The organism is Xenophilus sp. Marseille-Q4582 (assembly GCF_916700565.1).
Taxonomy (GTDB): domain Bacteria; phylum Pseudomonadota; class Gammaproteobacteria; order Burkholderiales; family Burkholderiaceae_C; genus Xenophilus.
This window is the reverse complement of record NZ_CAKAKO010000010.1, coordinates 1-48866: the sequence shown is the minus strand read 5'-3', so window position 1 is coordinate 48866 and position 48866 is coordinate 1. Positions and strand designations below refer to the sequence as shown.

Annotated in this window: 42 protein-coding genes and 5 pseudogenes; 18 read left to right on the top strand and 29 right to left on the bottom strand. The window is 69.4% G+C overall.

Going from position 1 to position 48866, the window contains the following annotated elements:
• Nucleotides 1-104, top strand: a pseudogene (locus LG388_RS26570) (IS110 family transposase); the annotation flags it as partial.
• Between the two features lie 16 nt (nt 105-120).
• On the opposite strand, the gene LG388_RS26565 reads toward LG388_RS26570, so the two are convergent.
• The 3 genes from LG388_RS26565 to purU are packed head-to-tail and all read right to left on the bottom strand — an operon-like array spanning nt 121 to nt 2074.
• Entirely contained in the window at nt 121-846 is a 726-nt protein-coding gene (locus LG388_RS26565) for an LrgB family protein (RefSeq protein WP_225785539.1), read from the bottom strand.
• Entirely contained in the window at nt 839-1216 is a 378-nt protein-coding gene (locus LG388_RS26560) for a CidA/LrgA family protein (protein WP_225785538.1), read from the bottom strand. The genes LG388_RS26565 and LG388_RS26560 overlap by 8 nt, the downstream gene beginning before the upstream one ends.
• Before the next feature lie 12 nt (nt 1217-1228).
• Complete coding sequence (gene purU, locus LG388_RS26555) at nt 1229-2074, bottom strand: formyltetrahydrofolate deformylase (protein WP_225785537.1); 846 nt, start codon at nt 2072-2074, stop codon at nt 1229-1231.
• 140 nt (nt 2075-2214) lie between these two features.
• On the opposite strand from purU, the gene LG388_RS26550 reads away from it, so the two are divergent.
• On the top strand, nt 2215-3105 hold the full coding sequence (locus LG388_RS26550) for a LysR substrate-binding domain-containing protein (protein WP_225785536.1): 891 nt from the start codon (nt 2215-2217) through the stop codon (nt 3103-3105).
• A gap of 219 nt (nt 3106-3324) precedes the next feature.
• Nucleotides 3325-4986 (top strand): L-lactate permease, encoded by a 1662-nt coding sequence (locus LG388_RS26545; RefSeq protein ID WP_225785535.1) that lies wholly within the window; start codon nt 3325-3327, stop codon nt 4984-4986.
• Here LG388_RS26545 and LG388_RS26540 read toward each other — a convergent pair.
• Entirely contained in the window at nt 4964-6133 is a 1170-nt protein-coding gene (locus tag LG388_RS26540) for a serine hydrolase (protein ID WP_225785534.1), read from the bottom strand. The two genes, LG388_RS26545 and LG388_RS26540, sit on opposite strands and share 23 nt — an antisense overlap.
• Nucleotides 6134-6332: 199 nt before the next feature.
• Here LG388_RS26540 and LG388_RS26535 point away from each other — a divergent pair, with 199 nt between their 5' ends.
• Nucleotides 6333-7487, top strand: a complete 1155-nt coding sequence (locus tag LG388_RS26535) for an alpha-hydroxy acid oxidase (protein WP_225785533.1) — start codon at nt 6333-6335, stop codon at nt 7485-7487.
• Here LG388_RS26535 and LG388_RS26530 read toward each other — a convergent pair.
• Nucleotides 7472-8389: a LysR family transcriptional regulator gene (locus LG388_RS26530; protein ID WP_225785532.1), complete on the bottom strand. Its 918-nt coding sequence runs from the start codon at nt 8387-8389 to the stop codon at nt 7472-7474. The two genes, LG388_RS26535 and LG388_RS26530, sit on opposite strands and share 16 nt — an antisense overlap.
• Before the next feature lie 242 nt (nt 8390-8631).
• Between LG388_RS26530 and LG388_RS26525 the strand changes: the two genes are divergently transcribed.
• Both LG388_RS26525 and LG388_RS26520 read left to right on the top strand, forming a co-directional pair.
• The gene (locus LG388_RS26525) at nt 8632-9945 is read left to right on the top strand and encodes an MFS transporter (RefSeq protein ID WP_225785531.1); all 1314 of its coding nucleotides are present in this window, start codon (nt 8632-8634) and stop codon (nt 9943-9945) included.
• Between the two features lie 60 nt (nt 9946-10005).
• The gene (locus LG388_RS26520) at nt 10006-11094 is read left to right on the top strand and encodes a M14 family metallopeptidase (protein WP_225785530.1); all 1089 of its coding nucleotides are present in this window, start codon (nt 10006-10008) and stop codon (nt 11092-11094) included.
• 69 nt (nt 11095-11163) lie between these two features.
• Here the strand turns inward: LG388_RS26520 and LG388_RS26515 are convergent, their stop codons facing one another.
• Nucleotides 11164-12030: a ChaN family lipoprotein gene (locus tag LG388_RS26515; RefSeq protein ID WP_225785529.1), complete on the bottom strand. Its 867-nt coding sequence runs from the start codon at nt 12028-12030 to the stop codon at nt 11164-11166.
• Nucleotides 12031-12114: 84 nt separating this feature from the next.
• Between LG388_RS26515 and LG388_RS26510 the strand changes: the two genes are divergently transcribed.
• The gene (locus LG388_RS26510) at nt 12115-13212 is read left to right on the top strand and encodes an AbrB family transcriptional regulator (RefSeq protein ID WP_225785528.1); all 1098 of its coding nucleotides are present in this window, start codon (nt 12115-12117) and stop codon (nt 13210-13212) included.
• Nucleotides 13213-13287: 75 nt separating this feature from the next.
• Here the strand turns inward: LG388_RS26510 and LG388_RS26505 are convergent, their stop codons facing one another.
• Together LG388_RS26505 and LG388_RS26500 are read right to left on the bottom strand one after the other, a co-directional pair.
• Nucleotides 13288-13566, bottom strand: a complete 279-nt coding sequence (locus tag LG388_RS26505) for a DUF3567 domain-containing protein (protein ID WP_225785541.1) — start codon at nt 13564-13566, stop codon at nt 13288-13290.
• Between the two features lie 196 nt (nt 13567-13762).
• The gene (locus LG388_RS26500; RefSeq protein WP_225785527.1) at nt 13763-15037 is read right to left on the bottom strand and encodes a DUF3108 domain-containing protein; all 1275 of its coding nucleotides are present in this window, start codon (nt 15035-15037) and stop codon (nt 13763-13765) included.
• 164 nt (nt 15038-15201) lie between these two features.
• On the opposite strand from LG388_RS26500, the gene LG388_RS26495 reads away from it, so the two are divergent.
• The gene (locus LG388_RS26495) at nt 15202-16263 is read left to right on the top strand and encodes a fumarylacetoacetate hydrolase family protein (RefSeq protein ID WP_225785526.1); all 1062 of its coding nucleotides are present in this window, start codon (nt 15202-15204) and stop codon (nt 16261-16263) included.
• Nucleotides 16264-16477: 214 nt separating this feature from the next.
• A complete protein-coding gene (locus LG388_RS26490) occupies nt 16478-17248 on the top strand; it encodes a M48 family metallopeptidase (RefSeq protein ID WP_225785525.1) in 771 nt (256 codons plus the stop codon).
• 99 nt (nt 17249-17347) lie between these two features.
• On the opposite strand, the gene LG388_RS26485 is transcribed toward LG388_RS26490, so the two are convergent.
• The 4 genes from LG388_RS26485 to LG388_RS26470 all read right to left on the bottom strand — a co-directional run bounded on the left by LG388_RS26485 (nt 17348) and on the right by LG388_RS26470 (nt 19973).
• The gene (locus LG388_RS26485) at nt 17348-18115 is read right to left on the bottom strand and encodes an alpha/beta fold hydrolase (RefSeq protein WP_225785524.1); all 768 of its coding nucleotides are present in this window, start codon (nt 18113-18115) and stop codon (nt 17348-17350) included.
• A 39-nt stretch (nt 18116-18154) separates the two neighbouring features.
• Nucleotides 18155-18790 carry a TetR/AcrR family transcriptional regulator gene (locus LG388_RS26480; protein ID WP_225785523.1) on the bottom strand — a complete coding sequence of 212 codons (636 nt, stop codon included), beginning with the start codon at nt 18788-18790 and terminating at the stop codon, nt 18155-18157.
• Between the two features lie 12 nt (nt 18791-18802).
• Entirely contained in the window at nt 18803-19378 is a 576-nt protein-coding gene (locus tag LG388_RS26475; protein WP_225785522.1) for a phasin family protein, read from the bottom strand.
• Between the two features lie 85 nt (nt 19379-19463).
• Complete coding sequence (locus tag LG388_RS26470; RefSeq protein ID WP_225785521.1) at nt 19464-19973, bottom strand: hypothetical protein; 510 nt, start codon at nt 19971-19973, stop codon at nt 19464-19466.
• A gap of 75 nt (nt 19974-20048) precedes the next feature.
• Between LG388_RS26470 and LG388_RS26890 the strand changes: the two are divergent.
• Nucleotides 20049-20480: pseudogene (locus LG388_RS26890) on the top strand (response regulator); the annotation flags it as partial.
• Between the two features lie 179 nt (nt 20481-20659).
• Here LG388_RS26890 and LG388_RS26460 read toward each other — a convergent pair.
• From LG388_RS26460 to LG388_RS26440, 5 genes are all read right to left on the bottom strand, one after another.
• Entirely contained in the window at nt 20660-21376 is a 717-nt protein-coding gene (locus tag LG388_RS26460; RefSeq protein ID WP_225785520.1) for a DUF2242 domain-containing protein, read from the bottom strand.
• Between the two features lie 134 nt (nt 21377-21510).
• On the bottom strand, nt 21511-23718 hold the full coding sequence (locus tag LG388_RS26455) for an ATP-binding protein (RefSeq protein WP_225785519.1): 2208 nt from the start codon (nt 23716-23718) through the stop codon (nt 21511-21513).
• Between the two features lie 17 nt (nt 23719-23735).
• Nucleotides 23736-24368: a biliverdin-producing heme oxygenase gene (locus LG388_RS26450; RefSeq protein ID WP_225785518.1), complete on the bottom strand. Its 633-nt coding sequence runs from the start codon at nt 24366-24368 to the stop codon at nt 23736-23738.
• 202 nt (nt 24369-24570) lie between these two features.
• Nucleotides 24571-25851: a Glu/Leu/Phe/Val dehydrogenase gene (locus LG388_RS26445; protein WP_225785517.1), complete on the bottom strand. Its 1281-nt coding sequence runs from the start codon at nt 25849-25851 to the stop codon at nt 24571-24573.
• 142 nt (nt 25852-25993) lie between these two features.
• Nucleotides 25994-26680: a YggS family pyridoxal phosphate-dependent enzyme gene (locus LG388_RS26440; protein WP_225785516.1), complete on the bottom strand. Its 687-nt coding sequence runs from the start codon at nt 26678-26680 to the stop codon at nt 25994-25996.
• A 78-nt stretch (nt 26681-26758) separates the two neighbouring features.
• Here LG388_RS26440 and LG388_RS26435 point away from each other — a divergent pair, with 78 nt between their 5' ends.
• The 3 genes from LG388_RS26435 (at nt 26759) to LG388_RS26425 (ending at nt 30076) form a co-directional block, all read left to right on the top strand.
• Nucleotides 26759-27802: a type IV pilus twitching motility protein PilT gene (locus tag LG388_RS26435; protein ID WP_225785515.1), complete on the top strand. Its 1044-nt coding sequence runs from the start codon at nt 26759-26761 to the stop codon at nt 27800-27802.
• Nucleotides 27803-27929: 127 nt separating this feature from the next.
• Nucleotides 27930-29066, top strand: coding sequence for a PilT/PilU family type 4a pilus ATPase (locus tag LG388_RS26430; RefSeq protein WP_225785514.1), 1137 nt, complete (start codon nt 27930-27932; stop codon nt 29064-29066).
• 92 nt (nt 29067-29158) lie between these two features.
• The gene (locus LG388_RS26425; RefSeq protein WP_225785513.1) at nt 29159-30076 is read left to right on the top strand and encodes an NAD(P)-dependent oxidoreductase; all 918 of its coding nucleotides are present in this window, start codon (nt 29159-29161) and stop codon (nt 30074-30076) included.
• Nucleotides 30077-30165: 89 nt separating this feature from the next.
• Here LG388_RS26425 and LG388_RS26420 read toward each other — a convergent pair whose 3' ends face one another.
• The 3 genes from LG388_RS26420 to LG388_RS26410 form a co-directional block, all read right to left on the bottom strand.
• The gene (locus LG388_RS26420) at nt 30166-30972 is read right to left on the bottom strand and encodes a BON domain-containing protein (protein ID WP_225785512.1); all 807 of its coding nucleotides are present in this window, start codon (nt 30970-30972) and stop codon (nt 30166-30168) included.
• Nucleotides 30969-31580: an SIS domain-containing protein gene (locus LG388_RS26415; protein ID WP_225785511.1), complete on the bottom strand. Its 612-nt coding sequence runs from the start codon at nt 31578-31580 to the stop codon at nt 30969-30971. The genes LG388_RS26420 and LG388_RS26415 overlap by 4 nt, the downstream gene beginning before the upstream one ends.
• Nucleotides 31581-31675: 95 nt before the next feature.
• On the bottom strand, nt 31676-32086 hold the full coding sequence (locus tag LG388_RS26410; RefSeq protein ID WP_225785510.1) for a YraN family protein: 411 nt from the start codon (nt 32084-32086) through the stop codon (nt 31676-31678).
• 1 nt (nt 32087) lies between these two features.
• On the opposite strand from LG388_RS26410, the gene rsmI reads away from it, so the two are divergent.
• Nucleotides 32088-33047, top strand: a complete 960-nt coding sequence (gene rsmI, locus LG388_RS26405; RefSeq protein WP_225785509.1) for a 16S rRNA (cytidine(1402)-2'-O)-methyltransferase — start codon at nt 32088-32090, stop codon at nt 33045-33047.
• A 10-nt stretch (nt 33048-33057) separates the two neighbouring features.
• Here the strand turns inward: rsmI and LG388_RS26400 are convergent, their stop codons facing one another.
• Nucleotides 33058-33543: an acyl-CoA thioesterase gene (locus LG388_RS26400; RefSeq protein WP_225785508.1), complete on the bottom strand. Its 486-nt coding sequence runs from the start codon at nt 33541-33543 to the stop codon at nt 33058-33060.
• A 158-nt stretch (nt 33544-33701) separates the two neighbouring features.
• Between LG388_RS26400 and putA the strand changes: the two are divergent.
• Nucleotides 33702-37265 (top strand): annotated as a pseudogene (gene putA / locus LG388_RS26395) (trifunctional transcriptional regulator/proline dehydrogenase/L-glutamate gamma-semialdehyde dehydrogenase); the annotation flags it as partial.
• A 173-nt stretch (nt 37266-37438) separates the two neighbouring features.
• On the opposite strand, the pseudogene LG388_RS26390 reads toward putA, so the two are convergent.
• Nucleotides 37439-37909 (bottom strand): annotated as a pseudogene (locus tag LG388_RS26390) (IS5/IS1182 family transposase); the annotation flags it as partial.
• 145 nt (nt 37910-38054) lie between these two features.
• On the opposite strand from LG388_RS26390, the gene LG388_RS26385 reads away from it, so the two are divergent.
• Complete coding sequence (locus tag LG388_RS26385; protein ID WP_225785506.1) at nt 38055-40970, top strand: Tn3-like element IS1071 family transposase; 2916 nt, start codon at nt 38055-38057, stop codon at nt 40968-40970.
• A gap of 372 nt (nt 40971-41342) precedes the next feature.
• Here the strand turns inward: LG388_RS26385 and istB are convergent, their stop codons facing one another.
• Nucleotides 41343-42158, bottom strand: coding sequence for an IS21-like element helper ATPase IstB (istB, locus tag LG388_RS26380; protein ID WP_225782451.1), 816 nt, complete (start codon nt 42156-42158; stop codon nt 41343-41345).
• Nucleotides 42151-43677: an IS21 family transposase gene (gene istA, locus LG388_RS26375; RefSeq protein ID WP_225782461.1), complete on the bottom strand. Its 1527-nt coding sequence runs from the start codon at nt 43675-43677 to the stop codon at nt 42151-42153. The genes istB and istA overlap by 8 nt, the downstream gene beginning before the upstream one ends.
• 108 nt (nt 43678-43785) lie before the next feature.
• Between istA and LG388_RS26370 the strand changes: the two genes are divergently transcribed.
• The gene (locus LG388_RS26370) at nt 43786-44142 is read left to right on the top strand and encodes an IclR family transcriptional regulator C-terminal domain-containing protein (RefSeq protein WP_225785540.1); all 357 of its coding nucleotides are present in this window, start codon (nt 43786-43788) and stop codon (nt 44140-44142) included.
• A gap of 145 nt (nt 44143-44287) precedes the next feature.
• On the opposite strand, the gene LG388_RS26365 is transcribed toward LG388_RS26370, so the two are convergent.
• Together LG388_RS26365 and LG388_RS26360 are read right to left on the bottom strand one after the other, a co-directional pair.
• The gene (locus LG388_RS26365) at nt 44288-44596 is read right to left on the bottom strand and encodes a hypothetical protein (RefSeq protein ID WP_225785505.1); all 309 of its coding nucleotides are present in this window, start codon (nt 44594-44596) and stop codon (nt 44288-44290) included.
• Nucleotides 44597-44626: 30 nt separating this feature from the next.
• Entirely contained in the window at nt 44627-45637 is a 1011-nt protein-coding gene (locus tag LG388_RS26360; protein WP_225785504.1) for a 2Fe-2S iron-sulfur cluster binding domain-containing protein, read from the bottom strand.
• A 73-nt stretch (nt 45638-45710) separates the two neighbouring features.
• Between LG388_RS26360 and LG388_RS26355 the strand changes: the two are divergent.
• A pseudogene (locus LG388_RS26355) lies at nt 45711-46468 on the top strand (IS5 family transposase).
• 87 nt (nt 46469-46555) lie between these two features.
• On the opposite strand, the gene LG388_RS26350 reads toward LG388_RS26355, so the two are convergent.
• Genes LG388_RS26350 through LG388_RS26340 form a run of 3 tightly spaced genes read right to left on the bottom strand, consistent with a single transcriptional unit; the run spans nt 46556 to nt 48616 of the window.
• Entirely contained in the window at nt 46556-46885 is a 330-nt protein-coding gene (locus LG388_RS26350) for a Rieske 2Fe-2S domain-containing protein (RefSeq protein ID WP_225782447.1), read from the bottom strand.
• Nucleotides 46886-46896: 11 nt separating this feature from the next.
• Nucleotides 46897-47370, bottom strand: a complete 474-nt coding sequence (locus tag LG388_RS26345; protein WP_225782446.1) for a nuclear transport factor 2 family protein — start codon at nt 47368-47370, stop codon at nt 46897-46899.
• The gene (locus LG388_RS26340; RefSeq protein ID WP_225785502.1) at nt 47363-48616 is read right to left on the bottom strand and encodes an aromatic ring-hydroxylating dioxygenase subunit alpha; all 1254 of its coding nucleotides are present in this window, start codon (nt 48614-48616) and stop codon (nt 47363-47365) included. The genes LG388_RS26345 and LG388_RS26340 overlap by 8 nt, the downstream gene beginning before the upstream one ends.
• Nucleotides 48617-48866: the final 250 nt, after the last annotated feature.

Here is a 48866-nt window from a genome sequence, read left to right as displayed (position 1 = left end):
TGCCCAAGGTCGCCCTGGTCGCCTGCATGCGCAAGCTGTTGACCACGCTCAACGCCATGGCCCGAACCGGCAAACATTGGGATAAATCGCTTCACGGCGCTTGACTTCAAAGACGGTTACTCAGAACAGCCGGAAGGCCAGCGGCATCAGCAGCGCGGCCAGCACGACCTGCAGGCCCAGCGCCAGGCCGGCGTAGGCGCCCGCATCGGCGTCCACCTGCAAGGCGCGCGCCGCGCCGATGCCGTGCGAGGCCGTGCCCAGCGCGAAGCCGCGCGCCGTCCAGCCCAGGCCGGCCGGCGGCACGCGCAGCAGGTCGAACAGGTACTTGCCCGTGAGCGCGCCCACCATGCCGGTGAGCACCGCAAAGACCGCCGACAGCGCGGGCACGCCGCCCAGCTTGTCGGCAATGCCCATGGCCACGGGCGCGGTGACGGACTTGGGCGCCATCGACAGCACCACCTCGTGCGGCAGGCCCAGGGCCCAGGCCAGCCCCACGGCCGACGCGCTGGCCGCGCCGCCGCCCAGCAGCGCCGCGAGCAGCAGGCGCACGCCGCGCGCACGCAGCTCGGCCCGGCGCTGCCACAGCGGCCAGGCCAGCGCGACCACGGCCGGGCCGAGCAGGAAGTGGATGAACTGCGCGCCCGAGAAATAGCTGGGGTAGCTCACGCCCGTGCCGGTCAGCAGCACGGCCAGCGCCACCACCGACCACAGCACCGGGTTGGCCCAGGGCGCCGCGCCCATGCGCAGGTAGAAGGCCTGGGCCAGCAGGTAGACCACCAGCGTCGCCGTCAGGCCGAACAGCGGCGTGGCCGAGAGGTACACCCAGAGTTCGACGAAATCAGCCATCCGCCTTCCCCTGGGCTGCGGCCGCTCCCGGGCGCCGGCCGGGCCAGCCGTAGAGCACCAGCGCCGTCACGCCCAGCCCGATCCAGGTCGACAGCGCGATCACGAGCAGGATGCGCAGGCCGTACTGCGTGAGCAGGGCCAGGTGCGTCATCACGCCCACGCCCACGGGCACGAAGAGCAGCGACAGGTGCGTGAGCAGGAAATTCGCGCACTCGGCCACCGGCTCGCGCACCAGCGGCCAGCGCAGCCCCGCCAGCAGCAGCACCAGGCCCAGCACAGGCCCGGGCAGCGGCAGCTGGAAGCCACGCGACAGCAGCTCGCCCACGCACTGGAAGGCCAGCAACCAGGCCAGGCCGCGCAGGCCGTTCATGGGGCGTGCCGCTTAACGGAAGACGACGGTGCGGTGGCCATTGAGCAGCACACGGTGCTCGCTGTGCCACTTCACGGCGCGGGCCAGCACCAGGCTTTCGGTGTCGCGGCCACGCGCGGTGAGGTCTTCCACCGTGTCGGTGTGGTCGGCGCGGGCCACGTCCTGCTCGATGATCGGGCCCTCGTCGAGGTCGGCCGTCACGTAGTGGGCCGTGGCGCCGATCAGCTTCACGCCGCGGTCGTGCGCCTGGTAGTAGGGTTTGGCGCCCTTGAAGCTGGGCAGGAAGGAATGGTGGATGTTGATCGCGCGCCCGGCCAGCTTGCGGCACAGCTCGTCCGACAGGATCTGCATGTAGCGCGCCAGCACCACGAGTTCGGCGCCCTCGGCCTCGATGATCTCGAACTGCCTGGCCTCCGCCTGCGCCTTGGTCGCGGCCGTCACCGGGATGTGGTGGAAGGGCACGTTGTAGCTGGCCGCCAGCTGGTAGAAGTCGCGGTGGTTGCTGATGATGGCGCGGATGTCCACCGGCAGCAAGCCGCTCTTCCAGCGGAACAGCAGGTCGTTGAGGCAATGGCCTTCCTTGCTGACCAGCAGCACGGTCTTCATCGGCGTCTGCGCGGCATGCAGGCGCCAGCTCATGCCGAAGGCCTCGGCCAGGCCGCCCAGTTCGTCGCGCAGCTGCGCCTCGGGCATGCCTGCGCAGGCGAAGCGCACGCGCATGAAGAACAGGCCCGTGCCATGGTCGTTGTACTGGGCGGCTTCTTCGATGTTGCCGCCGCGCTCGAGCAGGAAGCCCGAAACGGCATGCACGATGCCCACGCGGTCGGGGCAGGACAGGGTCAGGATGTAGGCGCTCATAGAGGGGGGCGATTGTCGCAGCGTGTCCGGCCGGCTGCCGCAGGCAGGGCTTGGGCGCCCGCGCCGGCGGCGGGGCCCGGGCCTGCCGCCACAATGGCGGCACTTCCCTGCGCCCTTCCCGCCCTGCCGCGCCACCACCGATGAGCACCGCTCCCCGCATCCCTCCGATCCAGGGCCTCCAGGCCTTCGAGGCGCTGGCACGCCTGCGCAGCGTGACCCAGGCGGCCGAAGCGCTGAACGTCACGCCCAGCGCCGTGAGCCACCGCATCCGGCAGGTCGAGCTGCAACTGGGTTTTCGGCTGTTCACGCGGCAGGACTTCAGCCTGAGCCCCGAAGGCGCCGAATACCTGCCGCGCGTGCGCGAGGCCCTGGCGGCGCTGCAGCAGGTGCCGGGCCGGCGCCAGGCGCCCTCGCCCGCCCGGCTGCGCGTGGCCGTGACGCCCACCTTCTCGCGCCAGCTGCTGCTGCCGCGCCTGGCGCGCTTCCGGCAGGACTACCCCGAGATCGAACTGATGCTGCAGGTGGCCATTCCGGCCCACCATGTGACGGCGGAAGAGGCCGACATCGAACTGCGCTTCGGCAACGGTCCCTTCACCGACCGCGAGGCCATGCACCTGCTGTCGGACGAGGTCACGCCCGTGTGCAGCCCGGAATACCTGCACGAGATCGGCCCGCTCCACGGCTTCGAGGACGACCGCGCGGTGGCACGCGCGCACCTGATCCGATCGCCGCTGGAGCCCTGGCGCACCTGGTTCCGCGCCTGCGGCATCACCCTGCCCGAACCCACGGCGGGCTCGCAGTTCGACGACCTGGGCTTGCTGCTCGACGCGGCCGTGGCCGGCTTCGGCGTGGCGCTGATGCGCCTGAAGCTGGGCCAGGCCTGGCTCGACACCGGGCGGCTGGTGCGGCTGTCGGCGCGCAGCGTGCCCTCTCCGCACGACTATTACCTGTGCTGGCGCCCGGGCACGCTGGAGCGCTGGGAATGCGCGGCCTTCGTGGACTGGCTGCGCCAGTCCCTGCGCGACCCCTGAGCCCCGCGCCGCCCGGCCCACCCGCGGCGCCGGCTGCCGCCAGGATGACAGGGCGCGTGAAAACATTTCACGCAGACCTTGCACGCCTTTCACAGGTGGCCAAGAAACGCACGCCTAAAGTGCGCAGCGGCCCGGACTGCCCGGCGCCAGGCCCTGCCGTGCCCGCCGCCGGCGGGCCATGACTCCCACAATCCACATTTCAGACGGAGACCGCGCCACATGACCTGGCAGCAGATTTACGACCCGTTCAACAACATGATCATCTCGACGCTGCTGGCGGCGATTCCGGTGGTCGTGATGCTGGGCGCCCTCGGCTTCTTCCACATCAAGGCGCACATCGCCGCCGGCATGGGCCTGGTCGCAGCGCTGCTGGTGGCGGTCTTCGCCTATGGCATGCCGGCCGACATGGCCGGCCGCGCGGCCATGCTGGGTGCCTTCACGGGCCTGCTGCCGATCGGCTGGATCGTGCTGACCATCATCTTCCTGCACCAGCTCACCGAGCAGAACGGCAGCTTCAAGGTGCTGCAGGACTCGCTCTCGGGCATCACCGAGGACCGGCGCATCCAGCTGCTGCTGATCGCCTTCTGCTTCGGCGCCTTCTTCGAGGGCGCGGCCGGCTTCGGCACGCCGGTGGCGGTGACGGCCGCGATCCTGATCGGCCTGGGCTTTTCGCCGCTGGCTGCCTCGGGCCTGTCGCTGATCGCGAACACCGCGCCCGTGGCTTTCGGCGCGCTGGGCACGCCGGTGATCACGCTGGCCCAGGTGCATGGCTACGACCTGCAGGAAGTGACGGCCATGATCGGCCGCCAGCTGCCCTTCTTCTCGCTGCTGGTGCCCTTCTGGCTGATCTGGGCCTTCGCCGGCCGCAAGGGCATGATGGAGATCTGGCCCGCGATCCTGGTGACGGGCGTGTCCTTCGCCGTACCGCAGTTCCTGGTGTCCAACTACATGGGGCCCGAGCTGGTGGACATCATCGCCGCCATCGTGTCGATGGTGTCGCTCGTGGCCTTCCTGCGCGTGTGGCAGCCCAGGAAGGTCTGGACCTCGCCCGCGCTGCGCGGCCGCGACCCCAGCGCCGACGAGGCCAAGCCGCCGCAGCCCGTCGTGAAGCATTCGAAGGAAGCGCTGATCGCCGCCTGGACGCCCTGGGCCATCCTCTCGGTCTTCGTGTTCATCTGGGGCCTGCCGCCGGTCAAGGCCTGGCTCAACGGCCTGTTCTCGCCCAAGTTCCCCATCGACGGCCTGCACAACCTGATCCTGAAGGTGCCGCCGGTGGTGCCCGCGCCCCATCCCGAAGCCGCGGTCTACACCTTGAACCTCCTGTCGGCCACCGGCACCGGCATCCTGGCGGCCGCCATCGTGAGCGCGCTGGTGATGAAGTACAGCCCGGTCGCCATCGTGCGCACCTTCTTCAAGACGCTGTGGATGGTCAAGTACTCGCTGCTGACCATCGTGCTGATGCTGGCCCTGGGCACGCTCACGCGCTTCTCGGGCACCGACACCACGCTGGGCCTGGCGTTCGCCAACACCGGCGTGCTCTACCCCTTCTTCGGCACGCTGATGGGCTGGATCGGCGTGGCGCTGACGGGTTCGGACACGGCGTCGAACGTGCTGTTCGGCGGCATGCAGAAGGTCGCGGCCGAGCAGCTGGGCCTGTCGCCCAACCTCATGGGCGCGGCCAACAGCTCGGGCGGCGTGATGGGCAAGATGATCGACGCGCAGTCCATCGTCGTGGCCTCCACGGCCACGCGCTGGTTCAACAAGGAAGGCGAGATCCTGCGCTACGTCTTCTTCCACTCGATCGCGCTGGCCTGCCTGGTGGGCCTGTACGTGACGATGCAGGCCTACGTCTGGCCGTTCACGCTGACGGTGGTGCGCTGAGCGCAGCGGGCGGCGCCAGCAGCGTGCCCGCGTAGACCGCATGGCGCGCCGCATCGCGGTAGTACAGGCGCTGCGACGGCGCCTGCAGCAGCACGAGCACGACCAGCCCTTCGGCCGGATCGCACCAGAAGTTCGTGCCCGAGATGCCCGGCCAGCCGAAGTCGCCGGCATGGCCCGGCGGCGCCTGCGGCGCATCGCGCAGGCGCAGCGACAGCCCCAGGCCGAAGCCGCGGCCGTTGTGCGGCATGGGGCCGATGCTGCCCATGCCGGCCGTGAACGCGCCGTAGCCCACGCCGGCGGGCAACTGGTCGGTGCGCATGGCGCGCACGGTCTCGGGCCGCAGCAGCTGCTGCCCCTGCCAGCGGCCGTCGTCCAGCAGCATCTGCGCGAAGCGCACATAGTCCTGCGCCGTGGACCACAGCCCCCCGCCGCCCGACAGCCAGCGCGCGCCATGCGCCGGCGGCGCAAGCGCGAAGGACTCGTGGGGGAAGGGCCGCGCGATGGCCGCCGCGCCGGCGCCGGGCACTTCGAAGCCCGTGCGCGCCATGCCCAGCGGCGCGAAGATGCGCGCGTGCAGGAAATCGCCCAGCGCCTGGCCCGCGCACACCTCGACCACACGGCCCAGCACGTCGGTCGACATGCTGTACTCGAACACGGTGCCCGGCTCGTGCAGCAGCGGCAGGCGCGCCAGCTTGCGCACCAGCTCCTCGTTGGTCTGGCCAGGGTCCGTGACGCCGGCCGCGCGGTAGGCCAGGTGGACGGGCCCTTCGCCCATGAAACCGTAGGCCAGGCCGGAGGTGTGGCGCATCAGGTCCCGCACGGTCATCGGCCGCGCGGGCGGGCGGCCATCGGCCAGCCGCAGGTCGCGCAGTTCGGGCAGGTGGTCGGCCACGGCATCGTCCAGCCCCAGCCGCCCTGCTTCGACCAGCATCAGGGCGGCGGCCGTGGTCACCGGCTTGGTCATGGACGCGATCCAGAAATGCGCATCCACCGGCATGGCGCGGCTGCGCGGGCCGTCCAGCCAGCCCGAGGCCTGCTGGTGCACGATGCGGCCGCCCTGGGCGACCAGCGCCACGGCGCCGGGCATGCGGCCCTCGGCCACGCCCTGGTCCAGCAGCGCCGACAGCGCCTCGAAATTCCTCGCCATGCCTGAGTCTCCCCACGGTCCGGGCCGCTGCGGCAGGCCCGACAATGGCCGGTTGAAAAAGCTTCATCGCGCAGCGCACGGATTTTCACGCGGCCGCGCCCGGCCCTGTCTAGAGTGCTGCCCGGGCCGCGACACCGCGCCGGCTCCGCCCTGCCCTTCGCCCGAACCGCTCCCCTGAAAAATCCCGGAGACACCCGCCGTGACCGTGATCACCACCATCGAAGACCTGCGCGTGCTGGCCGAAAAGCGCGTGCCGCGCATGTTCTACGACTACGCCGACTCGGGCTCCTGGACCGAAGGCACCTACCGCGCCAACGAGGCCGATTTCCACAAGATCAAGCTGCGCCAGCGCGTGGCCGTGAACATGGAAAACCGCAGCACGGCGGTCACGATGGTGGGCCAGGCGGCCAAGATGCCCGTGGCCATCGCGCCCGTGGGCCTGACGGGCATGCAGCATGCCGACGGCGAGATCCACGCCGCGCGCGCGGCCGAGAAGTTCGGCATCCCGTTCACGCTCTCGACCATGAGCATCTGCTCCATCGAGGACATCGCCCAGAACACCAGCGCGCCCTTCTGGTTCCAGCTGTACATGATGCGCGACCGCGACGCGATGGCCCGCATGATCCAGCGCTGCAAGGACGCCAAGTGCTCGGCGCTGGTGCTGACGCTGGACCTGCAGGTGATCGGCCAGCGCCACAAGGACCTCAAGAACGGCCTCACGGCGCCGCCGCGGCCGACGCTGAGGAACCTGCTGAACCTGGCGACCAAGCCGGCCTGGTGCCTGGGCATGCTGGGCACGCAGCGCCGCACCTTCCGCAACCTGGTGGGCCACGTGAAGGGCGTGAGCGACATGAGCTCGCTGGCCGCCTGGACCAACGAGCAGTTCGACCCGCGCCTGTCCTGGGCCGACATCGCCTGGGTCAAGGAACAGTGGGGCGGCAAGCTGATCCTGAAAGGCATCATGGTGCCCGAGGACGCCGAGCTGGCCGCGCAGGCCGGCGCCGATGCCATCGTGGTCAGCAACCACGGCGGGCGCCAGCTCGACGGCGCGCCCAGCAGCATCGAGGCGCTGCCGGCCATCGTCGACGCCGTGGGCAGCCGGCTCGAAGTGTGGATGGACGGCGGCATCCGCAGCGGCCAGGACGTGCTCAAGGCCTGGGCCCTGGGCGCGCGCGGCACGCTGATCGGCCGCGCCATGGCCTACGGCCTGGGCGCCATGGGCGAGGCCGGCGTGACCCGCGCGCTGCAGATCATCCACAAGGAACTGGACGTGACCATGGCCTTCTGCGGCCACACCCACATCCGGAACGTGGACCGGTCCATCCTCGTGCCGGGCAGCTACCCAACGGCCTGAGCCTGCGCGCCGGCGCGGGCCTGCGCCTCGGCGCGGACGCCGGCCACGAACTGCTGCGCCACGGGTGTCAGGGCGCGACCGCGCCGCGTGATCACGCACACCGGTATGGCGGGCAGCGCATGGTCCAGCACCAGCCGGCGCACGCCGTAGTGCTTGAACAGCGGCAGCAGCGGCTCCACGAACAGGCCCACCAGGTCGGTCTGGCTGATCAGCCCCAGCGCCACGCTGACCGACTGCCCCTGCACCACGCGCGCGGGCACCGGCAGGCCCGACGCCGAAAACACCGGGCTGATGGCATGGCCGCCCACCGAATCGTCGGCCGGCAGCACCCATTCCGCGCCATGCAGTTCCTGCAGGCGCGTTGCGCGCCGCAACGGGTGCATGCGCCGCAGGCCCACCACCAGCCGCACGGGGAACAGCTCCTCGGCCACGAAATCCTCGGGCAGTGAGGCCGGCAGCACGTGCGAGACCACGAAGTCCAGCCGCCCGTCCGTGAGCTGGGCCAGCATGCCGGGCATGGTCACTTCATGGAAGCGCACGTCCACCCCCGGCAGGCGCGCGTGGAAGGTCTTGAAGGCCGGCGGCAGCAGGGTCAGGGCGACCGCGGTGCTCACGGCCAGCGTCACGCGCCCGCGCACGCCCTCGCGCATCTGCAGGATCTCGTCGCGGGCGCGGCGCATGTCTTCCAGCAGCTGGCGGGCGCGCGGCGCGAAGGCCTGGCCGTACTCGGTCAGCGTCACGCCCTTGAGGCTGCGCTCGACCAGCGGCGCGTCCACCTCGCGCTCCAGCTCGCGCACGATGCGCGTGACCGCGGGTTGGGACACGCCCAGGGCGCGCGCGGCGCCGCGGATGCTCTGGTGCGCGGCGACGGCCGCGAAGGCCTGGAGCTGGCTGGGTTTCATGGGTGGATCATGACGGGGCGGTGACAACCAGACGTTATCGCACTGCACGAATTTTTGTCTTTGCGGGCGCGGCACGCACTCCTAATATCCGCGCCGCTGGATCCCCGCCGAAGCGCGGCCCGCTGGCAGGCAGCGCCTTCGGGCCGCGGCCTGCGCCATCGGGCTCGGCTTCGTGCCCGGCACCCGACCTGCCCCGGCGCACTGCCGGCGCAGATGGCCTCACCCGAGAACAACGCCAAGAAATGCCCCCGTCCTCCCCGGCGCACGTGCAGCTGAGCCAGCGCAAGACCATTGCCGCGACCACCGTCGGCAACGCCCTCGAATTCTTCGACTTCACGGTCTACGGCTTCCTGGCGCTGACCATCGGCAAGCTCTTCTTTCCGACCTTCAGCGGCTACGGCCAACTGCTGCTCACGGTGGCCAGCTTCGGCGTGGGCTTCGTCATGCGGCCGCTGGGCGGCATCGTGATCGGTGCGTACGCCGACCGCGCCGGCCGCAAGAAGGCGATGACGCTGACCATCTTTTTGATGGCGCTGGGCTGCGCGCTGATCGCCTTCGCGCCCACCTATGCGCAGATCGGCGTCGCGGCGCCGCTGCTGATCGTGGTGGCGCGGCTGATCCAGGGCTTCTCGGCCGGCGGCGAGGTGGGCGCCTCCACCACGCTGCTGGTGGAAAAGGCCGCGCCCGCCCACCGCGGCTACATGGCGAGCTGGCAGTTCGCCAGCCAGGGGCTGGGCATCCTGCTCGGCGCGCTGGTGGTGGGCGGGCTCACGGCTTCGCTGTCGCCGCAGGCCATGGAAAGCTGGGGCTGGCGCGTGCCCTTCGTGCTGGGCCTGCTGATCGCGCCGGTGGGCATGTACATCCGCCGCCACCTGGAAGAGTCGCTCGATGAACGCAGCGCCAGCGCCCACCGCGAGAAGAGCCGCCTGGGCGAGGTCTGCCGCGACCACGCGCGCAGCGTGATCGCGGCCATCCTCACCATCTCGGGCGGCACCGTGGCGGCCTACGTGGTCACCTTCTACATGCCCACCTACGCCATCCGCGAGCTGGGCCTGCCGCCGACGGTGGCGCTGATCGGCGCCGCGCTCACGGGCCTGCTGTCCTTCGCGCTGGGGCCCTTCGTCGGCCGCCTGTCAGACCGCGTCGGCCGCAAGCCCCTCATCGTGTGGAGCCGCGTGCTGCTCGTGCTGCTGATCTACCCCGCCTTCCTGTGGCTCAACGCGGCCCCGTCGGCCTTCGTGCTGTATGCGGTGGTGGGCGTGCTGAGCATCGGCCTGACCGTGCAGACCGTGCCCGGCATCACCATGCTGCCCGAGATGTTCCCCAAGCACCTGCGCGCCAGCGGCATGTCGCTGGTCTACAGCGTGGGCGTGGCGCTGTTCGGCGGCTTCTCGCCCTTCATCAGCACCTGGCTGGTCAATGCCACGGGCAGCAAGCTGGCCCCGGCGTGGTATTTGCTGGCCATGACGGCCCTCTCGCTCGCGGGCCTGCGCTGGCTGCAGGACTTCACGGGCCAGGACATTGACGCGCCCACCGCGCACGGCGCCCGCGCGTGAGCCCGGCCCGCTGCTTTTCTCTTTGCCGCGCCGCGCCCGCGGCGCCACAGGACCTTCCCCATGCATGACGTCGCCTCCCATTTCTCCGGCAGCTATGCCGAAGCCCGCCGCAAGTTCCTCGACGCCGCCGCCGACCGGCAGGCCCGCGTCGAGTCCTTCGAGATGCCGCAGCACCGCGGCGCCTTGGGCGAGACGCTGGCCATGGACCTGGCCCGCCTGGGCCCGGCCGACGCGACGAAGCTGATCGTCGTCAGCTCCGGCACGCACGGCCCCGAAGGCTTCTGCGGCTCGGGCTGCCAGGTCGCGATGCTGCGCGACGACGACCTGCAGCGGCGCCTGGCCGACGCGGGCCTGGGCCTGCTGCTGGTGCACGCGGTCAATCCGCACGGCTTCTCGCACCTGCGCCGCGTGAACGAGGACAACATCGACCTCAACCGCAACCACGTCGACTTCAGCCGGCCGCTGCCTGTGAACCCCGACTACGCCGCGGTGGACGGGCTGGCCATTCCCGCCACCTGGCCGCCCACGGCGGCCGACGGTGCGGCGCTGGCCGCCTACATCGCCCAGCATGGCGTGACGGCGTACCGTGCCTCGGTCAGCCGCGGCCAGTACGCCGTGGCCGACGGCCTGTTCTACGGCGGCCAGGCGCCCAGCTGGAGCAACCGCACCCTGCGCGCCGCGCTGCGCCGGCACGGCGCGGCGGCCACGCACATTGCCTGGATCGACGTGCACACCGGGCTGGGCCCGCGCGGCCATGGCGAGAAGATCTACCCCGGCCGCCCCGAGGGCCTGCCGCTGGCGCGCGCCTGGTGGGGCGCCGACGTGCTGGCGCCCTTCGAGGGCAACTCGGCCTCGCCCGACGTCTCGGGCCCGGTGGTGAGCGCGGTGTACGACGAATGCCCGCAGGCCACCGTCGCGCTGATGGGCCTGGAATTCGGCACCCTGCCCGACATGGAGGTGCTGGACCGCCTGCGCGCCGACCACTGGCTGCACCGCCACCCCGAGGCGCCCGAGGCGCAGCGCCGCGCCATCCGGCAGTCGTTGCGCGAGGCCTTCTACGGCGACGACGATGCGTGGAAGGGCATGATCCTCGGCCAGTCGCGCGTGGTGATGCTGCAGACGATCCTGGGGCTGCAGAAGGCCGGCTGACGGCCCGCGACGACACGGCGGCAGCCCGGACACCGCCGCCCGCCGGCTTGCCCCCCGGCGATCAGGAGATCAGGCGGCCGGCGGCTTCGCGCGCAGGCTGGCGCAGTGGTCCCTGGCCGGCAGGGCCGGCGTGCGCCAGACGCTGTCGTAGCCGGAACGCCGGGCGTCCCCCGCCACCAGGCCGACGCTGCGCACGCGCAGCTCGGTGGGCAGGTGCTGCGGCACGCCCAGCGCCTTGTCGGCATGGGCCGCGCCCGTCACCAGCAGCACCGTGCGCCCGGGCGCCACGGCCTGCGCGGTGGTGTGGGCCATCTCGCGGTCGCGCGCGATCTGGATGCGCGTCATGGGCGCGATCTGCGCCTCGGGCAGCAGGCCGCAATGGCCGTCGCGCACGGCGGCGCGCTGCGCGGCCAGCGCCTTCTCGGTGAGCTGCACGTCCAGCGACACGTCGGTCATCGCGTGCTTCATGCGCTCGCGCGGCAGGTTGGCGCCCAGCACCGGCACGCCGGCGCGCACGGCGCTCATCACCACCGGGCCGTAGGCCGCCCAGGGCCAGGCCTTGTCGTTCCAGGCCAGCGCGCTGCGCACCTGCGCCTCGCCCGCCGCGGCCGGCAGGCGCGCCGTGCTGCGGCCGCTTTCGGCCATTTCCAGCGCCAGGGCCGCCAGTTGGCCGCGCGCGGCCAGCGCCTGCACGGTCTCGCGCTGCAACGCCTGGTGCGCGGGCGCGTCGTGCTGCTCGCCCAGCAGCAGGATGTCGGCCGGCAGCAGGGCGTCGAGGCGCTGGGCCACGGGCGTGTCGGGATCAGGCACGCGCCAGCTGCTGCAGCCCGCGGCCAGCGCCAGGGCGGCGAGCAGCACCGCGGCGCCCGCGCGAGTCCGGCAGCGCGCCCGCGGCGAATGGCCGAGTGCCGGCGTGGGCAGGAAGGGATGAGCCATGATGCCGATACTATGCCGCGCGCCCGCCGTCGCGGCCGGGCCGCCTGACACCCGGGCGCCCGTTCGCGTGTCCGCCCTCACCCCGTGTTCGTGTCCACCGGTCCTTCTTCCCGCAGTCGCTATGCGCTGCGCGTGCTCGCCACGCTCGCCCTCGCCTTCGCCGCCGCCCAGGCCTGCCTGTGGCTGCGCACCCCGCTGCCCTGGATGATCGGCCCGCTGCTGGCGGTGTCGCTGGCCTCCATCGCCGGCCTGCCCACGGCCAGCTTCGCGCCGCTGCGCAACGCCGGGCAATGGGTGATCGGCGCCGCGCTGGGCCTGTATTTCACGCCCGAGGTCACGGCGCTGGTGGCCGGCCTGTGGTGGGCCATCCTGCTGGCCATCGCCTGGGCGCTGCTGCTGGGCGTGGGCTTCGGCCACTGGCTGCACCAGGGCCATGCCGCGCGCATGCCGCAGGTGCCGGCGCCGGCCATGCGCGCCACGGCCTACTTCGCGGGCGCCATCGGCGGCGCCTCGGAAATGACGCTGATGGCCGAACGCGCCGGCGCACGCACCGACCTGGTCGCCGCCGCCCACAGCCTGCGGCTGGTGGTGGTGACGGTGAGCATTCCCTTCGCCATGCAGTGGAGCGGCCTGCACGGGCTGGACAGCCTGCCGCCCGCACTGCGCGACGTGCGCGGGGGCGGCCTGGCGCTGCTGGCGGCCTGCACCGGCGCCAGTGCCCTGCTGATGCGGCGCGCGGGCCGCACCAACCCATGGTTCCTGGGGCCGCTGGGGGTTGCCATGGCCTTCACGATGAGCGGCCACGCACCCTCGGCGGTGCCGGTGGGGCTCAGCAACGCAGCGCAGCTGGTGATCGCGGTCAGCCTGGGGGTGCGTTTCTCGCGCGAATTCCTGCACACGGCGCCGCGCTGGCTGGCCTCGGTGGCGCTCGGCACGCTGGGCATGATCGTGCTGTGCGCGGGCTTCGCGGGGCTGCTGCACCAAGCCACGGACATCCACTGGGCGACCCTGGTGCTGGGCACTTCGCCGGGCGGCATCGCCGAAATGGCCATCACGGCCAAGGTGCTGCAGCTGGGCGTGCCGGTGGTCACGGCCTTCCAGGTGTGCCGGCTGGTGGCGGTGCTGCTGCTGACCGGGCCGCTGTACCAGCGCCTGTATGGCCGCGGCGACGGCCCGCAGTAAGCGCCCGCCCACAAAGAAAAACCCCGCGCACGGGCGCGGGGTTTTGCGGGCTGGGGCGCAGCGGCCTGGCCGGACTCAGTGCAGCACGACGGGCGTCTGGGCCAGTTCGGCGTAGCCTTCCAGCGTGTCCTCCACCTCTTCCTGGGTGGGCGTGTTCAGCTGCCAGGCCGCGATCTGCTGCTGGAACAGCTCGGCCCAGGAACCGTCCAGGTAGACCTCCTTGCCGGAACGCTTGTCCACGATTTCGAACCCGTCGCGGGCGAGCACCGGCAGGTTCGGCGCGGCGGGCGCCTGGTCCTCGGTCGGCTGCACGTGGACGACGACGAAGGAGTCGGAGTCATAGAGCATGCGCATGGCGGGGTGCTTCAGGGAGTCGATGAGGGACATGGTCGTTACATAGCAATCAACGCGCCAGTTTCAAGAGACGCCGACACACTGTAAGCCAAGCGGCCGCCTCGCCCGTGCGCCAGGGCCGCGCGCTGCGTCGTGCGTCACGGCCGCGCCACAAATGTGTCCCCCGGCGACGCACTGCGCACGGCCCCCGCGGCTTTCAGGGCGCGCCGGCCTGGCGCAGCTGCATGTCGGCGAAATCGCCGTTCGCCTGCGTCTGGCGGATGCGCACCGGCAGCCAGCCCAGCTCGGGCGCCAGCCACAGCTCGATCTTCTGGTCGAATTCCTTGCGCGGCAGGCGCGTGAGCTTGCGCGCCGCGTAGGTGCCGGCCGGGGTTTCGAGCGTTTCGTCGCCGTCGACGCTGAACTGCCAGATTTCCGCATCGCGCGGCCCTGCCGTCTGGATGCTGAAGTGGCTGCCCGGCCCGTGGCGCGCCGGGTCGCCCGCCAGCAGGGCCGACAGTTGCAGGATCACGCTCAGCCGGTCCTGCGCGCCGGGCATCAGCGGCGCGGCAGGCGCGTTGCTGCTGAACACGATCTGGCCCGATTCGCGCACGAAATGCGTGGCCACCTCGCTGCGGCGCGCATCCGAAAAGCGCGTGGGCTCGATGCCGCCCGCGCTCAGCTGGCCCACGCTGGTCTGGGTGCGGAGGGTGCGAAAGAGCACGCGCAGCGCGAGCCGGGCGTTGTAGCTGCGACCGTCATGCAGCCACACGAGTTCGCCGAACACGCCCGACAGGGGCTGCGCGCCCTGCTGGCCCGTGACGGCGAAGTCCAGCCGCACCGAGCCCGGCACCTGGAGCGGCTCGCGCGCGCCGGGCACGCCGCCGCCGGCCCCCGCCCCCTCGCCACCGCCTTGGCCGCTGCCGGCGCCGGTGCCGGAGGCACCCGGCGGGTCGCGGCGCATCCCGGTTCGGCCGGGGCCGGGCTCGGCCGGGGCTGGCGCCGCGGCCGGGGCCGGCTCCAGCGGCACGGACGCCTCGGCGGGCTCCGGCGCCGGCTCGGCGACCGGCGGCTCCGGAGCCACCGGCAGCGGATCGGGTTCACGTGGCGGCTCGGACCGCGGCTGCGGCGCGGGGCCTCCGGCCGCCGGCTCGGGCGGCGGCACGGGCCTGGGCTTGGGCTTGCGCTCGGGAACCGGCCTGGCCTCGCGCGGCTTCTCGCGCAGCCGCGCGGTGGCGCCGGAGGCGGCCGCCGGAGCGGCTGGCGGCGCCGCGGCCGGTGCGCCCCCGCCCGTCGCCGCAGGCGGCGCAATGACGATGGTGCGCGTGCTGAAGCGATGGGCCAGCGGCAGCTCTTCAGGCTGGCCGCCCACCGACAGGCCGCCCAGCAGGGCCAGATGCAGCAGCGCCACGGCCGCCGTCAGCGCCAGCAGCGCGCGCCAGGACGGCCGCGCGCGCGACCACGGAGGGAGAACGGGGCGCAAGGTGCTCAAGAAAGGCCTTCGGCAAGCCGGCCGGCGGCGGGGCGCGCCAGGCGGGGAAGGCGCGGCGCGCCGCCGGTCGCGGGGGCGCCTCGCTACACTGCCGGCCTGCTTCCAGTTTAAGGGGGGCCGCCGGCGCCAGGCGCGGAGCGCGGCCTTTCCCGCGCTGCCCGCCCATGAAACTCGCCACCCTCAAGGACGGCTCGCGCGATGGCCAGTTGGTCGTCGTTTCGCGCGACCTCTCGCACGCCCACTACGCCACCGGCATCGCCCATCGCCTGCAGCAGGTGCTGGACGACTGGGGCTTCATGAGCCCGCAGCTGCAGGACCTGTACACCCAGCTCAACCACGGCCGGGCGCGCCACGCCTTTCCCTTCAACCCGGCGCAATGCATGGCGCCGCTGCCGCGCGCCTACCAGTGGGCCGACGGCTCGGCCTACCTGAACCATGTGGAGCTGGTGCGCCAGGCGCGCGGGGCCGAGGTGCCCGCGAGCTTCTACACCGACCCGCTGATGTACCAGGGCGGCAGCGACGACTTCCTCGGCCCCTGCGACGACATCGTGGTGCCCAGCGAGGCCATGGGCATCGATTTCGAGGCCGAGCTGGCCGTCATCACCGGCGACGTGAAGATGGGCACCGGGCCCGAGGAGGCGCTGGACGCGGTGCGCCTGGTGATGCTGGTCAACGACGTGAGCCTGCGCCACCTGATCCCGGCCGAGCTGGCCAAGGGCTTCGGCTTCCTGCAGAGCAAGCCGGCGACGGCCTTCGGCCCCGTGGCCGTCACGCCGGACGAGCTGGGCCCGGCCTGGCAGGACGGGCGCGTGCACCTGGCGCTGCACGTGGCCTGGAACGGCCGCCGCGTGGGCCTGACCGAGGCCGGCCCCGACATGACGTTCCACTTCGGCCAGCTCATCGCGCACCTCGCCAAGACCCGCAACGTGCGCGCCGGCACCATCGTCGGCAGCGGCACCGTGAGCAACCCCGGCGTGAAGAAGAACGGCCGCATGGAATGGCCCAAGGGCTACGCCTGCATCGCCGAGAAGCGCAGCATGGAAACGATCCAGGATGGCGCCCCGAAGACCGAGTTCATGAAGTTCGGCGACACGGTACACATCGAGGTGAAGGGGCTGGACGGCAAGTCGCTGTTCGGCGCCATCGAGCAGGAAGTGGTGCCGCCCGGAGCGGTGCGCGCGCCCCGGGGCGCAACGCCCCCGGCGCCGGACGGCGCGGACGACTGAAGCGCCGCCTGTGCGGCCCGGCACGCCGGGGCGGCCGTCGCTGGGCACGCCGGCGCCGGCACGCATGCGCTCCTGAAAACGTATCAGATTGAAAGCTGCGCCGGACGCGGACGTTCGCGTTGCAAGCGCCTTCTATGATGCCGGCGCTGGCCTGCCCGCCGGCTTGCAGGCCCGGGCCCAGCCCCGTCCAAACATCCCCAGGAGGAGAACTCTCATGACCCGTTTTCGTCTGGCCGCCGTCGCGGCCGTGGCCGCCGCCGTGGCCCTCACCGGCTGCGAAACCATGAAGAACGCCGACACCGGCGCGCTGCTGGGCGCTGGCGGCGCGGCCTTCAAAGCCATGTCGCTGAGCGACGGCGACGTGGTGAACATGTCCAACCAGTCCTGCGAGGCGATGGACGCCGAGAACCAGATCGCGCCCGCCAACAGCCCCTATGCGCGCCGCCTGGCCACCCTGGTGCGCAACATGCCCACGTCGGTCAACGGCCAGGCCGCGAACTACAAGGTCTACCTGACCGAGGACGTCAATGCCTGGGCCATGGCCAACGGCTGCATCCGCGTCTACAGCGGCCTGATGGACCTGATGAACGACGACGAGGTGCGCGGCGTGATCGGCCACGAGATCGGCCACGTGGCACTGGGCCATTCCAAGGGCCGCATGCAGACCGCGTACGCCACCTCGGCCCTGCGCGGCCTGGCGGCGGCCGGCGGCGGCACCATCGCCCAGCTGTCGAAGTCGCAGGCCGGCGAGCTGGCCGAGAAGTTCGTCCATGCCCAGTTCTCCCAATCGCAGGAAAGCGCGGCCGACGACTATTCCTTCGACCTGCTCACGGAGCGCAAGCTGGAGCGCAAGGGCCTGGTCACGGCCTTCGAGAAGCTCGCCAAGCTCAGCGGCAGCAGCGGCCCCTCGCTGATGAGCTCGCACCCGCCGTCGAGCGAGCGTGCCGCGCGCATGCAAAAGCGCCTGGACGCGGCCAAGAAGTGATTCGCGCGGGGCGTGCTGCGCCCCGCCGCCACGCAAGAAAGGGCACCTGCGGGTGCCCTTTCTGCTGCCGGCGGCCGCCGCGGGCGGCGGCGCTGCGCTTCAGGCCTGCGCCGGCTTCGGATAGACCAGCGGCCCCATAAGGCGGCCGTCGAAGGGCTTCCACCGGCCCTCGGCCTGCGCCAGGCGGTCGGCCACCGCGTAGAGCACGGCCGGATGCGTGCCCATGCCCACGTGGCTGGCCAGCACCTCGATGTTCTCGGCCTGCGGGCCGGTGTCGGTCAGGCTGCACTGCCAGGCCACCACGCCGTCGGTGCGGCTGTAGATGGACGTGGTGGGCACGGGCGGCGTGGGTTGCACGTGCGCCATGCGCTCCGGGTCGTGCGCGCTGTTGCCGCTCACCAGTTCGTAGACCTGCCAGGCGTTGGTGGACTTGGGGCTGCCCTTGATGGGGCTGCCCAGCGAAATGACGCTGCGCACCCGCTCCGGATGGCGGCTGGCCAGCAGGCGCGCGTACACACCGCCCAAGCTCCAGCCCACGAGGCTGACCTTGCGGCCGTGCCGGTCATTCAACTCTTCCAGCCGGCGGACCATCGTGGCCTCCACGCCCTGGCGCGGACCGAGGTTGTGGCCCTGGCCCCAGCCGTGCGCGTCATAGCCGCGCCCGCGCAGGTAGCGGCGCAGCAGGCGCGTGGAGGCATCGCTGGCCCCCAGGCCGGGCAGCACCAGCACAGGGTGGCCGTCGCCGCGCGGCGCGAGTTGCAGCCAGGGCCACATGGCCAGGGTGGCGCCGGTTTCCCACAGCGCGCGGCCTTCGGCCAGCATCAGCAGGCGGGACGGCGGCGGCACGGCGACGGTGGCTTGGCTCATGACAGATCGCTCCTTGATGTTGTGGTGATGTTGGGACGCTCAGCGCAGGTACTTGACCCGCAGGTAGTCAAGGTACGCCTTTGACTCGCGGGAAACATAGGGAGAAACGAGCGTCAGCGTGTAGTACGCCGCGAGGCCCGGGTCCGCGCGCGCCGGCTGGCCGGGTGTGCGCGGCACCATCTGCTCGAAGCCCAGCCAGCAGGTGGTGGTGAAGACGATCTGCAGGGCCAGCATGCGCGCCTGCTCGGGCGTCGCGTCGATGACGCCGGCCTCGGCCAGCGATTCGCACAGCGCCTGCGCGGCGAGCAGGTTCTCGCCCGTCAGCGCCTGGGCGCGCTGGCCGAGCGCAGGATGCTCGCTCGCGATGAAGCCCATGTCGCGGTAGATGAAGCGGTAGGCGTCGATCGCTTCGAAGCGCAGGTGCAGGGCCAGCCACAGGTCGTCCAGCGCGCGGATCTCGCCGGCCGAGGCATTGAGCGGCGCCAGCCGGTCCTCGAAGCGCCGCAGCAGCCATTCGACGATGCGCTCGCGCGTGTTGAAGTGGTAGTGCAGGTTGCCCGGGCTGATGCCCGCCTCGGCGGCGATGCGGTGGGTGGACACCGCGGCCAGTCCCTGCGCGTTGAACAGCGCCAGGCTGGTCTGCAGGATCTTCTCTCGGGTGGCGGTGCCGGCCACGGGGCTCGCTGCTCAGCGTGGCTGGCGGGCGCGCGGACGGCCGCCGGCCGCCTTCGCGGGCCGGGCCGGCCGGGCGGGCTTCGCGGTGGCGGTGGCAGGCGCCTCGGCCGCGGCGCCCAGGCGCTCGAGTTGCGCCAGCACGCGGTCCAGCTTGTCGTGCAGCGCCTGCACTTCCTCGCGCGTGGGCATGCCCAGGCGCTCGAGCGCCGCGGCCACCCGCTGGTCGAAGACATCCTCGAACTTGCGCAGGCCGAAGGCGTCGAGGCCCGGCAGCCCGGGCAGGCCCAGGCGCGCTTCGGTGGCGGCCGCCGCCGTGGGCGGAATGCCCAGCAGGGTCTCGATCACGCTGGCCTGGCGGCGCTGCACGTCGTGGCGCACGTTGTCCAGCGCCCGCAGGCCGGCGCGCCAGAAACTCTGCGCCTGTGCGGCCTGCGGCGCGGGGGGCACGCAGGCCGGCGCGGCGGGCGCCGCCGAAGGCGCGGGCCGGGCCCGCGTGCGGCGGGCGGCCGGGGCCGCGGGGGCAGCGGGTGGCACCGCGCGCGCGGGCGGGCGCTTGCGGGGCTTGTCCTCGGATCGTCGCGGGGCCATGCAGCAGTCTCCTTCGAATCAGCCTTGCCGGCGGCGCCTCACACGCCCGCCGCCTGTGCGGCGGCGGGGACGGTGCGCATCAAGATCAGGCTTCGGCGGCCGCGGCGCGGGTGCGGCGCACGGCCTTCACCGGCACGGTGCTCACCGCCTCGGATTCTGCCTGCGACACGCGCGCTTCCAGCTTGCCCGCGCCTTCGGCGACGGTGCCGGCCAGCTTCAGCGACAGCTGGGCGAAGGGCAGGTGCAGGTCGTGCAGCGTACGCAGCACCGAGGCACCCGGCTCGGACTCGACCCGGCTGGCCGCCGCGGCCACGTAGTCGATGCCGCCCGTGGCACGCTGGGCCACGGTGTCCATCAGTTTGCCGGCCAGGGCCACGTCGGCTTCCAGGCGCTCGGTCAGGAAGGCGGCGAACTTGTCGCGCGCGCCGGCCACCTGGGTGCGAATTTCCTCGCTGACGAAGGGCAGCTGCGGCGCGGCGGCGGGCGCCTCGATCAGGCGGCCGGCGCCCCGGCGCCAGGCGTTGAGCAGGTGCTTGCCGGCGGCGTTGTACTGGCCGACCAGGTCGATGGCGACGGTGCGGAGGGTGGCGCTCATGAGGGACTCCTTGGAAAGAAACAAGACGGGTGCGGGATGGCGATGGCTCCGATCATCCGGCACGAGGCCTAGGCCATGAAAACCAGAAAGGCCCGAAAGCTAGGGCAGTCGCCCCAATCCGCGTGGCCGCCTGGCAACGGCCCGGGTGCAGGTGCAGGCACAAGCGGCCCTCTCCTACACCGCCACGGGCGCGCCTGCGCTGGCACGGGACGGCGGCCATACCGCACAGTGGTCGCGTTGCGGTTCCCGGCTCTGGTCATGTCTTCCTCGAACGTCCTCGCTCCTTCGCCTGCATCGTCCGGCCCGTCCCTGCGGGTGTTGCTGGTGGAGGATGACCCCGGGACGCGCGAGACCACCGTGGAGATGCTGCGCATGCTGGGCCACTGGACGGCCAGCGTGAGCAGCGCCGAGGCCGCGCGCGACCGCTACATCGACGGCGCGTTCGACGTGCTGATGTGCGACGTGGGCCTGCCGGGCCTGTCGGGGCTGGATCTCGTGCAGTCGCTGCAACCGCGCGGCGTGGGGCTGCTGCTGGTCAGCGGCGGGCGCCGGCCGGCCGTGCTGCCGGCCGACTGCGCCTGGCTCGGCAAGCCCTACGGCCTGGATGCGCTGGCCCAGGTGCTGGAACGGCTGCGTCCGCCGGCCCGGCCCGCGGCGCGCGCGCAGCCCGAGTTGCCGGCCACGCCTCAGCCGCGGGTGGGCGAGGGCGGCACGGGCGCGTCTTCGATGACGGCCGGCGCCGCGGGGGGCGCGGCCGGGGCCGCCGCGGGTGCGGCGAGCGGCCCGGCCGGCTCCACCGGAACGCCCGGGGCGCGCTGGCCCGGCAGGGCCTGGGGCACGGGCGCCGTGCTCGCCGCCGGCGGCACGTAAAGGTATTCGTCGACCAGGACGAAGAAGCGGGCATAGAACTCTTCGTCCGTCACGGTCTGGCTGGCCACCTTCACCATGGCGTCGTTGCCCGCGCTGAAGGGCAGCGAGACGGAGCCGATCGCACCCACACCCACGCTGGCGGAACTGCTGGCCTTCTTGAGTTCGTAGCGGTCCTGCACGGCGGTGGCGAAGGCCAGGCTGCCCTGGCCGCCGCGCTCGTCACGCGCACACACCACGCGCACTTCCATTTCCAGGTGCACGTCGCCCGCCGGCTGGAACTGCTTGCGCCCGGCCACCTGGTCCTCGCCCGGCCGGCTCACGAAGTAGCCCTGGCTCAGCAGCGCGCGCCGCGCCGCTTCGCAGGTCTGCGCCTCGGTGGCGGCAAAGCTGCGCGTGTGGGTGGTGGTGGAGTCGAAGGATTCGGTGGCGTACGCGCGCGGGCGCCCCGCGCCCAGCGTGCAGGCAGAAATCAGCAGCGCGCCCAGCGCGAGCAGCAGGACGCAGGAAGAACGGGGGACGGACGGCAGGGGCATGGCAACAGGGTGGATCGGCGGGCCACCGCGGCCGGGGCGCGGTCGGGTCCCCTTCAGAGCGGCGCCGGGCCGGCGCGTTCCCGGATGCTAGCAAGCCGGCGTGCGGGCGCGGGGGGGTGCGCCCGCACGGACATTCAGCCCTGGTCTGCCCGCCGCGCCGGAAAGCGTGCCGAGAACACCACGTACGGGTCAGCGTAGGTGTAGTCCAGCGTGCCGCCGTGGCTCTGCGCGATGGCACGCGCGATGTGCAGGCCCAGCCCCAGGCCGCTGCGGTTGCGCGAATGGGCCTGCGTCTGGCGCTTGAAGGCGCTGAACAGGTGCGGCAGCAGCTCGTCGGGGATGGGCGGCGCGCTGTTGCTCACGTCGAAGTTCACCTCGTCGCCATGCAGCGTGAGCTGCACGATCACCGGCTCGCCCGGCTCGCCATGGTGGCGCGCATTGCTGATGAGGTTGGCAAAGAGCTGCGCGATGCGGTCGGCGTCGGCGTGGGCGCGCAGCGAGGCCGGCACTTCGGTGATGAGGTTCAGGCCCGGATGCGCGGTGCGCGCCTCGTCCAGCAGGTCTTCGAGCAGACCGGCCAGGTCCACCTCGGCCATCTGCAGTTGCAGACTCATCCCGGTCTGCAGGCGCGAAGCGTCGAGCACCTGCCCGATCAGCCGCGCCATGCGGCTGCTGGAGGACTGGATGCGCTGCCCCAGCCGCGCCCCGGTGGCGCTGCGCGGGCCCTCGCCTTCACTGCGCTCCAGCACCTTGGCGGCCATGGCGATGGACTGCAGCGGATCGCGCAGGTCGTGCCCCAGCATGGCCAGCAGCTGGGTGCGCGCGCGGTTCAGTTCGGCCAGCTGCACGGCGTTGGCGCGCGACAGGTCGGCCAGCACCTGGCGCGCCAGCTCGTGCTCGTGCGCGGTCCAGGGCTGGCTGGTACCGCGCACCTCCTCCAGCCAGACGGCGAAGGAGCCGCGCGGCGTGAGCCGCGGCCCGAGCGGGCCGACGGTGTATTCCTTCTCGGGCTTGCCGCCCCAGCGGATGGTTTCGACCTGCTCGCGCCGCAGCAGCACCAGCAGCGCGCCCGCTTCGTCGAAACGCAGGGCCAGCAGGCCGCACCAGCCGGCCCGGGCCGCGTCCAGGCCGGGGGCCCGCTGGGGCAGGTCCTGCACTTCGAGCAGTTCGCCGCCCTTGAGCGGCTGCGCGCGCACCCATTGCACGATGGCCTGCGCCTGCGCATGGGACAGCGCGCCGTGCGCGAACAGGCGCGCCTCCTCGGCCACCAGCAGCGCATCGGCGCCGAAGGCCCGGACCATCGGATCGGCCAGCGCCGCCACGGCGCCCACGGTGCTGTCGGCATGCAGCACGCCTTCGACCAGGCGCGCGCGCAGCTGGGCGCCGGCCTGGGCCCATTCCGCCTGCTCGCGCGCCAGCAGGGTCTGCACGTTGGCGGCCAGCACCTGGGCCAGCACGTCGCAGGCCATGCGCACCGAATAGGGCACGCGGCGCGCCGTGCGGTGGTGGCAGGCCAGCATGCCCCACAGGCGGCCACCGATGACGATGGAGATGCTCATCGACGCGCCCACGCCCATGTTGCGCAGGTACTCGATGTGAATGGGCGAGACGCTGCGCAGCACGCCATGGCTCATGTCCAGCGCGCCGGCGTCGGCCTCGCCGTCCACGGCCACCGGCGCGGCATGCACGTCCGCGATCAGGCGCAGCGTGTTGAGCAGGTACAGCCGCCGCGCCTGCGCGGGGATGTCACTGGCCGGGTAGCGCCGGCCGGCGAAGGGCTCCAGCGCCTCGTGGCGGTCTTCGGCCACCACCTCGCCGCTGTCGTCCTCGCGGAAGCGGTAGGCCATCACGCGGTCGAAACCCGTGAGCTCGCGCATCACGCGCGTGGCCAGCGCCAGCAGCGCGTCGACCTGCGGCTGGCGCTTGAGCCGGTCCATGGCGCGGTGCGCGCGCAGCGCGAAGGCGGCCACGTCGCCGTGGCCTGCGGGCCGCTGCTCGAATTCGGCTACCACCAGGCCGGCGCTGCGGTGCACGACCAGGTCGAACAGCCGGCCGTTGAGCCGCACCTCGCCGCTTTGCACCAGTACGTCGGAGGCGGTCACGGCCATGGCCGCGACCTCGTCGAGCAGCGCGCGCACCTCGTGCGCGCAGCCCTCGAAATGCGCATCGGCCAGCGCCTCGCCGAGCGCGGGCGCGCTGGGCCCCAGCAGCTCGGCCGCGTTCGCGCTCAGGTGGCGCACGCGCAGCCCGGCATCGAAGGCCAGCAGCGCCCCATGCGGCTGGATGGCGCCGGGCACGTGGATGGGCTCGCGGTCGCAGTTCTCCAGCGTGACGGGGGGCACGGAGGGCGGCGCGGTCGTCACGCGGCGCGCTCCCCAGGAGCCGCTGCATGGCGGCTGAGTTGCAGCAGGCGCTCGAAGGCCCACACCGCGCCTTCGCAGGCCGCCTGCACGCGCGCGGGGGTGTCCAGCGCCGCCCGCAGTTCGTCGAGGAAGGCGCGCCAGCGCGCGCCCGTCTGCGCGCCCGCGCCCTGCAGGTAGCGCAGCGGATGCGGCGCCAGCGGCGCGGCCAGGCGGCGGTACAGCACCTGGCCGCCCAGGCGCGAACCTTCGACCACATAGGCCACGCCCCAGGCGCGGGCCGCGTGCTGCGCGGGCGAGCCCGCCAGCGGCACAGCCGCGGCTGCGGCCGGCGCCCACGCCGGCGACGTGGCGCCACGCAGGCGCTCGCAGGCTTCGATGTCGGCATTCAGTGCCGCTCTCTCGGCCGCCAGGCGCTCCGCCATGCCGGGCAGGGCCTGCAACAGGCGCACCCAGTCGCGCAGCAGGCACAGATGGGCGTGGTAGTCCGCCAGCGAAGGGGCCGGGCCGGACAGCGGCATGCCTGCGTCGACGGCCGCGTGCAGGTGTGAAGTGGCTTGGCGCAGGGCGTCGCGCACGGCGACTGCGGGCGCAGGCACGGCGGCGTCGGAAGCGGTGGCGGAAAGGGCCATCGGCGGGGAAAGAGGGCCGGGCAGCCAGGCGGGCGCGAAGGTGCGCGCGCCTGTGCGAGGGCCCCGATGATAGATCGCGATCCCAAGCCCCCTGGGCCCGCCGGGCCAGCAAAAGACACAGTGGCCGGCGGTGGCCGAGCCGCCTCGGCGCCCGCGGGGCCGCCGCGCCCCGCGGGCCGCTCCCGGGCGCGGGGGGCGCCGCTCAGGGATAGAGGCCGCGCTCCTCGCGGGCGATCAGGATGCGCTCGCAGGCCACCGCGTAGGTGGCGGTGCGCAGCGAGATCTTGTGCTGCTCGCCCTTGGCCCAGATGTGGTCGAAGGCGCCGACCATGATGCGGTCCAGCCGCTGGTTGATCTCGTCCTCGGTCCAGAAGAAGCTGGAGAAATCCTGCACCCACTCGAAGTACGAGACCGTCACGCCGCCGGCGTTGCAGATCACGTCGGGCACGACCAGCACGCCGCGGCCGGCCAGGATGTCGTCGGCCTCGGGCACCGTGGGGCCGTTGGCGCCCTCGAGCACCAGCTTGGCCGTGAGCCGGCGCGCGCGCTCGGCCGTGATCTGGCCCTCCAGCGCGGCCGGGATCAGGATGTCGGCCTTCACGTCCCAGAAGGCCTCGTTGTCCACCTTCTCGCCCTCCTTGAAGCCGGCAATGCCGCCGTTGGCCTGCGAGAAGGCGATCAGCGCCGCCATGTCGAAGCCGCCGTCGTGCACCAGCGTGCCGGTGTGGTCCTGCACGGCCACCACCTTGGCGCCGGCCTCGGCGAACAGCTCGGCGGCCACCGAGCCCACGTTGCCGAAGCCCTGCACCGCCACGCGGGCCCCCTGCAGCTGCAGGCCCATGCGGCGGGCCGCCTCGCGGCCGGTGACGAAGACGCCGCGGCCCGTGGCCTTCACGCGGCCCAGCGAGCCGCCCAGGTGGATGGGCTTGCCCGTGACCACGCCGGTCGCCGTGGCGCCGGTGTTCATCGAATACGTGTCCATCATCCAGGCCATGATCTGGCCGTTGGTGTTCACGTCGGGCGCCGGGATGTCGGAATGCGGGCCGATGATGAGGCCGATCTCGCTCGTGTAGCGGCGCGTGACTTTTTCCAGTTCGTTGCGCGAGAGCTTCTTCGGATCGACGCGGATGCCGCCCTTGGCGCCGCCGTAGGGCAGGTTCACCGCCGCGCACTTGACGGTCATCCAGGCCGACAGGGCCATCACCTCTTCCAGCGTGACTTCGGGATGGAAGCGCACGCCGCCCTTGCCCGGGCCCCGGCTCAGGTTGTGCTGCACGCGGTAGCCCTCGTAGTGGGCGATCGTCCCGTTGTCCAGCTCGATGGGCACGTCCACGATCAGCGCCCGCTTGGGGCGCTTGAGCGTTTCGGACCAGCGCGCCAGCTTGCCCAGGTAGGGCACCACACGGTCGACTTGCGACAGGTAGGTGCCCCAGGGGCTGGTGGCCGAGGGGTGGACATAGGACAGATCGCTGAGGTGGCTCATGGCAGCTTCGCCGGAGTTGGGATGCACGCACGTTACGCCGCCGGCACCGCCCGCGCCAGCCCCATGCGCGGCGCGTCGGACCTTATGCAGGAGCGGCACAACCGGCCTTCGCGGCCCGGTGTACAGCCACCGGCGGCCGCCCTCAGCGCCGGCCGAAGATCGCCGTGCCCACCCGCACCATCGTGCTGCCGGCGGCGATCGCGGCCTCCAGGTCGGCGCTCATGCCCAGCGACAGCGTGTCCAGCGCCAGCCCGTCGGCGCGCAGTTGATCGAACAAGGCCGTGACCTGTGCGAACAGCGCGCGCTGTGCCTCGAAGCCCTCGGCCGGCTCGGGGATGGCCATGAGCCCGCGCAGGCGCAGGCGCGGCAGCGCGGCCACGGCGCGCGCGAGCGCCGGCAGTTCGGCCGGGGCGACGCCCGACTTGTTGGCGCCGCCGTCCACGTTCACCTGCAGGCACAGCTGCAGCGGCGGCAGGCCGTCCGGACGCTGCGCCGACAGCCGCTCGGCGATCTTGAGGCGGTCCACGCTGTGCACCCAGTCGAAGGCCTCGGCCACGGGGCGGGTCTTGTTGCTCTGCAAGGGACCGATGCAGTGCCATTCCAGCTGGCTGCGCAGCTCCTGCAGCGCCGCGATCTTCTCCAGCGCCTCCTGCACGTAGTTCTCGCCGAAGGCGCGCTGGCCGGCCGCATGCGCGTCGCGCACGGCCTCGGGCCCGAAGGTCTTGGACACGGCCAGCAGTTGCACCTGCGCCGCATCGCGGCCCGCGCTTGCGCAGGCTTTCACGATGCGAGCGCGTACTTGTTGGAGTTGGTCGCCAATCGTCGTCATAATCTTCAAACGTATCAAAACGTCACGCCCCGCATCCATCCCGGCGCTGCGTGGCGCCACTTCCATCGAGGAACCCGCGTGGACATCACCCAACTGCTGGCCTTCAGCGTCAAGAACAAGGCGTCGGACCTGCACCTGTCGGCCGGCCTGCCGCCCATGATCCGCGTGCACGGCGACGTGCGGCGCATCAATGTCGACGCGCTGGACCACAAGGCGGTGCACGCCATGGTGTACGACATCATGAGCGACACCCAGCGCAAGCACTACGAAGAGTTCCTGGAGGTCGACTTCTCCTTCGAGATCGAAGGCCTGGCGCGCTTTCGCGTCAACGCCTTCAACCAGAACCGCGGTGCCGCGGCGGTGTTCCGGACCATTCCCTCGAAGATCCTGACGCTGGAGCAGCTGAACGCGCCCAAGATTTTCGGCGAACTGGCGCTCAAGCCGCGCGGCCTGGTGCTGGTGACCGGCCCCACGGGCTCGGGCAAGTCGACCACGCTGGCGGCGATGATCAACTACCTCAACGAGACGGAGTACGGCCACATCCTGACGGTGGAGGACCCGATCGAGTTCGTGCACGAATCGAAGAAGTGCCTGATCAACCAGCGCGAGGTCGGGCCGATGACGCTGTCCTTCGCCAACGCGCTGCGCTCGGCGCTGCGCGAGGACCCGGACGCGATCCTGGTGGGCGAAATGCGCGACCTGGAAACCATCCGACTGGCCATGACCGCCGCGGAAACGGGCCACCTGGTGTTCGGCACGCTGCACACCTCCTCGGCCGCCAAGACCATCGACCGGATCATCGACGTGTTCCCGGGCGAAGAGAAGGAAATGATCCGCGCCATGCTGTCCGAATCGCTGCAGGCCGTGATCTCGCAGACCTTGTGCAAGACCAAGGACGGCTCGGGCCGCGTGGCGGCGCACGAGATCATGATCGGCACGCCGGCCATCCGCAACCTGATCCGCGAGGCCAAGGTGGCGCAGATGTATTCGGCCATCCAGACCGGGCAGGGCCTGGGCATGCAGACGCTGGACCAGTGCCTCACCGACCTGGTGCGCCGCGGCCTGATCTCGGCCGCCGAGGCGCGCGCCAAGGCCAAGATCCCCGAGAACTTCCCCGGCTAGTCATGAAGCCCCCCGGCTTTTCACTTCGCTGCGCTTCGTGTAACTCCACCCCCCGAGGGGGCGGCGCGGCCGGCTTGGGGCGGCCCGGCGCTCGCCCGCCTCGTCTCACCTAAACATCGGAGCCTCCATGGAACGCGATCAGGCCAGTCAATTCATCACCGATCTGCTCAAGCTGATGGTCAGCCGCAACGGCTCCGACCTGTTCATCACGGCCGACTTCCCGCCCGCGATGAAGATCGACGGCAAGGTCACGCGCGTGTCGCAGCAGCCGCTGTCGGGCCAGCACACGCTGGCGCTCACGCGCTCGGTCATGAACGACCGGCAGACGGCCGAGTTCGAACGCACCAAGGAATGCAACTTCGCCATCTCGCCCTCGGGCGTGGGGCGCTTTCGCGTCAACGCCTTCGTGCAGCAGGGCAAGGTGGGCATGGTGCTGCGGACCATCCCGGCCAAGCTGCCCACCATCGACGGCCTGAACATGCCGCAGGTGCTCAAGGACGTGGCCATGACCAAGCGCGGCCTGGTGATCCTGGTGGGCGCCACGGGCTCGGGCAAGACCACCACGCTGGCGGCCATGATCGACTGGCGCAACGAGAACTCCTACGGCCACATCGTGACGGTGGAAGACCCGATCGAGTTCGTGCACCCGCACAAGAACTGCGTGGTCACGCAGCGCGAAGTGGGCATCGACACCGACAGCTGGGACGCCGCGCTCAAGAACTCGCTGCGCCAGGCGCCCGACGTGATCCTGATGGGCGAGATCCGCGACCGCGAGACCATGGACAACGCCATCGCCTTCGCCGAGACGGGCCACCTGTGCATGGCCACGCTGCACGCCAACAGCGCCAACCAGGCGCTGGACCGCATCATCAACTTCTTCCCCGAAGAGCGGCGCCAGCAGCTGCTGATGGACCTCTCGCTGAACCTTCGCGGGCTGATCTCGCAGCGCCTGCTGCCCACCGAGGACGGGCGCGGCCGCGCGGCCGCGGTGGAGATCATGCTCAACACGCCGCTGATCGCCGACCTGATCTTCAAGGGCGAGGTGGGCGAGATCAAGGAGATCATGAAGAAGAGCCGCAACCTGGGCATGCAGACCTTCGACCAGGCGCTTTTCGACCTCTTCGAGCAGCACACGGTGAGCTTCGAGGAAGCGATCCGCAACGCCGACTCGGCCAACGACCTGCGGCTGCAGATCAAGCTGCAGAGCCAGCGCGCGCGCACGACCGACCTGGCGGCGGGCACGGAGCACTTGACGATTGTGTGAGCCGCCTCCCCGCCGGCCGCACGTGCCGGCGGACGCAGCTTCATGCGCGCCGCGTCATGCGTGTATGCGAGAAGCCGTATAAGCTCGCGGGCATGAGCAGCACCCCCTCCTTCCACCCCAAGAGCTATTCCCCCACCCCTGCGCGCCGCGTGGCCTTCCTGGGCCTGGGCGTGATGGGCTACCCGATGGCACTGCACCTGGCCGCCGCGGGCCACCAGGTGACGGTCTACAACCGCTCGAGCGCCAAGGCCCAGGCCTGGGTGCAGGAAGCCGGCGGCGCGCACCGCAGCGCGCCCACGCCGCGCGAAGCCGCGGCGGGTGCCGAGATCGTGTTCTGCTGCGTGGGCAATGACGACGACCTGCGCTCGGTGGTGCTGGGCGACGACGGCGCCTTCGCCGGCATGGGGGCCGGCGCCATCTTCGTCGACCACACCACGGCCTCGGCCAACGTGGCGCGCGAGCTGTCGGCGGCCGCGCAGCAGCGCGGCCTGCAGTTCATCGACGCCCCCGTCTCGGGCGGCCAGGCCGGCGCACAGAACGGCGTGCTGACGGTGATGTGCGGCGGCGACGCGGCCGCCTTCGAACAGGCCAAGCCGGTGGCCGAGGCCTTCGCCCGGGCCGTCACGCTGCTGGGCGCCAGCGGCGCGGGCCAGCTGGCCAAGATGGTCAACCAGATCTGCATCGCCGGCCTGGTGCAGGGCCTGTCGGAAGGCATCGCCTTCGGCCAGCGCGCCGGCCTGGACATGGAGGCCGTGCTGGCCGTCATCAGCAAGGGGGCGGCCCAGAGCTGGCAGATGGAGAACCGCGGCAAGACCATGGTCGAAGGCAAGTTCGACTTCGGCTTCGCCGTCGACTGGATGCGCAAGGACCTGGGCCTGGTGCTCGACGAAGCCAAGCGCAACGGCGCGCGCCTGCCCGTGACGGCGCTGGTGGACCAGTTCTATGCCGACGTGCAGCAGGCCGGCGGCAATCGCTTCGACACGTCCAGCCTGATCACGCGGCTCAAGTAGGCCACTGCGTGGCCGGGTGGGGCGCCCTGCCCGGCCGGGGCGCGCGCGGCCAAAGCGGCCGGCGCCCCGAAGGCGCACGGCCGCACGCTTCAGCGGACCGGCGAGGTGACCACGCCCGGCGCAGGCGCGGGGTTGACGGTGGTGCCCGGCGCCGGCAGCGGCTGCATGGGCGGCAGCGGCACATGGCCGTCGGGCGCGGCCGCGGGCGCGCCGCCCGCCACGCCCGGCACCGAGCTCGACTGCAGGCCCGTCGCACCCTCGGCGGCGCCGGCGCTCATCTGCGCCTCGGTGAGCACTTCCACCACGCGCACCACCTTGACCACGCCCGAGATGGAGCGCGCGATGTCGGTGGCCCGCTCGACCTGCGGCCGCGTGGCCAGGCCCATCAGGTAGACCACGCCGCCTTCGGTGACGACCTTGAAGGAATTGCCCGGCACGTCCTTGGCGTCGAGCAGCGAAGCCTTGACCTTGCTGGTGATCCAGGCGTCGTTGGAGCGCCGCGCGATGTTCAGCGCCTCGCCCACCACCACCTCGTTGACCACCGAGCGCACGTTGGGCACGGTGCGCACGGCTTCCTGGGCGCGCTGCCTGTCGGCCTCGCTGCCCACCGTGCCGATCATCAGCACCTGGCGGTTGTAGCTCACGGTGCTGATGTTCATCTGGTCGTTGGCCACCTCGCGGATGCGCGCGGCGGTGCGCAGCTCGATGCCCTGGTCGTCCAGCTGCGCGCCCGAACTGCGCGGGTCGGTGGCCAGCACGCCGATGCCCGTGGCGGCCGCGCCGCCCACCACCAGCGGCACGCAGCCGACCAATGACGTGGCCAGCGTGGCGGCCGCGGCAGCAGCCAGGGTGGCCCGCAGGGCCAGGCGCGGAAGGGAGGCAGTCGTCGTGGTCATGCGGGGATTTCCTGTTCACCGAGGAGTTGGGCATCGACGCCGTCGCACAGGCAGTGCAGCGCGATGAGATGGGCTTCGTGCACGCGCGGCAGGCGCTCGTGCGGCACGCAGATGTGGACGTCGGTCTCGCGCAGCGCGCGGCCCACGGCCCCGCCGGCGCCGCTGCCCACGCCGCCGGTCAGGGCGATCACGCTCATCTCGCGTTCATGGGCGGCCTGCACGGCCGCCTGCACCGCGGCCGATTCGCCGCTGGGGCTGAGCGTGAGCAGCACGTCGCCGGCCTCGCCGAGCGCACGCAGCGAGCGCGCGAAGCCCTGCGGGTCGGCGCCCTGGCGCGTGTCGGCCTGCGGGTCGTCGGCGATGCCGGGCAGCGCCAGCGCGGCCAGGCCGGGGCGCTCCCTTTCGAAACGGCTCACGAACTGTGCGGCGAACTGGGCGGCCAGCAGGCCGGACACGCCGGCCCCGCAGGCCAGCACCTTGCCCCCGCTGGTCACGCAGGCCAGCAGGGCCTGCACGGCCTGCGAAAGGGGTTTGCTGAGCGCGGCGCCACCTTGGTAGAGCAGGTCGGCGCTGTCGATGAAATGCTGCTGGATACGTTGCTCGAGCATGTTGGGGCGAAATGATAGCGAGCCCCCTTGCAACAGAAGGTGAGGCGCGCGGGGCTGCAGGCATGGAGCGCGGCCCGCGCCCAAGGTTCCCGCCCTCACCCGGCATCGAAGGCGGCGGGCAGCCATTCGATCTGCGCGCCCTGCACCAGCACCACGTCGAAGCGGCAGGGCGGCGTGCGTCCCAGGCGCAGCAGGAAGTGCCGCGCCGCGAACACGATGCGCCGCTGCTTGAGCGCCGTGATGCTGCCGCCCGCGCCGCCGTGCGCGGCGCTTGCGCGGCGGCGCACCTCGACGAAGACCAGCGTGCCATCGCGCGTGCGCATCACCAGGTCGATCTCGCCGCCGCCGCGGCCGGGCGTCCGATAATTGCGCGCCACCAGCAGCAGGCCGGCGGCCTGCAGGTGCGCCAGGGCCGCTTCCTCGGCCGCGTCGCCCAGCTTCTTGGTCGTGGTGGCTGGCGCCTGCGGCGCCTGGCCGTCCGGCCCCTTGCCTTTCAGAAAGCCCATCGTGAATGCCCTCCCCTCGGCCGCCTCCTTCGGTGCGGCGCTGCAGGCCGCCCGCGAGGCCGCCGGCTCGCAGGATTATCCGGCGGGCACCCTCTATGTCGTGGCCACGCCCATCGGCAACCGGGCCGACATCACGCTGCGCGCCCTGCATGTGCTGCAGATCGTGGACGCCATCGCCTGCGAGGACACGCGCCACACGCAGCAGCTGCTGCGCGCCCTGGGCATCGAGCGCAGCCCGGCGCAGCTGATCGCGGTGCACCAGCACAACGAGAGCGGCGCGGCGCAGGCCGTGGTCGAGCGGCTGCTGCGCGGCGAGCGCGTGGCCTATGTGAGCGACGCCGGCACGCCGGGCGTGAGCGACCCCGGCGCGCGCCTGGTCGACGCCGCACGCGCGGCCGGCCTGCGCACGCTGCCGCTGCCCGGCGCCAGCAGCGTGACCACGCTGGTCAGCGCGGCGGGCCTGCGCGCCGACGGGCCGCAGGCCTCGGCCTTCGTGTTCGCCGGTTTCGCGCCGGCCAAGGCCGCGGAGCGCGCGGCCTTCGTGCAGGGACTGGCGGCCGAGCCGCGCGCGATCGTGCTGCTGGAGGCCCCGCATCGCATCGAGGCGCTGGCGCAGTCGCTGGCCGCCGCGGGCGATCGCCTGCTGACCATCGGCCGCGAACTGACCAAGCAGTTCGAGGACATCGCCACCGTGCCCGCGCACGCGTTCGCAGGATGGCTGGCGGAAAGTCCGCAGCGCCGCCGCGGCGAGTTCGCGCTGGTGCTGCATCCGCTGCCCGCCACCGCGGCGGGCGACGGCGCCGTGGATGCGTCCGCCCAGCGCACGCTGCGGCTGCTGCTGGCCGAACTGCCGACCAAGTCCGCCGTGCGGCTGGCGGCCGAGATCAGCGGCGCACCGCGCAATGCGCTGTATGCGCTGGCGCTGCAGTGGCGCGAGGACGCCGACGACGACGGCGCCTGACTGGACGCGGTCAGCCCGGCTGCGTGCGCGCCGCCTCGGCGCGCGCGGCCATCTCCTGGCGCAGCTGCTTGCGCACCTGCGCCGCGGCATGGCGGCGGCGCTCGTCGGGCGAGAAAGGGCGCAGCGGCGGCACGGCCACGGGCCGGCGCGCCTCGTCCACCGCCACCATGGTGAAGAAGCAGCTGTTCACATGCCGCGCCGCCTGGGTGCGGATGTTCTCGGCCATCACCTTGATGCCCACCTCCATCGACGAGGTGCCGGTGTAGTTGACCGAGGCCAGGAAGGTCACGAGCTCGCCCACCATGATGGGCTCGCGGAACATCACCTGGTCCACCGACAGGGTGACCACGTAGCAGCCCGAGTAGCGCGCCGCGCAGGCATAGGCCACCTGGTCCAGCAGCTTGAGGATGGTGCCGCCATGCACGTTGCCCGCGAAGTTCGCGGTGTCGGGCGTCATGAGCACGGTCATGGTCAGTTGGTGGGCGGGCAGGTCCATCGCGCTTCTCCGGTTCGTGGCGGGCCGATTGTGCGGCGAACCCAGGCGCGGCCCGCCGGCGCGGCGTCCGGCAGCCGGGGCGCGGCGGCTCCGCTAGAGTGGATGCACGCGGCGCCGGCGCAGCCGGCCGGCAGACGTTTACGGAGGAGCCCGTGCGAACCCGTCCTTTCCTGGCTTTTGCGCAATCGGTGCAGCGGCAGTCGCCCACGCGCGCGGCCATCACCGCCGCCTACCGCCGGCCCGAGCCCGAATGCGTGCCGCTGCTGCTGGGCCTGGCGCGCCAGCCCGCCGCGGCCACCGCCAAGGCCGAGGCCCTGGCGCGCAAGCTCGTGACGGCGCTGCGCGCGCGCGGCACCGGCGGCGGCGTGGAAGGCCTGCTGCAGGAATTCTCCCTGTCCAGCCAGGAGGGCGTGGCACTGATGTGCATGGCCGAAGCCCTGCTGCGCATCCCCGACCGGGCCACGCGCGACGCGCTGATCCGCGACAAGATCAGCCAGGGCGACTGGCAGTCGCACGTGGGCCACTCGCCCTCGCTGTTCGTGAACGCCGCCACCTGGGGCCTGCTGCTGACCGGCAAGCTGGTGTCCACCAGCAGCGAGAAGTCGCTGTCCTCGGCCCTGTCGCGGCTCATCGGCAAGGGCGGCGAGCCGCTGATCCGCAAGGGCGTGGACACGGCCATGCGCGTGATGGGCGAGCAGTTCGTGACGGGCGAGACCATCTCCTCGGCCCTGGCCAATGCCCGCAAGCTGGAGGCCAGGGGCTTTCGCTACTCCTACGACATGCTGGGCGAGGCCGCCACCACGGCCGAGGACGCGGCGCGCTACCTGGGCCTGTACGAGCAGGCCATCCACGCCATCGGCCGCGCCAGCGCGGGCCGCGGCATCTACGAGGGCCCCGGTATCTCGATCAAGCTGTCGGCGCTGCACCCGCGCTACGCGCGTGCCCAGCACGAGCGCGTGGTCGGCGAGCTGCTGCCGCGCGTGCGCGCACTGGCCCTGCTGGCGCGCCGCTACGACATCGGCCTGAACATCGACGCCGAGGAGGCCGACCGGCTGGAACTCTCGCTGGACCTGCTCGAGGCCCTGTGCTTCGACCCCGAGCTGCAGGGCTGGGACGGCATCGGCTTCGTGGTGCAGGCCTACCAGAAGCGCTGCCCCTTCGTGATCGACCACCTGGTCGAGCTGGCCCAGCGCAGCGGCCGGCGCCTGATGGTGCGGCTGGTCAAGGGCGCCTACTGGGACAGCGAGATCAAGCGCGCCCAGGTCGACGGCCTGGAGGACTACCCGGTGTTCACGCGCAAGCTGCACACCGACATCTCCTACCTGGCCTGCGCGCGCAAGCTGCTGGCCCAGCCCCAGGCCATCTACCCGCAGTTCGCCACCCACAACGCCTACACGCTGGCCGCCATCTACCAGATGGCCGGCAACAACTACTACCCCGGACAGTACGAGTTCCAGTGCCTGCACGGCATGGGCGAGCCGCTCTACGAGGAGGTGGTGGGCGCCGTGGCCGACGGCAAGCTGGCGCGGCCCTGCCGCATCTATGCGCCGGTCGGCACGCACGAAACGCTGCTGGCCTACCTGGTGCGCCGGCTGCTCGAGAACGGCGCCAACACCTCCTTCGTGAACCAGATCGCCGACCCGCGCGTGCCGGTGGACGCGCTGGTCGCCGACCCGGTGGCCGCGGCCGAGCGCGCCCAGCCGCTGGGCGCGCCGCACGAGCGCATCCCGCTGCCGCGCGACCTGTTCCCGGACCGCGCCAACTCCGCCGGGCTGGACCTGTCCAACGAGCAACGCCTGGCCTCGCTGGCCACCGCACTCTTGGGCAGCACCGGCCGGGCCTGGCAGGCCGGCCCGACCGGTTGCGACTGGGACGCCGCCCGCGCCCAGCCCGTGCGCAACCCGGCCGACCGGCGCGACGTGGTCGGCCACGTGCTGGAAGCCAGCGCGGACCAGGTCGACGCCGCGCTCGCCGCGGCCCAGGATGCCGCGCCGATCTGGCAGTCCACCCCACCGGCCGAGCGCGCGCGCTGCCTGGAGCGGGCCGCCGATGCGCTGGAGGCGCAGATGCAGCAGCTGCTGGGCCTGATCGTGCGCGAGGCCGGCAAGACCCTGCCCAACGCCATCGCCGAGGTGCGCGAGGCGGTGGACTTCCTGCGCTACTACGCGGCCCAGGCCCGCGCCGAACTGGCCGCCGGCACCGAGTTGCCGCTGGGCCCGGTGCTGTGCATCAGCCCCTGGAACTTCCCGCTGGCCATCTTCACGGGCCAGCTGGCCGCGGCGCTGGCGGCCGGCAACGTGGTGCTGGCCAAGCCGGCCGAGCAGACGCCGCTGGTCGCGGCCTGCGCGGTCGAGATCCTGCACACCGCCGGCGTGCCGCACGGCGCGCTGCAGCTGCTGCCCGGTCCCGGCGAGACCGTGGGCGCACGCCTGGTGGCCGACCCGCGCGTGCGCGGCGTGATGTTCACGGGCTCCACCGAGGTGGCGCGCCTCATCGCACGCCAGCTGGCCGAACGCCTGGACGACCAGGGCCGCACCATCCCGCTGATCGCCGAGACGGGCGGCCAGAACGCCATGGTGGTGGATTCCTCGGCCCTGCCCGAGCAGGTGGTGCTGGACGTGCTGCAGTCGGCCTACGACTCGGCCGGCCAGCGCTGCTCGGCGCTGCGCCTGCTGTGCCTGCAGGAGGACGTGGCCGACCGCATGCTGGCCATGCTGCGCGGTGCGCTGCACGAGCTGGCCGTGGGCAACCCCGACCGGCTGGAAACCGACGTGGGCCCGGTCATCGACGAGGCCGCGCGCGAGGCGATCGAGAAGCACGTGGCGGCCATGGCCGCGGCCGGTTGCCGCGTCGAGCGGCTGGCGCTGCCGGCCGCCTGCGCGCAGGGCAGTTTCGTGGCGCCGGCCCTGGTGGAGATCGACAGCCCGGCCCGGCTCGAGCGCGAGGTCTTCGGCCCCGTGCTGCACGTGCTGCGCTACCGGCGCGGCGCCCTGCCCCAGCTCATCGACGCCATCAACGCCACCGGCTACGGCCTGACCTTCGGCCTGCACACGCGCATCGACGAGACCATCGCCCAGGTGACGGCGCGCATCCACGCCGGCAACGTGTACGTGAACCGCAACGTGGTCGGCGCCGTGGTCGGCGTGCAGCCTTTCGGCGGCGAAGGCCTGTCGGGCACCGGCCCCAAGGCCGGCGGCCCGCTGTACCTGCACCGGCTGCTGGCCACCGGCCCGCGCCCCGCGCTGCGCCTGCGCGAGCCCACCGTGCTGCCCGGCCCGACCGGCGAGCGCAACCTGTACAGCCTGGCGCCGCGCGGCACCGTGCTGTGCGTGGCGGCCACGCCGGCCGGCGCCCAGGCGCAGTGGGAGGCCGCGCGCGCCACCGGCAACCGCGTGCTGTGGACCGACACGCCGGCCGCCCGCGCGCAGCTCGCGGCGCTGCCCGAGGCCGAGCGCGCAGAAGCGCGCGTGCTGGCCGCGGACCAGGCCCTGGCCGCCGACATCCACGCCGCGCTGTTCGAGGGCGACCCCGACGCGCTGCGCGCGCTGAACCGCCAGCTGGCGCAGCGCGACGGCCCCATCCTGTCCGTGCAGGGCCTGGCCAGCGACGAGATCGCCAGCGGCCGCGGCCGCTACGCGCTGGAGCGGCTCGTCGTCGAGCGCGCCGTCAGCACCAACACCGCGGCCGCCGGCGGCAACGCCTCGCTCATGGCCATCGGCTGATGCGCTTCGCCCTCTTCTGGGGCCCGCGGCCGTGCGCCGCATCGTTCTCAACCCGGAAACACCAAGGGATCACCGCCGCCACGGCCTGCGCGGCCCGCCCCCCCCCCGAGCGCGGCTCTGGCCCGCTGAGCCGCCGCGCGCTCAGGAATGGGCTTGAGTCAGCCCTGAACAATTCAGTTGTCAGCTACAGATAGGCTGACGTCGCCAGGAGCGGCCAGCAGTGCGGCGATGACCGCCTGCATCGATAACCCGAATCGGGCGCAATAAAGCCGCAGCGCGGCCAGGATCAGGCGCAGGTTATGCCCGGCACCGCACATCACCGCGTGCAGCGCATCGCCCAGCGCACCCTTGAGCGGGTTGCGGCCCAGCCGCCCGTCCATCTTCATGTGCCCAATGGCCGGTTCGATGGCGCTGCGCCGCTTGATCATGGCCCTGAGCGTTCGGGTGATGCCCCGCTTTTGGCCCGACATCAGGATGCGCACACCTTCAACTTTCACACCCCGGTAGCCCTTGTCCACGATTGCCGTGGCGGGCGGCCTGTCCGTGCCAGTGAGGATGCCCACCTGCTCCAGTGTCTCAGCCAGGGTGTGGCCGTCGTAGGGGTTGCCCGGCATGGAGCGCATGCCCACCACCAGGCCTTCCTTGGGGTCTCCTCGTTTTCAGTGCAATAAGTGACGGTACGCAAAGCTAGCACTGGCGCGGGGGTGGTCTGGGTAGACCGTTGATTTCATTGACTTTCCTGTTCGCTTTGTAAACGGGTATGGTGGCCTCCCACTTTTGAGGTTCACGATGCAGGGTTGGCACACAACGTTTTTGGGGATGCGTGGGCTCCCCCGCGATATCAGCGACTTCGAGATGAAGGCATTTTTCACCTTCGATGGTGCCGAGCGCGACGCAATCAATGCACGCCGAGGTGATTCCCACAAGCTTGGTCTGGCGCTCCATATTGGTTTCCTGCGCATGAGTGGGCGTTTGCTCGGTGCCTTTCGGGTAATTCCAGTAGCCTTGTGGCGCCACCTTGGCAACGAGCTTGGCATTGCAGCACCAGAAGTCGCCTCGCTGAGAGCCATGTATGAACGCGGGCGCACGCTATTCGATCACCAACAAGTAGCCTGCACGGTCCTTGGATTCCAGTGGATGAGCGAGCACCAGCGCCGCTCACTGGTACGTGAACTGCGCGACGAAGTGGCGCGCTGCGCCGACCGCGATCAGCTACTCGTGCGGGCGCGTCAATGGCTGTACAAGAACAAGCTGGTGATCGTGCACGAGCGGGCAATTCGGACACTGATTGCGGCGGCACTTGCCCAGCTTGAAGTTGAAACAGGCACCGCCATCGCCGCCAGCGTTGATCCAGCAACACTTGATCGCTGGCGAGCCTCAGTTTCAGAGCTGCGCCCAGATGGACAAACCCAGCAGAGTTGGCTATGGGCTGCACCGGCGAAACCCTCACCCCGCCAAATCAGCGAGGTACTGGAGCGCATCGACCTGCTTTACACGCTGGACGTTCATAAGCACCTGGCAGACATCCCCGATCTCATCTTGCGCCGCTACGCGCGCCGACTTGTCTCCAGGCCGCCCTCAGCCGGAGCCAAGATCAAAGAGCCAGCGCGCACCGTGGAGGTCGCATGCTTTCTTCGGTATTGCCTGTTCACCACCACAGACCAGTTGATCCTTATGGTGCAGCGCCGGATCGCCGATCTGTGGCGTCAGGCTGCCGCCGATGTCCCCGCTACCGTCAATTGGGCCGCAATGTACAAAACGCTGCTCGGCGAACTTGTTGCCTTGAGCGCGCAAGGTGCGGTGCCAGATGCTGAGTTGCGTGCCCGTCTTGAAGCCTTGATCACCGAAACCCAGAAACGCAAACCACCGAGCAGGGCCTCCCTGGTCCGCGAGGGATTGATTGATGGAATTCGCCCCGTGCGGTCGTTGCTCGTCGCCATTGCAAAGCTGCCCTGGCAGGCCACCGGCGAGCATCCTGCCATCGAGTACCTTGCCAAGCTGCAAGCTTTATATCTCAAAGGATCCAGAAAGCTGCCAGTTGAAGTGGTGGCACCAAGTCTGGGAATGATCTGGCAGGTTTCGATCTCCAGCCCAGACCGGGAACGGGCGTTTCAGGCGTTGGAGGTGGCCACCCTGTTTGCCCTGCGCCGCGCGGTGCGCAATGGCTCGGTCTGGATTGAGCACAGCCTGAGCTTTCGGGGTCGTGCGCGCTTGTTCTTCACGGACGAGCGTTGGCAGGCAGAGTCCAAGAAACACTATGCCCGTCTATCGTTACCCAGCAAGGCTGCCACTTTCTTGAAGCCTTTGCTGGCCAGAGTAACTGCCGGTGTCGATGCGGTGGCCGCTGCAGCCCGCAGTGGCGTACTGCGCGTGGATGATGAACTCCATTTGTCGCCATTGCCCGCAGAGGACGAAGACCCAGAAGTGACCAAGCTGCGCGCGGCTTTGGATCACCGCATCGGTGAGGTTCAATTGCCGGAAGTGATTCTGGCCGTTGACGCCCAGGTGCGCTTTAGCTGGATCATGCTCGGACGTGAGCCGCGCTCTACCGACGAGCTGCTGATGGTCTATGCCGGCATCATGGCCCACGGCACCAGTCTGACTGCGGTCGAATGCGCGCGCATGATTCCGCAATTGTCTGCCACCAGCATTCGCCAGGCCATGCGCTGGGCGCGGGACGAACGGCGTCTGAGCCAGGCCTGCCAGGCTGTGCTGGAATTCATGCAGCGACACCCGATTGCCGCCACCTGGGGGCGGTCCGATTTGGCATCTTCTGACATGATGAGCATGGAGACCACCAAACGGGTGTGGCAAGCCCGGCTTGATCCTCGGCGCAACACACCTTCCATTGGAATCTACTCCCATGTAAAAGACCGGTGGGGCATCTTCCATGCGCAGCCCTTTGTGCTCAATGAGCGCCAGGCGGGCGTGGCCATTGAAGGTGTCATCCGCCAAGAAAAGCTGGAGACCAGCCAGCTTGCTGTGGATACCCATGGCTACACCGACTTTGCCATGTCACATGCCCGTTTGCTTGGTTTTGATCTTTGCCCGCGGTTGAAGGAACTCAAACAGCGCCACCTCTTTGTGCCACGCGGCACCAACGTGCCCGCAGAAATCGCTGCGGTGTGCGAAGCCAATGTCGACGTCGCTTTGATCGAAAAGCATTGGGATAGTCTGGTGCACCTGGCAGCCTCGGTCATGAGCGGACATGCCAGTGCGGTGGCAGCTCTTGCGCGGTTCGGTTCTGCCGCCCAGGGCGATCCAATCTATGAGGCTGGCGTGCAATTGGGGCGGTTGCTGCGTACGGCGTTTTTGGCTGACTACTTTGTCAAGGACGCTTTCAGGAACGAGTTGCGCCGGGTGCTCAATCGGGGCGAGGCTGTTAACGCCCTCAAGCGCGCCATTTATACCGGCCGGATCAGCCCGGCGCAGGCCAAACGTGTCGATGAAATGCAGGCTGTGGCCGATGCGTTGAGCCTGATGGCCAACATCGTGATGGCGTGGAATACCTCACAGATGCAGGCGGTCCTGGATCGCTGGTCGAACCGCCGCCAGGTCATTCCACCGGAACTGATCGGGAAGATTGCGCCCACCAGGCTGGAGAGCATCAACTTGCGGGGTGTGTTTCGCTTCCCGGTTGACCGCTATGCTGACCAAATCCTGCCTTCGCGGCCAAATGCATCGATAACTGGCACCAATGGATGAAACCGACCACGGTTTGACGCCACGAATCGCAGATTTGAAAGTGAACAGGAAAGTCAATGAAATCAACGATCTACCAACACCACCTCCGCGCCAGTGCTAGCTTTTCGTACCGTCACTTATTGCACTGAAAACGAGGAGACCCCATCAGGGCCCGCAGGCTTAACGCCAGCTCAAGGCCGGATATAAGACTGCAGCCATTCCTTGTTTTGTTGAGCACGAAAAACTGCTTGCCAACCGGGAGGCGTCCATATAAGCGCGACCCGGCAACAGCCGGGGGACGCCCATCGCATCTTCATTGCGTGTTGATTCATCAGCACAACTGAGCCAGTGATCACGTTGAATATTGAGCCACTGGGTTGATGGATTCTTTGACTATTCGGTTGTGGATAAGTCTATCGGGTCTGCTGTTTTTCGATCTCCTTTCTGGCTCTTTGGGCGTTGCTTTGGGGGAGCCGCGCCAGCGGCACTGGAGTGCTTGAATCGCCAGCTCTCGTTGCCCGTCTCGACGATGTGGCAATGGTGCGTGAGCCGGTCAAGCAAGGCCGTGGTCATCTTGGCGTCTCCAAAGACGCTGCTCCACTCCGAGAAGGTGAGGTTGGTGGTGATCACCACGCTCGTTCGCTCATAGAGTTTGGAGAGCAGGTGGAACAGCATCGCGCCGCCCGACTGCGTGAATGGCAGGTAGCCCAGTTCATCCAGGATCACCAGATCGACGTACATCAGGCGGTGCGCCATTTGCCCGGCCTTGTTCTGCGCCTTCTCCAGCTCCAGGGCGTTGACCAGCTCCACCGTTGAGAAGAAGCGCACCCGCTTGCCATGCATGCGAATGGCCTCGATCCCCAGGCTCGTGGCCAGGTGGGTTTTACCCGTGCCGGGGCCACCAACCAGCACCACGTTGTGCGCCGACTCCACGAAGCGAAGGGTGTGCAACTGGCGCACCAGTGCTTCGTCGAGCTGCGCGTGGGCGAAGTCAAAGCCGGCGAGGTCACGGTGCGAAGGGAAGCGCGCCACGCGCATCTGGTAAGCCATGGAACGCACCTCACGCTGAGCGGTCTCGGCCTTGATGAGCTGGTGCAGCACGGCCTCATGATCCAGCGACTTCATGCGGGCGGTGCCCAGTACCTCCGGCCAGGCACTGGCCATGCCGTGCAGGCCCAGCGCTTTGAGGGCATCAATGACGTCATGCATGGTCGGACTCCGGTGATGCCTCATGAGGCTGGACGTTGCGCAGTGCGTCGTAGCGCTGCAGGTTGGCCAGTGGCGGCGTGTTGAGCTTGAGCATCGTGGCCACCGGTGGCTCGGGCACGCGCTGCTCCTTCAGACGCGAGAGCACGTTGAGCACGTGCTCGGCACTCACCCGCCCGGACTGCAGCGCCAGCTCTACCGCCACCACCACGGCCTCCAGTCCATGCAGGCTCACCCCCATGAGCACCTGCGCCATCACCCTGTCGCCACCGCTGTGGCGCAGCAACTGGCGCTGCATTTCCTGCAGTGGCTCGGGCATGGTCTTGAAGGGCGCGCCGTTGCGCAGCGCGCCGGGCTTTCGCTCGATGAGCGCGATGTAATGCATCCAGTCGTAGAGCGTCTGATCACGTTCGAAGCTGCGCGCCAGGCGCACCTGTCGCCCATCGGGCCCGACCACCAGCAGGCCATCCGCGTAGGCCCGCAGACTGACCACCGCATGAATCCATTCACACGGCACGCTGTAGCGGTTGCGCTGGAAGTGGATCAGTGCGGTCGCAGAGACCCGTACCGGCTGCTCCACGTAGCCATCAAACGCACGGGGGTTGGGCATGAGACGAGCACGTTCGTCCTGCCAGACATCGGCCACCGTGAGCTGAGTCCATTCCGGGTGACTCATCTCAGCCCAGGCCTTCACGCAGGCCTGCTGCAACCAGTCGTTGAGTTCACCAAGCGTCCCCCAGCGCCGCTCGCTGGCCTCACGCCAGATGTCCTTGCGCCGATCCTGAACGTTCTTCTCCACGACCCCCTTCTCCCAGCCGGCGGCCCGGTTGCAGAACTCCGGCTCGAACAGGTAGTGCCCGGTCATCGCCTCGAAGCGTGCATTGACGCTGCGCTGTTTGCCATGGCCGACCTTGTCCACAGCGGTCTTCATGTTGTCGTAGATGCCCCGCCGGGGCACGCCACCGAAGAGGGCGAACGCCCGTGCGTGCGCATCGAACAGCATCTCGTGCGCTTGGCTGTAGTACGCCACCAGGCAGAAGGCGCGACTGGCCGCCAGCTTGGTGTGTGCCACTTCCAGGCGGCGGCGCAGCCCGCCGATGAACAGGTACTCGCAGCTCCAGTCGAACTGGAACGCCTCGCCCAACTCGAAGCTCAGCGGCACGAACCCCGCACCACGCGCAGCGTTGCCTTGCTCTTGCTGCCAGCGCTGGGCAAAGGCGTAGACCGGCCCTCGGCTGCCGCTGTAGCCCTGCGCGCGCAGCGCCTCAAACATGGCCTTGATCCCGCGTCGATCGCGTTTGCTGCGATGGCTATCGGCCTTGAGCCATTGGCTCAACTGCTCCTTGTACGGATCCAGGATGCTGGGGCCCGACACCCGCTGCGGGTATCGGGGTTCGGCCATCTGCCCGTCTTTGAGCCACTTGGTGGCTGTGTTGCGCGAGATGCCCAGGCGCCGGCTGGCCTCGCGCACCGACACGTCCTGCCTCAGCACGAGGCGGCGTAACTTGCTCAATGTGCTCACGTTGATCACTCCTGCTCCCCCGTGCTGAAAAATTCAGCAGGATAGAGCGGCAACGTGGCTCAAATTTCAACGTGAATGCGTCCCGAAATGGCCCAGCTTTGGAAATGAATCAACAGAAAGGTCCTGCTCGCCTTTCAGCCTAATGAAGTGATCGAAGAAGCGCTGCGCGCGCCCCGAGCCCGATACACGGAAAATACGATCGTCGACCCGGCCGTGCTTCGCAGTCAGCTTGCCGAGATCCGACAAGCCGGCTACTGCATCGAACGGGAAGAATTCATTGCCGACATCCGGGGCATCGCGGCGCCGGTCTTCGACTTCAACGGCACGGTTATTGCGGCAATTGCCGTCGTCGGACCGTCCGCACGGATTACAGAAGGGCAGATCGAAGCGCTTGTGCCACTCACCTTGCGAACAGCAGAATCGATTTCCCGTAGCCTTGGCCATAAACCGTATAAAGACGCTTGAAAGCGGATCTCGGACAGGACCTGCGTCACCGGCAGAGTCAGACCACGCGATTGATGGCGGCGACTTGCATCAGTCCCGTTTCGCTGGAGATGCCGGGGATTGCGCCGGCAGCCGCGCGTGAGTGTCGTGACTACCGGCATTCTGTTTATTTCATTAAGGCTTTAGCTTCTTCGAGCAGTTTTTTCCCGTCATAGCCTTTAGCAGTCACGTCCTTCACCCATTCGGCCACGACACCTTCAGAAGCCGCTTGCCAGCGTTGAACTTCCGCAGCCGGCACTGTGTAGAAGATATTCTTGCGATCCGCGGCGATCTTGCGTCCGGGCAGCCCGGACTCGGCGAACACCCTTCCTACCCAAGCCGACGCCTCGGGGGTAAATTGCTCAAGAAGCGTCAATGCATTGTCAAGCGACTTCATGAGGGCGCCCTTTGCCTGGCCCTTGCTGTCCTGTTCCATATGCTTGTCCCATCATCTGATCCGTGAGGATTAAGCGAATTTGTCGAAGCGAATCTGGGATCGCTTAACCCGTGACTTGAGCAGCAAACGTACCATGGCATCAATCATGGCGGGCGGCCCCCCCATATAGACCTGGCGCGCAGAAAGGTCTCCCGCACTGCGGGCGACCACCTCATGTACATAGCCGCGTTCGCCTTTCCAATCCGCGAACTCGCCCGCTTCCGAAATGGCCCAGGTAACTCGCACCGCCCCTCCAGCCGCCTCAATGAGCTCTTGGAGGGACGCGGTCGCGAAAATGTCGGCGGGCGTCCTTACTCCGATAAAAATATCCAGACGCTGCTTGCGAAGCAGGCCGCGGGATAGCGCATCGCGCGCAATCGACAGGATAGGCGCGAGGCCGGTACCGCCGGCGACGCAGAGTATATCGCGCTGTGCGGTCGCATCGATGAATGCGTGACCCACCGGCACCACCAGGCGCAAGGGGATGTCGCGCGCCCCGAGCAGAATTGGCGATGACACGCCACCCGGGACGCGGCGGATATAGAACTCGAGAGTGGAGGTCAGCGTATTGCCGGTGTTTGCCATCGAGTAGGCGCGATATCCTGTGACGCCGGGCACTTCAAACAATGCGTATTGGCCGGCGAGGAAAGTAATCGGCTCGTCGAGTTGAACCATCACGCGTGCGATATCGCTCGTCTCAGTTTCCGCGCTTGCCCGGCCCTTCACGATGCGGACCGGGGGTAGACTCGCGTCCCGCGATTTACATAACGCGTCCGGCAATCTACAGTCACTCTGTGGTAATGCCTGGCACAGGAGCACATGGCCCTCTTGGCGCTTTGTCTCGGGCAGCCCGGGCGCATCCGGCCAGCGGACGACGACAGCACCTTCAATGATCTGGGTACGGCATGAGCCACAAGTTCCTGTCGCGCATTCATACGGAAGCGCATAGCCTGCCCGCAGGCCTGAAATCAGGAGCGGTTCGTCCGTTGCAGCGTCGAAGCCGTTGGCGGCGTCAAAATGGATTCGATGAGGCATGGTCATTAGTCGAGAGTCCGGCAGTTGGTGATGAGGATTCCACTAGGGTCTGTTAACACTACGTGCTAACATACTGCGCATGGAACTTACGCCTGCGCAATTCGCGCGTATCGAGGATTGCCTGCCGCGGCAGCGGGGCAATGTGTCGCTGGACAACCTTCAAGTGCTCAACGCGATCCTGTTCGTGGCCGAAAATGGCTGCAAGTGGCGGGCCCTGCCCAAGCGGTTCGGCAACTGGCACACGATCTACACGCGGATGAACCGGTGGGCCAAGGCCGGGGTCCTGGATCGGGTCTTCGAGCGCATGCAGGCCGAACAGCTGGTCCGGGTGCGGCTGGAGGCGGTCAGCCTGGACAGTACGATCGTCAAGGTCCACCCGGACGGCACCGGCGCACGAAAAAAAACGGCCCGCAGGCCATCGGCCGCTCCCGCGGAGGCTGGACCACCAAAATTCATATGGCTGCCGCGGATTCCCGCTGCGCGTTAGCCTTCTCGCTTTCGCCGGGCCAGGCGGGCGATGCCCCAGCCGTTCGCGCCCTGCTGCATGCCCTGCCACCCCTGCCCGCGCGCTGCCATCTGGTCATGGATCGCGCCTACGAGGGCAATGAAACCCGGCAGCTCGCGCTGGATCTGGGCCTGGATCCGGTCGTGCCCCCGCATCCGCTGCGGGCCCAGCCATGGGCGTACAACACCGAGATCTACAAGCGCCGCAACGAAATCGAGCGCCTGTTCCGCCGTCTGAAAGGGTTCCGCCGCATCTTCAGCCGCTTCGACAAGCTCGACGTCATGTTCGCGGCCTTCATCCACTTCGCACTGATCGTCGAATCGTTGCGATAGTGTTAACAGGCCCTAGTGCGGAAAGAAATGGGCGATATCCGCCTTTATTGCCTGGTCTTGCTGGTTCTATCCGGCAAGACCAGGCAATTACTCGGCCGCTTCCGGGAGTTCGACGAACACCTCGTCGCCGATGACGCTCACAGGATACTGTTGCAGTTTTGCGTCCTCGGGTTCAATCCCGGCGCCCGTCTGTGCGTCGAACTGCCAAAGATGTTCTGTACAAGTGATTACTTCACCATCAAAGGCGCCTTGGCAAAGCGGGATGTCCATATGTGGACACTTGTTCTGGAAGGCACGGATTGCTCCTTTGGTAGAGACCAAGAGCAGGCTGTTGTCAGTGCCCGGGACGGACATTTCGATCATCTCACCCTCCGGAATGTCGGTCCTGGCACATAGCTTGATCGGTTGCGTATTCATCAGTTATCTCGTTAAAGCGGCAAGGGGGTTGGCACTGTGAACATGCGCGTATGGAGCCGTACTGTCCGGCTGTCGATGAGCCAGGTGTCTCCGTTTTTCACGAGCCGATCCTCATAGTGGCCCACGGCGAACAGGTCGCTCTGTCCCTTCATGTCAGTACGGAACACTGAAAAGGTCGACCGCGCCAATGCCTCGCCTTTTTCGAGGCTGATTTGATCCACAGTGATCTGATGCGTCCGGTCGGCCAGGTCATGCACATGTTCCGCCGACTCCTTCAACAGGCGTAGAAGCTCGGCGCGTTTAACCGACATCCAAATCATTTCCTTGCCAATCTCGGGACTGTATGCGCGCAACACATAGCTCCCCGGTTCTGCAAAGGAAGCGATGACGGCAGCAAAATCCTTAGTGTCAAGCAGCCGCCCCACGCGCGCAATCAGCTCGCGTATCGCTTCACGCTCGAAGAGTTGGCTTGCGACGTCAGACATTGGTGATCTCCTTTATTGAATGAGAAACATCGGTATCCACATTACCGTGCCTGAACGGATCATTCGGCGCGCGTCCAAGGCACCGACCCCATTCCTGATAGAAGGCGCGGAGGTTGGCATCGTCCTGCGGTTTCAGCCCTTCTTCCCTGGCAAAGAGGCTGTATCGCGATCCACCCTGGACCATGGTCTCCCACTGCGTTTCGACGGCGGCGATATCCTCTGGGAGATTGCGACCGGCCGGTCCCCATACCTCATTGTGGTGCTGGATCCGCATTGCGCGGACGTCCGGTGTATCGGACTTGAGCCCTACGCCGCGCCATTCGACGAGGGTCTTGCCGGGTGCGAGTGGCGTCATTGTGTCTATACGCATCACGGTCGCGCGAATATTGAGCATCACGTCAGGAAACAGCAGCATGACGACCATGCCGTTCGGCTGCATTCCCGGCAATGCGCCCTCGCTCCGCTCCCCCAGCCCGTAACTGTCGTAGTGAATTACACCCTGCTGAATGATGTTGTGGGAATTCTGGTAAAGCAACCAATTGCGTTCGTGATAGCTCTTGTGTGCGACGGCGGTGCGCCGGTTCAGCACATGCAGGAATTCATGATAGAGCTCGGAGTTGTTGTCTACGAAGAGCTTCCAGTTCGTATTGATGATCGCGCGATGGTAATGGAATACCTCAAGCTCTTCCTGGCCAAGGTGGGTCTTCATATGGTCCGCCATACCACCCAAGAATTGCTCGAGTGGTGGCACGTCGTCCTTCAGGCAAACGAACACCATGCCGCAGAAGATTTCCGTTCGGACAGAGCGCAGTCCAACGTCGTCTTTTTTCAGACTGCAGCCGTCATATCCCTTGCTTCGGGTGATGCTTGTGCACTTACCGTCGAGCGCAAACGTCCATAGATGATAAAGGCACTGCAGGCCCTTCTTCGCATTTCCACGCTCGTCGCGCACTAGGCGCGCGCCCCGGTGTGGGCAAACGTTAAAGAACGCCATAATCGACCGGTCCTCGCTGCGCAGGATGACAACCGGTACCCCGGCGATTTCCTTCGCCCGGTAGTCGCCGGGTTCTGGCAGTTCCGATTCGTGACAGACAAGCCGCCACGTTGCAGCCAGGATTTTCTCTCGCTCTTCCTCGAAAATCACCGGATCCGTATAGATTCGGTTATCTACATAGTGCGTAGACGGAAGCTTAGGGGCAGTAGCCCAGGGACTGACATGATCCATTGCGTTCTCCACATGATCCATTGCGTTCTCCGTTTAGGTATAATAAACATCATTTATTTATAATAAATGATGGCATGTGTACCTCAAGCTGTCAACCACCACACGACGGTTGTGGTGCAAATAGCGGCATCGGTTAGAATCGGTCTGAACCGCCCCGGAAATCGCGGAGGCCCGTTGGCTTGAGTCAGGCCGACATGGCCTGCTGCTCAAGAGCTCGATAGTAGTTGGCCTCGAACTCGGCCGGTGGCACGTAGCCGATGGGTTCGAGCAA

What these genes read in the sequence shown, in the direction of transcription:
- LG388_RS26540 (WP_225785534.1), bottom strand. Translation starts at nt 6,133, where the DNA reads ATGGCGAGGAATTTCGAGGCGCTGTCGGCGCTGCTGGACCAGGGCGTG.
- LG388_RS26505 (WP_225785541.1), bottom strand. Translation starts at nt 13,566, where the DNA reads ATGCGCATGCTCTATGACTCCGACTCCTTCGTCGTCGTCCACGTGCAG.
- LG388_RS26475 (WP_225785522.1), bottom strand. Translation starts at nt 19,378, where the DNA reads ATGGCCCCGCGACGATCCGAGGACAAGCCCCGCAAGCGCCCGCCCGCG.
- LG388_RS26385 (WP_225785506.1), top strand. Translation starts at nt 38,055, where the DNA reads ATGCAGGGTTGGCACACAACGTTTTTGGGGATGCGTGGGCTCCCCCGC.
- LG388_RS26550 (WP_225785536.1), top strand. Translation starts at nt 2,215, where the DNA reads ATGAGCACCGCTCCCCGCATCCCTCCGATCCAGGGCCTCCAGGCCTTC.
- purU (WP_225785537.1), bottom strand. Translation starts at nt 2,074, where the DNA reads ATGAGCGCCTACATCCTGACCCTGTCCTGCCCCGACCGCGTGGGCATC.
- LG388_RS26490 (WP_225785525.1), top strand. Translation starts at nt 16,478, where the DNA reads ATGACCCGTTTTCGTCTGGCCGCCGTCGCGGCCGTGGCCGCCGCCGTG.
- LG388_RS26520 (WP_225785530.1), top strand. Translation starts at nt 10,006, where the DNA reads ATGCATGACGTCGCCTCCCATTTCTCCGGCAGCTATGCCGAAGCCCGC.
- LG388_RS26445 (WP_225785517.1), bottom strand. Translation starts at nt 25,851, where the DNA reads ATGAGCCACCTCAGCGATCTGTCCTATGTCCACCCCTCGGCCACCAGC.
- LG388_RS26365 (WP_225785505.1), bottom strand. Translation starts at nt 44,596, where the DNA reads ATGGAACAGGACAGCAAGGGCCAGGCAAAGGGCGCCCTCATGAAGTCG.
- LG388_RS26495 (WP_225785526.1), top strand. Translation starts at nt 15,202, where the DNA reads ATGAAACTCGCCACCCTCAAGGACGGCTCGCGCGATGGCCAGTTGGTC.
- LG388_RS26470 (WP_225785521.1), bottom strand. Translation starts at nt 19,973, where the DNA reads ATGAGCGCCACCCTCCGCACCGTCGCCATCGACCTGGTCGGCCAGTAC.
- LG388_RS26440 (WP_225785516.1), bottom strand. Translation starts at nt 26,680, where the DNA reads ATGACGACGATTGGCGACCAACTCCAACAAGTACGCGCTCGCATCGTG.
- LG388_RS26410 (WP_225785510.1), bottom strand. Translation starts at nt 32,086, where the DNA reads ATGGGCTTTCTGAAAGGCAAGGGGCCGGACGGCCAGGCGCCGCAGGCG.
- LG388_RS26400 (WP_225785508.1), bottom strand. Translation starts at nt 33,543, where the DNA reads ATGGACCTGCCCGCCCACCAACTGACCATGACCGTGCTCATGACGCCC.
- LG388_RS26460 (WP_225785520.1), bottom strand. Translation starts at nt 21,376, where the DNA reads ATGCCCCTGCCGTCCGTCCCCCGTTCTTCCTGCGTCCTGCTGCTCGCG.
- LG388_RS26450 (WP_225785518.1), bottom strand. Translation starts at nt 24,368, where the DNA reads ATGGCCCTTTCCGCCACCGCTTCCGACGCCGCCGTGCCTGCGCCCGCA.
- LG388_RS26430 (WP_225785514.1), top strand. Translation starts at nt 27,930, where the DNA reads ATGGAACGCGATCAGGCCAGTCAATTCATCACCGATCTGCTCAAGCTG.
- LG388_RS26525 (WP_225785531.1), top strand. Translation starts at nt 8,632, where the DNA reads ATGCCCCCGTCCTCCCCGGCGCACGTGCAGCTGAGCCAGCGCAAGACC.
- LG388_RS26515 (WP_225785529.1), bottom strand. Translation starts at nt 12,030, where the DNA reads ATGGCTCATCCCTTCCTGCCCACGCCGGCACTCGGCCATTCGCCGCGG.
- LG388_RS26565 (WP_225785539.1), bottom strand. Translation starts at nt 846, where the DNA reads ATGGCTGATTTCGTCGAACTCTGGGTGTACCTCTCGGCCACGCCGCTG.
- LG388_RS26485 (WP_225785524.1), bottom strand. Translation starts at nt 18,115, where the DNA reads ATGAGCCAAGCCACCGTCGCCGTGCCGCCGCCGTCCCGCCTGCTGATG.
- LG388_RS26420 (WP_225785512.1), bottom strand. Translation starts at nt 30,972, where the DNA reads ATGACCACGACGACTGCCTCCCTTCCGCGCCTGGCCCTGCGGGCCACC.
- LG388_RS26415 (WP_225785511.1), bottom strand. Translation starts at nt 31,580, where the DNA reads ATGCTCGAGCAACGTATCCAGCAGCATTTCATCGACAGCGCCGACCTG.
- LG388_RS26425 (WP_225785513.1), top strand. Translation starts at nt 29,159, where the DNA reads ATGAGCAGCACCCCCTCCTTCCACCCCAAGAGCTATTCCCCCACCCCT.
- LG388_RS26530 (WP_225785532.1), bottom strand. Translation starts at nt 8,389, where the DNA reads ATGAAACCCAGCCAGCTCCAGGCCTTCGCGGCCGTCGCCGCGCACCAG.
- LG388_RS26340 (WP_225785502.1), bottom strand. Translation starts at nt 48,616, where the DNA reads ATGGATCATGTGGAGAACGCAATGGATCATGTCAGTCCCTGGGCTACT.
- LG388_RS26560 (WP_225785538.1), bottom strand. Translation starts at nt 1,216, where the DNA reads ATGAACGGCCTGCGCGGCCTGGCCTGGTTGCTGGCCTTCCAGTGCGTG.
- LG388_RS26545 (WP_225785535.1), top strand. Translation starts at nt 3,325, where the DNA reads ATGACCTGGCAGCAGATTTACGACCCGTTCAACAACATGATCATCTCG.
- istB (WP_225782451.1), bottom strand. Translation starts at nt 42,158, where the DNA reads ATGCATGACGTCATTGATGCCCTCAAAGCGCTGGGCCTGCACGGCATG.
- LG388_RS26360 (WP_225785504.1), bottom strand. Translation starts at nt 45,637, where the DNA reads ATGACCATGCCTCATCGAATCCATTTTGACGCCGCCAACGGCTTCGAC.
- LG388_RS26345 (WP_225782446.1), bottom strand. Translation starts at nt 47,370, where the DNA reads ATGTCTGACGTCGCAAGCCAACTCTTCGAGCGTGAAGCGATACGCGAG.
- LG388_RS26350 (WP_225782447.1), bottom strand. Translation starts at nt 46,885, where the DNA reads ATGAATACGCAACCGATCAAGCTATGTGCCAGGACCGACATTCCGGAG.